The 46,827-nt window shown below is 40.2% G+C and carries 41 protein-coding genes and 2 pseudogenes; 12 read left to right on the plus strand and 31 right to left on the minus strand.

The features are described 5' to 3' along the window. Positions 1-219 precede the first annotated feature (219 nt). From VB740_RS03870 to VB740_RS03880, 3 genes are all read right to left on the minus strand, one after another. Positions 220-1,056 (minus strand): glycosyltransferase family A protein, encoded by an 837-nt coding sequence (locus VB740_RS03870; protein ID WP_323198757.1) that lies wholly within the window; start codon positions 1,054-1,056, stop codon positions 220-222. Next, a complete protein-coding gene (locus tag VB740_RS03875) occupies positions 1,053-2,243 on the minus strand; it encodes a bifunctional 5,10-methylenetetrahydrofolate dehydrogenase/5,10-methenyltetrahydrofolate cyclohydrolase (RefSeq protein ID WP_323198758.1) in 1,191 nt (396 codons plus the stop codon). The genes VB740_RS03870 and VB740_RS03875 overlap by 4 nt, the downstream gene beginning before the upstream one ends. Positions 2,244-2,321: 78 nt before the next feature. Then, positions 2,322-2,552: a hypothetical protein gene (locus VB740_RS03880; protein WP_069072316.1), complete on the minus strand. Its 231-nt coding sequence runs from the start codon at positions 2,550-2,552 to the stop codon at positions 2,322-2,324. 35 nt (positions 2,553-2,587) lie between these two features. On the opposite strand from VB740_RS03880, the gene VB740_RS03885 reads away from it, so the two are divergent. After that, the gene (locus VB740_RS03885; RefSeq protein ID WP_323198759.1) at positions 2,588-3,001 is read left to right on the plus strand and encodes a hypothetical protein; all 414 of its coding nucleotides are present in this window, start codon (positions 2,588-2,590) and stop codon (positions 2,999-3,001) included. A 291-nt stretch (positions 3,002-3,292) separates the two neighbouring features. On the opposite strand, the gene VB740_RS03890 is transcribed toward VB740_RS03885, so the two are convergent. From VB740_RS03890 to VB740_RS03990, 21 genes and pseudogenes are all read right to left on the minus strand, one after another. Beyond that, complete coding sequence (locus tag VB740_RS03890) at positions 3,293-4,123, minus strand: hypothetical protein (RefSeq protein WP_323198760.1); 831 nt, start codon at positions 4,121-4,123, stop codon at positions 3,293-3,295. Between the two features lie 2 nt (positions 4,124-4,125). Continuing rightward, positions 4,126-4,581, minus strand: a complete 456-nt coding sequence (locus tag VB740_RS03895) for a hypothetical protein (protein WP_323198761.1) — start codon at positions 4,579-4,581, stop codon at positions 4,126-4,128. 359 nt (positions 4,582-4,940) lie between these two features. Next, a complete protein-coding gene (locus tag VB740_RS03900; protein WP_323198762.1) occupies positions 4,941-5,783 on the minus strand; it encodes a hypothetical protein in 843 nt (280 codons plus the stop codon). 112 nt (positions 5,784-5,895) lie between these two features. Further along, positions 5,896-7,116 carry an IS200/IS605 family element RNA-guided endonuclease TnpB gene (gene tnpB, locus VB740_RS03905; RefSeq protein ID WP_323198763.1) on the minus strand — a complete coding sequence of 407 codons (1,221 nt, stop codon included), beginning with the start codon at positions 7,114-7,116 and terminating at the stop codon, positions 5,896-5,898. Positions 7,117-7,397: 281 nt separating this feature from the next. Continuing rightward, positions 7,398-7,571 (minus strand): hypothetical protein, encoded by a 174-nt coding sequence (locus VB740_RS03910; protein WP_256091125.1) that lies wholly within the window; start codon positions 7,569-7,571, stop codon positions 7,398-7,400. A 10-nt stretch (positions 7,572-7,581) separates the two neighbouring features. Then, entirely contained in the window at positions 7,582-8,466 is an 885-nt protein-coding gene (locus VB740_RS03915; RefSeq protein ID WP_323198764.1) for a hypothetical protein, read from the minus strand. Positions 8,467-8,685: 219 nt separating this feature from the next. After that, a complete protein-coding gene (locus VB740_RS03920) occupies positions 8,686-10,941 on the minus strand; it encodes a hypothetical protein (RefSeq protein ID WP_323198765.1) in 2,256 nt (751 codons plus the stop codon). Between the two features lie 58 nt (positions 10,942-10,999). Further along, a complete protein-coding gene (locus tag VB740_RS03925) occupies positions 11,000-11,425 on the minus strand; it encodes a hypothetical protein (RefSeq protein WP_179070525.1) in 426 nt (141 codons plus the stop codon). A 450-nt stretch (positions 11,426-11,875) separates the two neighbouring features. Continuing rightward, positions 11,876-13,642 (minus strand): type IV secretory system conjugative DNA transfer family protein, encoded by a 1,767-nt coding sequence (locus tag VB740_RS03930; RefSeq protein ID WP_323198766.1) that lies wholly within the window; start codon positions 13,640-13,642, stop codon positions 11,876-11,878. A 150-nt stretch (positions 13,643-13,792) separates the two neighbouring features. Then, complete coding sequence (locus tag VB740_RS03935; protein ID WP_323198767.1) at positions 13,793-15,205, minus strand: hypothetical protein; 1,413 nt, start codon at positions 15,203-15,205, stop codon at positions 13,793-13,795. 6 nt (positions 15,206-15,211) lie between these two features. Next, the gene (locus tag VB740_RS03940) at positions 15,212-16,036 is read right to left on the minus strand and encodes a hypothetical protein (RefSeq protein ID WP_323198768.1); all 825 of its coding nucleotides are present in this window, start codon (positions 16,034-16,036) and stop codon (positions 15,212-15,214) included. Continuing rightward, positions 16,033-17,877: a TrbI/VirB10 family protein gene (locus VB740_RS03945; RefSeq protein ID WP_323198769.1), complete on the minus strand. Its 1,845-nt coding sequence runs from the start codon at positions 17,875-17,877 to the stop codon at positions 16,033-16,035. The genes VB740_RS03940 and VB740_RS03945 overlap by 4 nt, the downstream gene beginning before the upstream one ends. A 17-nt stretch (positions 17,878-17,894) precedes the next feature. Continuing rightward, positions 17,895-18,680: a hypothetical protein gene (locus tag VB740_RS03950; protein ID WP_323198770.1), complete on the minus strand. Its 786-nt coding sequence runs from the start codon at positions 18,678-18,680 to the stop codon at positions 17,895-17,897. Further along, a pseudogene (locus tag VB740_RS03955) lies at positions 18,679-18,789 on the minus strand (four helix bundle protein); the annotation flags it as partial. The gene VB740_RS03950 and the pseudogene VB740_RS03955, both read right to left, overlap by 2 nt. 9 nt (positions 18,790-18,798) lie before the next feature. Continuing rightward, on the minus strand, positions 18,799-19,950 hold the full coding sequence (locus VB740_RS03960; protein WP_179070519.1) for a hypothetical protein: 1,152 nt from the start codon (positions 19,948-19,950) through the stop codon (positions 18,799-18,801). Between the two features lie 69 nt (positions 19,951-20,019). Continuing rightward, positions 20,020-20,751, minus strand: coding sequence for a hypothetical protein (locus VB740_RS03965; protein ID WP_323198771.1), 732 nt, complete (start codon positions 20,749-20,751; stop codon positions 20,020-20,022). Between the two features lie 113 nt (positions 20,752-20,864). Then, positions 20,865-23,693 carry a hypothetical protein gene (locus tag VB740_RS03970; protein ID WP_323198772.1) on the minus strand — a complete coding sequence of 943 codons (2,829 nt, stop codon included), beginning with the start codon at positions 23,691-23,693 and terminating at the stop codon, positions 20,865-20,867. A 42-nt stretch (positions 23,694-23,735) separates the two neighbouring features. Then, entirely contained in the window at positions 23,736-24,071 is a 336-nt protein-coding gene (locus VB740_RS03975; protein ID WP_094351880.1) for a hypothetical protein, read from the minus strand. 92 nt (positions 24,072-24,163) lie between these two features. Then, positions 24,164-24,760: a hypothetical protein gene (locus tag VB740_RS03980; RefSeq protein WP_323198773.1), complete on the minus strand. Its 597-nt coding sequence runs from the start codon at positions 24,758-24,760 to the stop codon at positions 24,164-24,166. 400 nt (positions 24,761-25,160) lie between these two features. Beyond that, complete coding sequence (locus tag VB740_RS03985; RefSeq protein WP_323198774.1) at positions 25,161-25,718, minus strand: DUF192 domain-containing protein; 558 nt, start codon at positions 25,716-25,718, stop codon at positions 25,161-25,163. 347 nt (positions 25,719-26,065) lie between these two features. Further along, positions 26,066-27,703, minus strand: coding sequence for an ATP-binding protein (locus tag VB740_RS03990; RefSeq protein ID WP_323198775.1), 1,638 nt, complete (start codon positions 27,701-27,703; stop codon positions 26,066-26,068). 182 nt (positions 27,704-27,885) lie between these two features. Between VB740_RS03990 and VB740_RS03995 the strand changes: the two genes are divergently transcribed. Then, positions 27,886-28,464, plus strand: a complete 579-nt coding sequence (locus VB740_RS03995; protein WP_323198776.1) for a hypothetical protein — start codon at positions 27,886-27,888, stop codon at positions 28,462-28,464. Positions 28,465-28,547: 83 nt separating this feature from the next. Here VB740_RS03995 and VB740_RS04000 read toward each other — a convergent pair whose 3' ends face one another. From VB740_RS04000 to VB740_RS04010, 3 genes are all read right to left on the minus strand, one after another. After that, entirely contained in the window at positions 28,548-28,829 is a 282-nt protein-coding gene (locus tag VB740_RS04000; RefSeq protein WP_190897617.1) for a hypothetical protein, read from the minus strand. Between the two features lie 230 nt (positions 28,830-29,059). Continuing rightward, on the minus strand, positions 29,060-29,281 hold the full coding sequence (locus tag VB740_RS04005) for a hypothetical protein (protein ID WP_104899406.1): 222 nt from the start codon (positions 29,279-29,281) through the stop codon (positions 29,060-29,062). 6 nt (positions 29,282-29,287) lie between these two features. Continuing rightward, on the minus strand, positions 29,288-29,491 hold the full coding sequence (locus tag VB740_RS04010) for a hypothetical protein (protein WP_323198777.1): 204 nt from the start codon (positions 29,489-29,491) through the stop codon (positions 29,288-29,290). 95 nt (positions 29,492-29,586) lie between these two features. Here VB740_RS04010 and VB740_RS04015 point away from each other — a divergent pair, with 95 nt between their 5' ends. The 9 genes from VB740_RS04015 (at position 29,587) to VB740_RS04055 (ending at position 44,039) form a co-directional block, all read left to right on the plus strand. After that, on the plus strand, positions 29,587-30,075 hold the full coding sequence (locus VB740_RS04015; protein WP_323198778.1) for a hypothetical protein: 489 nt from the start codon (positions 29,587-29,589) through the stop codon (positions 30,073-30,075). A gap of 256 nt (positions 30,076-30,331) precedes the next feature. Further along, positions 30,332-32,419, plus strand: coding sequence for a hypothetical protein (locus VB740_RS04020; protein ID WP_323198779.1), 2,088 nt, complete (start codon positions 30,332-30,334; stop codon positions 32,417-32,419). After that, positions 32,416-34,185: a hypothetical protein gene (locus tag VB740_RS04025; protein WP_323198780.1), complete on the plus strand. Its 1,770-nt coding sequence runs from the start codon at positions 32,416-32,418 to the stop codon at positions 34,183-34,185. The genes VB740_RS04020 and VB740_RS04025 overlap by 4 nt, the downstream gene beginning before the upstream one ends. A 206-nt stretch (positions 34,186-34,391) precedes the next feature. Further along, positions 34,392-36,896, plus strand: a complete 2,505-nt coding sequence (locus tag VB740_RS04030; protein WP_323198781.1) for an NACHT domain-containing NTPase — start codon at positions 34,392-34,394, stop codon at positions 36,894-36,896. Positions 36,897-37,115: 219 nt separating this feature from the next. Continuing rightward, positions 37,116-37,661, plus strand: coding sequence for a DUF6429 family protein (locus VB740_RS04035; RefSeq protein WP_323198782.1), 546 nt, complete (start codon positions 37,116-37,118; stop codon positions 37,659-37,661). Between the two features lie 443 nt (positions 37,662-38,104). Then, the gene (locus tag VB740_RS04040) at positions 38,105-39,214 is read left to right on the plus strand and encodes a tyrosine-type recombinase/integrase (protein WP_323198783.1); all 1,110 of its coding nucleotides are present in this window, start codon (positions 38,105-38,107) and stop codon (positions 39,212-39,214) included. After that, a complete protein-coding gene (locus tag VB740_RS04045; protein WP_323198784.1) occupies positions 39,214-40,680 on the plus strand; it encodes a tyrosine-type recombinase/integrase in 1,467 nt (488 codons plus the stop codon). Before VB740_RS04040 ends, VB740_RS04045 begins: the two co-directional genes overlap by 1 nt. Continuing rightward, positions 40,673-43,117 carry an integrase gene (locus tag VB740_RS04050; RefSeq protein ID WP_323198785.1) on the plus strand — a complete coding sequence of 815 codons (2,445 nt, stop codon included), beginning with the start codon at positions 40,673-40,675 and terminating at the stop codon, positions 43,115-43,117. The genes VB740_RS04045 and VB740_RS04050 overlap by 8 nt, the downstream gene beginning before the upstream one ends. Continuing rightward, entirely contained in the window at positions 43,101-44,039 is a 939-nt protein-coding gene (locus VB740_RS04055; protein ID WP_323198786.1) for a DUF6262 family protein, read from the plus strand. The genes VB740_RS04050 and VB740_RS04055 overlap by 17 nt, the downstream gene beginning before the upstream one ends. Here VB740_RS04055 and VB740_RS04060 read toward each other — a convergent pair. From VB740_RS04060 to VB740_RS04075, 4 genes are all read right to left on the minus strand, one after another. Next, positions 44,028-44,297, minus strand: a complete 270-nt coding sequence (locus VB740_RS04060) for a WGR domain-containing protein (RefSeq protein ID WP_104899426.1) — start codon at positions 44,295-44,297, stop codon at positions 44,028-44,030. The genes VB740_RS04055 and VB740_RS04060 overlap by 12 nt on opposite strands. Before the next feature lie 523 nt (positions 44,298-44,820). Further along, positions 44,821-45,360: a hypothetical protein gene (locus VB740_RS04065; protein ID WP_323198787.1), complete on the minus strand. Its 540-nt coding sequence runs from the start codon at positions 45,358-45,360 to the stop codon at positions 44,821-44,823. A 22-nt stretch (positions 45,361-45,382) separates the two neighbouring features. Continuing rightward, the gene (locus tag VB740_RS04070) at positions 45,383-45,931 is read right to left on the minus strand and encodes a GNAT family N-acetyltransferase (RefSeq protein ID WP_323198788.1); all 549 of its coding nucleotides are present in this window, start codon (positions 45,929-45,931) and stop codon (positions 45,383-45,385) included. A gap of 27 nt (positions 45,932-45,958) precedes the next feature. Next, on the minus strand, positions 45,959-46,489 hold the full coding sequence (locus VB740_RS04075) for a hypothetical protein (RefSeq protein WP_323198789.1): 531 nt from the start codon (positions 46,487-46,489) through the stop codon (positions 45,959-45,961). Between the two features lie 79 nt (positions 46,490-46,568). On the opposite strand from VB740_RS04075, the pseudogene VB740_RS04080 reads away from it, so the two are divergent. After that, positions 46,569-46,700 (plus strand): annotated as a pseudogene (locus VB740_RS04080) (IS4 family transposase); the annotation flags it as partial. Between the last annotated feature and the right edge of the window lie 127 nt (positions 46,701-46,827).

Raw genomic sequence — 46,827 nt, forward strand, 5'->3', positions numbered from 1 at the left:
GCGTTACACTAAAGGCGTGTTGGCGAAATATGCCAAATTGGTATCTTCTAGCAGTGTTGGTGCTGTGACAGATTTGGATTTGTTCAATAACTAGTTATTAAGCCAATAGCCATTTAAGTTTCACTTTTAAAGTTTTGAGGAGTCAGAAGCCAGAATAAAGATGCCTCCTGACTCTCTACTTCAGGCTAGATTCAGCGCGGTTGACAAGCTTCTTTAAATCTAAAGAAGGGCAAATGCTTTTGGCTTTAATGAGATTTTTCCTTTAGTAATATAAGTGTTTACAAGCTGCTCTAAGGGTTCAACAGCATTGTCCTGAAGGATGAAATAGTTTGCTTGGTTACTGACAATCAGCGATAGCTCAGTTGCCCATTGCTCATAGTTGGAACTACCAATAATACCAATAGAAGACTGAATATAGTTAACAAGAATGCTGTTATTGAGACCAAAGCCACCTTCACCCCAGATGCAAGCACATTGCAGCAAATACTCATAGTCTGCGAATACTTTAAACTGGGGATTCCATCTAGGAGCATTGCTTCGGTAGTGGACGAAACCATTGCTGTCGAATATCTCTTGTTGCCATAGAAGCTGCTGTAAGGAGCAGCAATTGCTAGGCGAAACAAACGGTTTTCCTTGGCGAATAACACTACCATTGCGGATGACATCGCGGCGGCGCTGCTGTCTTGCCATGCTGTATCGGACATTGGGATGTTGTTCAAAGTACTGCCGCATTGAGGCAACAAATTCAGGAGCTATGCTGTTGTCATCGTCCAGGTATGAAACAATGTCACCACCAGCTGCATCTAGTCCCAGGTTACGAGCGTAGCACAAGCCAAAGCCAGTGCTCGGTTCAGGGTGTTCCATTTCAATGTAACTGATGGGAAAATCAGCTTTTGCCATAATGCTGTTGATGATATCTTTGGTATCAGGATTAGCGCCATCATTGATGACAATCCACTCGAAATTGCGGTCAGTTTGACTTTGAATGCTTGGCAGTGCAGTAGATGCAAGCTGCATAGGTCTATTGTAGGTTGCAGTGATAATTGATAGTCTCAAAGCTCTATACCTCTATCAGCTGATTGCGTTATTGTTGAATCGATCGCAGTTTGAATTTGCTGCCATCTTGCTATATCCTCGTTTGTTATACCCCTGGCGGTTTCAATTTGATTACTTGCAAGAGTTAGTCGAATTAGCGTTAGCTTTTCATTGGTTCTGGCAACAGTTAAACTTTGCGTGGTGCTATTGAAGCTGATCTGGTAGTTACTACCTTCCAAGACAAATAGGTTTTCTTTTTCTGTGCGAATGGATTGAGGATAGGCACTTGCTTGCTGTGCGAAGAACACTCTAGCTATGGGGGCAATTATAGTAGCGCGTTGCATCTGTTCTTGCTGTAATTGCTGATAGTCCCATTTCCCAAGTTCTATGCCCAAATCCATTTTTACCAAACGTTCTGCTAAAATTGCCATTTCTATTGGGCCAACACCTCCAGGGACGGGCGTAATGTTCTGGGGGATTCTGTAAGCACTGCGGTCTACATCGCCAGCAGCACCAGAAGCAGTAGGTGTAAAGCCACCATCGACAACCAAGCGATGAGAGGGGAGTACATAGTCCGTGAAAATTCCTCGTCTTCCGGTGACTGATACTACAATGTCAGCTTCTTGAGTTCTAGTCAGGTCATCGCCGTCTTCCAAACAGAAACAGCTGATTCTACTTGCTTCTAAATATTTGATAACACCATTGCCCACAAAGCCACCTCCGCCGACAACTGCAACATTGGAATCTCTTTGTGCGTAGGATTCAACAATTCTGGCGATTCCTTCAGCAGTAGCACAACTTTCAAAGAAATTGTTGCTTTGTCTGCGGACGATATCTATATCTTTTTGTGGCTCTAATAGCCCAATTGAGCTTGTAAACTTAGCTGGAATTGGATATTGAACAATAGCAGCAGTGACTTGGGTGTTTTCGTTAATGGATTGAACAATGCCATCAAATTGCTCTACTGCGATATTGGGTGATAGCACAATATAATTGGGAGTAATGCCAATAGCGTTGAAAATAGCTACTTTTTGTTCTGCTGAGATTCTGGCTGCTTCATATCTAGCTCTTAATTCATTGCTGGCATTTTCTGAAGACTCAAATCTGATGATTGCTACTTCTTTTTGAGATGCTTGAAATATGGATTTGTATTTTTGACATTCTTGCTTTACGTGTTCTCGTATTAACTGTCCGTCTATGAGCGTCATTTAATATGGCGTTAAATTTGATGAAGAAAATTGTCTGGTACAAACAATTTTCTGAATTTCTAATAGGATTTGTTGGAATTAGGTAGGGCGTTTGGTGATTTCACCAACTTCTTGACCGTTGCAGGAAACCCAGTTAGTGACATAGCGTTCAGTATCATGGAAGCCACTAAATTCAATACTGTTATCAGAACACTTCTCTTGGAACCATTGTTGTGCTTCTTGTTCTGTATTGAATGTTCTAGCGGCGACTTCTTCTACTGGAATCTTCCAGTTTGTATTGCCATACAAATCGCAAACATAATGTGTCATATCTGTTACTCCTTTAACAATATTTAAAAACCACTATGACAATTTTAAATCAACAACAGCAGGCTGAATTAATTATCCAACAAGCTTGCAAGGAAAATTTTACTGATAGCGAGAAAGCTATTTACGATGACTTTATTCTGGAAGCGGGGGTAAAAAACCCATCCAAGATGACTGAGGCTACTGCTGATGCTTTGATTAGATACCTTAATGGCTGCGAAGCATCTAACGAGTTTATTGCTAATGTAGTAAATCGCCTCGCGCAAGTTGCCCCTGCTCATATCATGACTAAGGTTCTCAAGAGTGATAATGACGGCGATGGTGTGCCTTTATACGAGGAATTAAAACTTGGAACAAAGGCTACCGAATTTGATACCTCTTTTGAAATAGCGGCTGCAAAACAAAAACAATATCAATTTTCTCCAACTCGGAATTGCGATATGGAGTTATAAGTATAATTCATCACTAAATAATAATCTGTAGTGGATATGAGATCGTTATTCTCTAAAATAACTGAAAATAGAGATTAACCAGTTGCTACACAGGGGTAGACACTTACTCTTAGCTCGAAGTAAGTGTCTTAGAGGCTTTTCTCAAATATCGCCATCTTTCCCATACTCAAAATTAACCTTCGATATACTGGGTGTAAAAAATGCGCTTACGATTAACAGTAGCGCATTCCCGATCATGTACAGCGATCGCAATACTCCCAGCCCAAATAATCAGGCGATTCCCCTGTAAGTTTAACTTTGGAAAATTACCCCAGTGTCCTGATCTTCATCCCAAAACCACCAACCTTGGGATAGTTCAGAAAGAACGTGCATTAGTGCTAACTGTTGCTGTGTGATTTCCCCACCGCCGTAGCTGACGTTGCTAGTGCCATCCCATGATTTAAGAATTGATGCTAAATTGTATCCATTGCCCATAATCCAACTGGCATAGAAGCAATCTTTGGATATTTCTTCCATGATGGCTAGCAGTTCAAGTGCGGCATCAGGATTGGCTGATTTTAGGGCTTCAAGTGCAAGGCGGAGGTTTTCTTCCCTGTCTGCAAGAAACTCCGAAAAAGCTGCTCTATTTGATGGTAGATTCTCCTTTTCAAGTGTAATTAATTTTCCATTTACAATCTTGACTGGAGTTATATTTGAGTAGTCAGTTCGGTCATCTTCACTTGCCTTTGCTTTTATAGCTAAAGGATGCCAGTGGATGCGTTCAATTTTATTGGTCTGAGGATTTGTCCATGTCCAGAATAGTTTGTGAGATGCAGCACCCTTAACTGTCAGATAAGTTCTTTTATGTCGAATGGGATAGTCCACACCTTCTTCTTTTTTGGCTTGCAAAAAGGCTTCTATTGATAGATATTCTTCATGGAGGTATGCCATTTTACGTGGTGCTGTCGCATATGTATAACCCGATATGCTGCTGCTATCACCATCTTTCAAGACTACCAAATTCCATTTTTCGTTTATTGGACTGTGTATCCAAAACTCAACTGATATTGTCTGTACAAACTGATCTAGAATTTGGACTACACAAGGATAGTAAAGTGTGAGTTGTTGGTTGCTATTAGTCATTACTATTCCATCCATTCGATTGGGGATATGGTTTCCTTTTTGGCAGGAAGTATTTTGACTTCGTAGCCATAAAGAATTAATTCATACAGAGTTTCTAATAGTTGCTTGGGTGATATACTGTCCCATTGCTTGCACTCGAAAATATGTTTCAATACCTGCTCTGGAGCATTAACTACCCAAAGACTGTGAATTTTTTTGTTCCTAAATCCCGCACATAATTGAACAATTGGTTGTAGCTCAACTGTTGTTTTTGGTATGTGAATAATTGCTGAACTTATAGGGATTGTTGGTTTTACTTCTAGATTTTTGGGTGGTAAAAAATCGGGGTCACTGTACCACTGTCCGTCGATTTGGTATGCAATCATTAGGTATGGCAATGCTTTAATCGCATTTATAGTTCCCCATCTTGCAGTTTGTCCTGCGTGAAACCAGATGTAAGAGCCGTTGTGTATTATCATGTACAATTTTTATGATTTTGACTTGAGGTTTTGCTTGCCTAGCTAGTTGATAATTTCGTCTGTGGTAGAAAATCTAGCTCCATTTTCTAGCTAGAGAATGATTCGTATTTGTATGAACACTTAGTTAAAAATCGCCATTATTTAGCCATGTGCAGTCAACTTCATGCTCAGGTAAAATACTTTGGATTTTATTGATTGCTGAATTACTCCTAATAACTACCTTGACAAGGTATGTAATAACTGTGGTGATTAATCTATGAACAGATTAATACTTATTTAAAATATTCAATGATTTATTGAAAATAAAAAGTGCGTTATCGATTAAGATGACGCACTTTTATTAAAAATAAATTTATGATTTAAGCGTGGTGAAGGATAATATTTATTGCGTCTTGAGTGCTAATTTTATATTGTGTAGCAAGTTTATTCATATTGGCTTCACCATTTGCATGAGCTTTGACAATTGCGCGAATAATATTTGGTGAAACATTAATCTCATAATTTGTAACAACTGGTTTGGGTAAAGTTTGAGAAATGAAGAATTCTTTTCTTCTTAAGAAATGTATTTGACGGTAATGCTCTTTTCTAGGTATCCATTGACAATTTCCGGGAGCAAAGTCACTCTCTAGATCAATACGTGCTATGACTGTTCCTTCGGGTGCTACTCCCATATCTTTTAAGAACTGGGTAAAGTTATCGCGCCAGGATGCATCAACTTCAATTCCGCACCCGCCATGATACTTGTACTGATGGTGGTTCTTGTTATAGCAGATGCGCTTGATGTGTAACCAGGAGTTATACTCGTGGCTTTTACAGTGGCCGTGGACAGTTTTATCGCTCTTGAGGGTTTCGCGCTGCAAGCATCCGCAGCTTTGTGTAAGCCCTCTTTTTAAGCTATTTTTACTGACATACTTTTGGGTTCCGCAGCTGCATAAGGTAAGGAGTAGTAGTTCACCCCTTTTCCCCTTAACTTCTACATCGGATATAACTTTTAGTCTCCCAAAGTTTGCCCCAACTGGGATGGATTCTTTTCTTTTTTTACAACCGCAATTAGTTGACCGACCATTGGTAAGGGTGTGACTGTAGACAAGTTTTTGGGTTCCACAATCACACTGGCATAATACTTGCTTTCCTTGTTTATTTAGTACAATCCAACTACCGAATTTTTCACTTATATTAATTACTCGTTTTGTAGTCTCCATAAATTATTTTGGTGCTATTACTGCTGGGTTATATATTTAAAGGCTGACTAACATCCCACCGCCTAGTCCTTCTTGGATAAAAGTTGAACCTTGAACCTCGCGTGACTTCTAGTCATGCGATTCCTGCTTCAACGAACTCTGCCTGGAGTAATCCAGGACTTACAAGTTCTCGACAGGCGTTTAAAGCATCCGGCGCACCGACGGCTGCTGTCAAAATTCTTAATCCTTCAGCCAAAATATTTAATGCTGCGTTTGTATCTCTCAAATTGTAATTATTACAACTAGGGCAAGACCATTCACGCAACTTTAAATCTTTAACCAATGGGTTAATGAAACCACAATGATTACAAGTCTGAGATGAAGGGTAAAATGTACTAACTTTCTGCACAATTCTGTCATGCCACTTAGCTTTATATTCAAGCATAGCAACGAACTTAGACCAACTAGCATCATAAATACTCATGGCTAATTTGTGATTTTTAACCATGTTGGCAACTCGCAAATCTTCAATAAAGATAATGCTGTTTTCCTTGATTAAGCGAGTCGAAAGTTTGTGCAGAAAGTCATCTCTCAGATTGGTAATGCGTTCGTAGGTACGAGCCAGCTTGGTTTTCGCTTTGACTCTATTACTACTACCTTTTACAGAGCGAGATAGCTTTTTATGTGCCTTGCGTAACTTCCTGTGGTGAGTCCTATAATATTTGGGATTATCTACAACTTCACCCTTGCTAGTAACGAGATAAGATTTTATTCCCAGGTCTAATCCAATATTTTGAGGAATTAAAGGATATTTCTCTATCTCTATTTCACACAAAATACTAGCAATATATTTCCCCCCAGAAGTGCAAGTAACAGTAACGTTTACAATTTTTCCAGTAATGTCTTGGGATTTATGGAACTTTATCCATCCTAGCTTTGGAAGTTTTAAACGATTTTCCATTACTTTGATGTTGCCATTGGTAAGGTTAGTCTTGTAAGACTGCTTACACTTGTGCTTGTTTTTGAATTTAGGAAAGCCTACACCTTTTTTATTTTTTGTTTTTTTTAAATCAGCAAAAAAGTTCTTGTAAGCTGTCTCTAAATTCTTTAAGGAGTTTTGTAAAGCAAATTTATCTACTTCGTTGAGCCATTTAATCTCTTTTTTTAGTAGAGTTAACTGTTGACTACAAGCGTTGTAGCTTAACGTTGTTTGTTCAGCGTTGTATAACTCTTTTTTCATTGCTAGAAAACGGTTATACACGAATCTAGCACATCCAATTGTCTTCTTGATTAAGACTTGTTGTTTGTGTGTGGGAATTAGTTTAATCTTGAATGATTTTTGGATATAAGCCACTTTTGCAATATATCAAATACAATTTAATCTTAACATAAACTCATATAAGTATTGAGTACGTACCTCGTAACTATAAGTTACAATTGTGCGTCTTAAAGAAAATAAAATATAGTCACATTGTTATTTTTTACCCTTGCTTCTAACAAAATCGCTCTTACCCAATACTGGATAGAAACCTAATTTCATAGTACTTAAACGATCAAAAGTTGATTTTAATTCGTTAAGTTAACCCTCTGCATAGAGAAGGCTAACTAGTAGATGTCTGTATTTATTTGCAATATTCAGAAAAGACTGCCGCCAACGCTTAGATACTTTTGTCGCAAGAGTGCTAATAGCATTTGCTGGAATTTCTTCTGCTTCAGTTTCAAAAGCATATCAAAGTGAATCTTGGCGTGATACTTCATACCATCGAAGTGGATATTGAAGCTAGGATTGAGTTGAAAGTCTTGAATCATATTTTTATCCTTACTGGGGAAGATATAAACACTTGTTTTGTTCTGCTAGCCTATTTGTGTGATAGTTATCAAGAATCATTTTCTTAAATTCTTCTCTTGTCGCTTGCAAGTCGCGGAATATTTTGTCAGTAGGATAGAAGAATACCGACTGTTGGCGGCTGTAAAACCAGACCAGTTGATTGATAGTATAGGTATCATTGCTATCAAGTAGGACGTAACTAATTTGTTGGTAAAAATTTTCTAGAGAGAAGGGACGCTTTTTGGCAGTTGTTCGTACATCGATGAGAGTATTTCCAGCAATTATCTGGCAATCAGCACCTCCAAGATATTCACTTAAAGGATATGAAGCATTGCAGGTAATATTCCCACTTACTTGATTAGCTACTGTTTGCCAGGTACGGGGTACAATACCGATGATTTGAGATGTATCTTGGATACTAGGAAGCCATTTTGTGAAGTATTCTGCTTCAAGCTGAAGGGATTTTTCTCCTTGTAGAAAAGGTTGAATAATCTCATGAATATTACGGCTACGAGCATAATTTTCTAATGCACCCAGTAGCATACACTTTAGAGCTTCTTCTTCAAGTGAATTTGAATTTGTAATGGAATAATCGAAGGCATATTCTATTTTGAGGGCTTTGGCTCCAACCTGGGCAAGACAATTAGTAAACCATGTTTTATCTTCATAGATGCTTCCTAAATACTTAGCAAGTGCTTTGGCGATCGCACTTCCTACTAAGGGAAAATCTACTCCATCAATCGGTCTGATAATTTCTTGATTTTCTAATAGCTGGTTATGGTTAGTAATCATCTTGATGACTGTCTTGTTGAGTCTAGAGTCAAACCATCTCCTGATAGGTGAGTTTCTATTTTTTAGTTCAGATGTTAAGCTCACTTTTTGGTTTTTTATTTGAGATACTACATTGAGTATCTGCGTGAGCTTTACGTAGTAATTTTTACTGTAATCGTGTTATTTATTTATTTAAATAAATTGAAAAACTTGTAAAGTAAGCTTTTTGAGTTTTAAATTCTGGAATTGAGGTAAATCTGCGTAACTTCTAAACCCAAGTTTTTATATTGTCAATGCGACTTTGCAAACTTGGTAATAGCTAGTTTACAACTCAACTTCTCTCGACTTGGTTTTAGATGCAGCCGCAACAGTTTGCCGTTGAGGAGAGGGTATGTGTTCAGTTGGGGTATATTGCTGCCGAATTTCTTCTCCTCGCCATTGTTGTAAGTCGCTCATAATGTCTTTGAGGGGAACAAAATCGACGACTGTTTCTCCTTTTTTTTCAGCTTCATTTGTCTTATGGTTTAAAATCTTGAAGTACATTTCCCTCTGGTCGGCAATTGGTAACTTGCCGTCATTCTCATTTATCCGTTGAAGAATCTCTTCATTACCCTGGTTCATTGCCTTTCCCCAGTCAGGGCTACCATGCTTGACCATGTTCGCCCATTCCTCAGCGATATAGGGGTGAACTTTCACAGGCATATCACCAGCTGCTTGTATGACTCGTTCTTTGGGTGCGGCTGCGGGGGTAGATTGTTCATTACCGAAGATTTGTTCCAAGTTGAGTTTGCTGGCGTTCTGGGCAATAAACTTGACTTGGTTGATGTCGTAGTCAGAGATATTTATCTTACTGACCTCTTTAGTAATCCCAGCTTCGGTTTTAGTCAAGTCAAACCGGACAAGTTCTTGAGTACCTTTCTCTTCAGTAGTTTTAAATAATTGCAGGCTGGCTCGATTATTTTCGGGTTCACGAGTACGCTTGATGGTAAATTCACCTACCGTAAGTTCTTCCTTATCAGCCTGGATGAGGACGTTATTGAGGGTATGCAACATCTCATTTTGTTTAAATACTGCCAGCGTTTTAATCGTGCCAGCGGGTGCAAGACTTCCCAAGCTATTTGCTACATCACGGATATCGGCATTGTTGAGGTCAGGGAGCTTGCCATTGTCGCCCAAGTACTCTGCCACTATCAGAAACTCCTGACGTTCAATAGGTAACATCTCTGTAGGTTTTTTCGTTATTTTGGGTTCCTCTTTTTTGTTGAGTTTAAAATCCATCAAAGAGTTTTCCCACCCAAATAGTTCATCACTGCGGCGGTGAATGCTAACAGTGTCTCCCTCTTGGCGAATCACAAATGTATCGCTACGGTAAATACGCGACCCGTCTTGTTCAAGAGTGCCGTATTTTTTTAACATTGTCGTCGCGGTTTCAGCAATGTCTTTATTTTCCCCGTTGTAGCGTTCCTCCCGCGCTTGTTTATTATTAATTTGATAGATAGGTACTTCAACTTGACGCGCCCACTGCTGCGCTGCTGACTCTACACCTTGGGAGTTAGCTACTTCTTGATAGCTAAATTCAGGTGCATATTTGTTTCGATTATTAGTTTCTAGCTCCTCTGGCTCTTGTGCAAAAAGCTGATTGCGAGTTCCATTTTCATTTACCTCTTCTTCAGCTTTATCTTGAGGTTGGTAGTTACTAACAACTATCTCTTTGATTTGAAGAGTTTCTTTGGACTGTGCGATTTCTTCTTGAAGATTATTGACCACATCATCTTCAAAACTCTCATCTGCTTCTATTTCAACAGATGAGTTTATTTCTTGAGTTATGGGCGAACTGTTTTCGCTGTTTTCATCTTGTAGTAACTTATTTATAGTCAGCTGACTATCATCTAACAGTGGATTTACTTCTATAGCAGTGAAATTTTCATTATCAGATAATAACTCTTTTGTATCTTCAGAATTTTCAATAATTTCAGCAGATGGAGGTAGTAGCTTAATCAGTGGTTCACTTGCTACATCTATTATTTCATCTGGGGTAAGTATTTCAGTGACAAGATTAGTTGTACATTTACCTTCGCTATTTTGTTCGTAGATAACGATTTGTTTTTCTGAACCCTCTGACTCCAAATAAGCTGTAATTTTCAGAGCGATATCACCTGTTTGCTGATAATCACTATTTAAATTGGGTACATCTTCTACTAATCTGGCAGCAATTCTTTGTGCTTGATAGTCTGTAAAAGGTTCAGTTTCTATTGTGTATTGACCTTCTATTAATAGATCGGGAATGAACACAATATTAGTTTCTTGATTGCTTTTTATACTTTGGCTGGTTAAATCTACCTTTTCCCATTTATATGCACCAGGGGTAGATTCATCAGATACAAGATTGTAAATGTCTTTGCCAACTTCAACTGCAATTTTACTTGCTTCTTGAGCTTCTTTGAGTTTTTCGAGAATTACTTTAGTTATCTTAGTAAGTGCATTGATGAGGGTTTTACTTAATTCCCGACTTGTTTTAATTGCAGTATCAGCTGTATTTAAATATGATTCATTAACTTGAGTTTGTCTAGGGTCAAACATATCTTACTTTGAAATGGGTAATTTTTTATGGAATCGGACTGAAGCTGAGGTAGTTTTATTAAATAAAAAATTTAACCTCTTCAAGTGATAGAGAGGTTGAATTTCCATTTTGATGTTTGTTTTGACTTAGTTCTATTTGGCTATTTTTGAAATTTTGATTTATTTCGCTTAGTTGTTCGCTTTGGTTAGCAATAATTTTTAACATTGCTTCTAGCTTGTCATCTAGTCTGGATATTTTAACTTCCATTAATGTTAGTTTTTCTTTTGCTATAAATATTTCTTGATTGATTTGTTGGTGCTGTACATTAATATCCTCACAAGTTTTATGCCATTTTTCTAAGAATTTGGTTAATTCTATTAATAGCGTTGTCGAGTTGTAGGTCGTAGTTTGTGACTTTTTCAGAATATTCAATAAGTCGTCTAACTTTCCGTTCAATATCTCTTCTATACTCAAGTTGTTGTTTTTCTGCTCTGTAATATTCATTGATAATTGCCTCGTAAGAGAGTTTAACTTTATATTCTGAATTCCACATACTATATTTAGGGAAACTAATGTCAATTAAGTTTCCTTGGCTTCCTGTGGCACGGTTGAAAATAATATGTATGTTTACTCTTTGATAAGGAAGTAGATATGCAACATATTGTTGTTGTTCAAAACCAATTAAATTTACATGATGTTTGATTAATTCACCATAGTTTTTAGCATTTATTTCAATTTCAATTGTATCGATTACAATCTGTCTATGTAGCCCATGAAGTTTCACTCTTGGTCGGAGGATAAACTGTTCCTCAAAAGAGCTAATAATTGAATGTGCATTCTTGCTATTTACTTGATGTGAACTAATTAATTGACCTTTCTGGTGATAATTATTTATTAGCTTAATTATTTTTGTCTGAGTGATATTTTCGTCTTTGACGCTACATTGTATCATTTTTAGAAAAAGCTCTTGTATGCATCAACAGGTAATGGTGCATTGCCTGCTTGTACGGGTGCTTGTGGGATAGGAAACTTCCGATCTACTTCCTTGACTCGCAAATCTAAATCTTCTTGCGTGGGTTTTTTCTGGGTACTTTTCCTAGCAAGCTCTTTGATGACTTTATCCCAGTTAGTATCGTTTTCTTGTTCGAGTCCGATAATATATTTCGGGATTTTGATATTTTTTAATATTGGTACTGAACCCTCATTTTTATTACTATAAGCTGGGTTGATAAATAGACATTTCCCCGGTGGTAATTTGAGGAATTGGGCAGGCTCGAATAGCTTCCGAGTCCGTTCTTGCTCGCTGATAGATGTGCTTGCTTTACCCCCTCCAGTTGAGCGAGATTTTTGTTTATATTTAATTTCCTCTTCACCTAAATATGCAGAAAATAATCTAGCAGATTCTTCTTCACCAGGATTAAAAACAAATTTTGTGCCGCAGGCACCGAGGATGGCTTTAGAGATTTCCCTACCATAAATCTTTTCAAGCTGACCCATATTTTGCCAACCCAGGATACCGCAGAATCCTTCGGAACGAGATTCGTTAAGCCATTTAAATAAATCTGGAAGGAAGATACTTGGCAACTCGTCAAGACATACTATTAATGGGCCATCTTCCTTACGTTTTTTGGCGATACTGCGGGAAACTACCATGTGAAGAATGCTAGTCATCAGTGGGCTGACAGCATCGCGGCGTTCGCGGTCTAACCCGAAGATAATCATCTGTTTGCGTTTTACCTCCAGGGGGAGGGTTGTTTTACCGACAAAGCATCCCAATGTACCCCTTGCCATGAATCGGGTAAACATCAATGAAGCGCTACCAGCGATACCCGCTACGGTTTTTTCGGAGCCAGCCGAACTAAATAATTGACCAAAAGCTATCTTAATCCAGGGGTTTAGTGCTGCTGCCATCAAGCGTTCGACCATCTTCTCACTGGAAAGTATTGCCGCAGCCGTCATAATATCAGCGTGGTCGCCAAACTCTTTAGTTAACATTAAGATAGCCTGCGTCAACTGGTCGCCGGCGGGGCCAAAGAATGCATCCTCAGACGCATTACCCAACAGGCGGAAGTTCTTGTTAATTACTGTAGCTAACTGCCTTGCGGTTTCAGCATCGCTACTGTCGCGTAAGAAATCGATTGGGTTACATACCTCCGATTCGGGGAATCCTGGTGCAAATATGTGTACGTCATACCCCTTTGATTTGGCATAACTGGCGATTTTGGCAAGACTTGCATACTTAAAATCGTATAGTACGATACCAAAACCTTGGTCAATTGCTGAGTAAATCATCGGGTTGATAGCCGAGAATGATTTACCGCTACCAGGTGCGCCAATTACAGCAGTTCCGCGTTGGACATCGGGTACATAAACTGGTACTCCCCCGCTCCCCTTGGGTGATTTTTGACCCTTGTATTTGTGTACTCCGATATACAGACTGGCACTATCACATTTAGGAGCGACGATTTGCTTCAAGGCTTTTTTCTTAGCTTGGGCAGTTTCCTTTGTTCCACCCCAATAGCTAGTAGCAAGCTTGCCTTTTTTACCATTACTAAAAAGCTGTAAAAGCAACAATAAGCCAATTCCCCCTGCAAGTAGTAAACCTTGAGGTGACATGAGCTTATCTGTATATTTACTAAAGTCAGTATTACTATTTTTATGAGCAGCTTTTACTTCTCTAACAGTCTTAGCTTTAGCAGTTGCAAACAGATAATTATTCATATTAATCTGTGTTAATTTTGCATGAGATAATTGAAGAAATATGCAATTAAGTAAAGTTGCATATTTCTCCGTTATTTGTGTGGGGTGTCCTCTCCAAGTCAAAAGTTAAAAGCAAGAGGATAAATTCTTCTATGATTGGCTTTTTACTTGTTACTTCTTTGGTATGGTGAGGGGTGTACCAAGGATAATTGGGTCTATCTCGCGGTAGGTGAAGAAGGGAACTGGGCCAATGAAGTAGGGCGAGCAGCCTAAATCAACCCAACCCCGCTTGCAGATACGGAAGAACATCGCGGTGGTGATACTGCCGTCCGCTTCGTTAATATCCCAGATGACTTGTTTAAATGATTTCCCAAAGGGATGACGACCTGTGGGTTCTTTCCCACCATTGAGACTGCCCAAGATGCCGAATCCGCCTTTAACGTTTTGGTCTTTGCCGGACATCCACTGTGCGCCAACGATAGTTTCACTACCCGAAACTTCGATGTGACCGCACTTTTTCTCGCATGGGACATTAAACCCAGCTTGATAGCTACCGCTTATTGACTTCCAGCGTCCACTTTCAAGCGAACCGAGGGGTAAGTCTACTTTGCCGATAAAGCTAACATTGGGGATGGGAACACTGGGGAACTGATCAAACGGTACATCAGCTAATCCCGGAACTTTACTAATTGTTGTGTTTTGCCAGTTAGTAAAGTCCTTTAGCTGTGCATCCTGAATACCGGGGATGCTGGTTAGTTTATATTTATCGAGTTTGACATACTTGCCAAGTTCCACTTCTCCCAGTTCGGGATAATTGTCTAGCACTTCACCAACACTTTGGTAGCTTGCGGTGCTGCCTGTTACTTTGGTCACTAGTTCTTGAATTGGTGGGATGGCTCCAACTTCTGAATCTTCAAGCTTGGGAATTGCTTCGGCGAGGTCTTCGAGTGTTTGCCACTCTAGTGTCTCAAAATCTGACAGTTTAAGATTTTTGAGGTTAATTCCCGTGATGTTGGCGATATCTTCAAGCGTGAAATCTTCAATATTGAACTCAGTTGCTTCAAAATCACCCAGTTCCATGACTTCGGAAAGGCTTTGTCCTGCGCTCCAGGTGCGTGTCTCCTTCATCCCAGGGTTTTTGATATTAGGAAATTCGACGCTGCCAGCACCGCCGAATTTCATATTTTTGAACGTGATACTGCTCCAGTCAGGAGTAGGTGCGCCGTTGACGTATTTAGTTGCAACGGGCTGTGGCTGTTTGGTTTGTTTTGTTTTATCTATCGAAGTGTTCAAATTTGAATACTTCGATGGAACTGTTAGAGCTACTGCTTTCTCACCGAATAGGAGACTGCCGATATTGTAGCTACCTCCAAACCGGATTAACCCATGTAGGGCAAGTCCTGCAATAAGTCCTGCTACCATCAGGTAGCGTAAATTATTAAACTTTTCCATCCGATACTCAAGCGCTCGGTTGGTTTTTTTGTGAGTACTTTCCTGACTTGCAGCTCTCACTGGTACAATCGCAGTTACCTCTGGTGTCGTATCTAAAATTTGGTTGTTAGTGGTCAGATTTTCGGTATACATAACTGGTTATTTAAAAATTGATTTACCTAGATTTGTTGTTGTGAGAGGGTTATTGCGCTGTGGCGGTATTTCTAAGAAGCGCTTTCCACCTAGCACCATGAGTTTTTCAACCAACTGCATTGATACTCCGGTGGTGCTGGCGGCGACAACAAGTTCCTCTCCTTGCGATCGCAACTCAACAAGTTGGTTCAGACGCTTCCAAAGCTTGCTATCTGTAGTAACCCACTGATTTTTTAGGGCAACTTGCATTCCTTTAGCGATATGTCTGCTATCAGATAATGCGGTGTAACTGACTTTTGGTTTTACTTCTTCAGGTTTGCTGGGAGTATCGCCAATAATTTCAATTTGGCTGTACTCTGGTGTGCCACTGCCCGCTACAATCCGAAAGTGATAGCTTTTCCTTGTTGACCCAGATTCGGTAATCACCGTCATGTGCGCCCCGTAAGAAGCTTGTGGTAAACCGGGGATTTTGACAGTCTCGATGCGGCGAATATGAATTAGTCCAGCACCCGTACTGTTTCCAGAACACTTACCCAAGCCTTCAAGACATCCGTCTACATCAAAAACAAACCTAGATGGGTCATCTAGCCAGATTTTCTTGATGATTTCTCTGGTGTTGTAGAACGATATTGATACCCCATGTCCGGGCCAGACCTTAACTGTCTGCAATTGGGCATTTTCCCCTGATACCTGGGACGCTGCAACTTGACGGATAGTATTTGCTAGTACAAGTTGGTTTGGTGCAAGCACGGAGGCAATGGTGAGGCATCCGCCAAAGGCGATCGCCCAGGGCATCATTAAACTAAAGTCGGCTATATATCTGAGTTTCACAGCTTGATTGACCTATCGACTTTGATTGTGATTTTGGTGTCTTTAGGCACATACCAGACATTGGGACGGCGGTTGATTTCGTCAGTAGCACGTTCTGTCCGTTTGCTGACTGTTTCGCCAAGTTTGCCAAAGGCACCTTCAAGAAAGGCAGCTCCCAGGTTGCGGTTGTTATTGCGGCTGCGGGTTCTTGTCCCACCTAAAGGCAAATCTTCTGTAACTTCTTCATCCGGCTGGTTGATAATTTCCCCTACCTTGGCAAGACCAGCTATTGTCCCCAAAGTGGCATCATACTTGGCAATTTCAGATCCCTTGTCGTCGTAGGGTCTGGCGGCTAGGGGGGAACCTGCCTCTCCCAGGACTGATATCGTTCCGGGTGATAGGGGGTATTCGGTTCCGTCTTTGAGGATGGCCGTGACTTCGGCACGCACGCCTGATGTGCTATCAACCGAAATCATGGCGATAGTTACCTGTGTTCCTGCTGGAATGGCTATTTCGCCAGTATTGCTGTAAAGCGGCTCGTTCAACTGGGCGACAAACCGTAACGTATTTGTCTGCTCCTGGGAACGACCGTTATTGTTGATTTGGGGCATCACGAGGGGAGTTACGAGGGTTGCACTTGCAAACGAACCGACAACTAGATACTGTGGTTGTGTTTCTTGAAGTATCTGTGCTTCTTCTGGCAGGTAGTCATTTGCAAGTCGTTCGACTTGCTGAGGAGAATTGTTTTCTTTATTACCAGCAAAACTGGATTCTACGGTTTTTTCTTTGCCAAGTTCTGAGCTAGTTTGTGGTTCTTTTACCGAGAAACTATAAATAACTGGTACGGCTTGATTGTTCTCTTCGTCACCAGTATTGCTATACTCTGGAGTACTGTCGTTTGTGTTTACAGGTTCCCAACGCGGCCGTAGTTCTTCAATTTGACTGGGAGTGTTGGTAACTGTTTCGGTATTCTCGCTGCGGCGGTTACGGCGACGACGGGAGCGACTGGTATTTTGTTCTGCTGGGCGTAATGTTTCTTCAGTTTTAGCTGTAACTTCTTCTGCTGTTGTGCTTGTAGCTTCACTTACAGTGGTACTGGCTAACATATAATCAACCCGACCAACCGAACCCAGACTACGCAGGCGTTCAAGTTCGGCTATTGGGTCTTTAGCGACACTCTGGTTGCTGGCAACTATTTGTTTGGCAAATTTTGGCAGAGGAGCGCTAGGACGCAGGGGTTGTATTGGCTGTGAGGCGACTTCTCTACGTCTTGGTCTAACAGTTTCGGGTGCTTCTTCTCGGTATACACGTCTTCTAGAAGTAGGGGGAGTTTGTTGAGCGACTACCCTTCGTTGTGGAATAGAGCGTGTTTTCTCTTTGTTTTTGGATTGTTCTTCTTCAGTACCTTCCTTTTTCTCTTCTTTATCTTCCGTCTTGCCTTTACCATTTAGTGCATCAAGTTCTTCCTGTTGCTTGGCAAGGGCAAGCTTGGCATAAACATCCCCATCTTTTTTCTCAGATGCGGCAACCGTGGGAGTAAGGGTAGGGGTTACTTCTGGTTTTTTGGCATTTTTACCACCCCCATTCATCATGCCGTTGAGGACAACAAATATAACTAGGAACCCAGCACCGAATGCACCACCAATAATTCCTAATCTTGACCAGGGAGATGTGACAAAATCGTGTTTAGTTTGTATTAATGCGGGGTCTTCTACTTCCAGTTCATCTTCTTCAGCTACCTCATATTGTGAACCTTCCAGTTCATTTTCTACAGGCTTTATATCTTTACTATCGATTGGTAAAAGACTATCTACGGAAGATAATTCATGCTTATTTGAAGCCTCATCTTGTAGCTGTAACATATTTGGGTATCTAATTACTAATTATTTTCTTTTTTGCCGAGATTATAATCAACAATTTGAGTAATTTCTAAACCTTGCTCTCGTACTAAATAAATTTTTTTATCAAGTTCAGTTGGCTTGGCTGGTAACTTGGGAGTATCGATAGCTTCGACAGTAATTGTTTTGTTAAAGGCGATTCCTTTACCTTGATTTTCATTTCTATCAAAGCTTACAAGCGTGCCGATATAATCAACCTCCCACTTTCCATCCTTGATTTTTCTGGGTTCAGAGATATGGCGGGTGACGAGTGAGACTTGAACTTCACCGTTAAATACACCATTTGGGACAATTTCTGCTAATTTTTTCAGGAAGTTTGCCCGAAAATCTTGATTTTCAGATAGTGCAAATGCTGCTTCCCAAGCTCTAGTCGGAATTCTTTTTCTACTATTTTTTGTTGTTTGAACATCTATTCCTTTATCAGATTTGGTAACGTTTTCTCCATTCTCTGTTGCTTCGATTATTCCGTTCCAACCGAACATTTTAATCATGCTATCTGAGATAAAGCGTTTGATAGTTTCATCTTCGCGTTCGTTGGGAGCAGCAAATTTACCAGGTGAAATAGAGCCATCTTGGAGTTGAACAACCGTCATACCTTTGACATGACGATTTGTACTAGAACTCATACCAATATTTACAATTTGCAATAGGATAGATAATATAGTTCCTCCTGCTGTTATGGTGATTGCCATTGCAATAGGTGTAGAGGTAGATTGACCGTAACTGAGGAGGCGGGCTGGTTGAGATTTAGACTTAGGTTTAAGCATATATTTCCGATTTAGGGAACTCACTAGTAAATTGATATACTAATAAAACAAACTGATGTGCTTTTTGCCAAACTATCAAATATTTAAATGTCTTCGTTGACTCCTGAATTCTGACTAATTACTTTTTAACTTTAATTTTGGAACTAACAAATTTGGTGGCATTGACAGCAACCGTTGCAGTTGTACTTGCTCCACCAGTAGCGATTCCTGCTGCAATTTCAGATCCAAATGCTACTGTTTTACCTAATCCTGTCCAAACAGCTATTCCACCACCTGCGGCTAATGCAGATGAAAGGATAGGAGAAACCAATCCGACAAAAAGGAGAAATATCATCGGTTGGTTTTGTTCGGAATTAGCAATAAGTTGTCCGCACAAACCAATAATCATGTTGAAGCAAAGTTTTGCCATTCCAACGGTGAAATAACCAGTTAGCCAAGCGAAAATAGGTTTCGCGCCAAAGGGGAGTAGTGAACCGCCTATTGCCAACGGGCCAAGTAGGGCAGTTAAAAGCATCGTGAATTCGATACCCCACTGGTAGGCGTTATTTAGGGCGAGGAGGATGACTGCGACAAATCCGGTAATCATCGAGCCGATTGTACTGGTGATAGAATTACCAATCTTTTCGGCAATTTGACCGGGGGAGAGGTCGTTGAGCGCATCTTTGGCATCAGATAAAGCCTGAAGTGGGTTAAACTCCCAACTACCGCTATCGGGGGCTTCTCCTTTGAATAGATCGGGCGCAGAGGTTTTGAGTTCTGCTTCTGCTTGTTGCAAGCAGGTGATTGAATCTTGCGTGTTACCAGGGATTGAGCGGCATCTTTCCATTGCCGCCCCTACTTGCTGCTGGAGGGCAATATTGCCAACTGCCCGATTGAATGCTACTTCTAGGTTTGCTCCAGCAGCGGTAAATTCAAGAATGTCACTATTGACAGTATTAATATATCCTCGTATTGCGAGTGTTCCACTTCTGAGTAAAGTGCCATTGTTAGCTAGTAGCCCGATAACCAGGATGGGCCATATCCAACTGGAGAGGGCTTTCATATCCTCTTGATTTATCCAGTTTTTGCCTAACTCAACCATAAAAAGGGTGAGTGTGGCGATCGCAAAAAACTGACCAACTTTGCACATCGAGCCATACAAGCTACCGTTCAGGGTTTCTTGCCAAAGTTCATTAAAACCTTCAGCTACTAGTTGCGCTCCAGCGGCGGCATTTTCTAAAATGTCTTGTCCAAAAAATGGGTCGGTTGCAATTATGAGGTGTTCTAACATAGCACTTGGTTAACAGGCGTGAAGGTTTGGTCATCTCAATTGCAGAGATGACCAACTAATTAGGGTGAATTATTGCCCAGCAGTAGTTTTGAGACTGCTAAACCCACTGATTTCGATGTACTGGGCACTGATACCGTCCATCATCAGGTTTTGACGACGGCGATCGCTTGCCCCTTGTTCGGCAAGTTGAGATAGCATCAGGTTAGTTTGCTGGACATCGTGCCGTGCTTGCAGTCCGTCAGTGCGGGATTGCCCCAACATTGAGACAATTTGCGAGTTTTGGGCAGCAATTACCTTGAGGATGTTTTGTGAAGCATCCATTGCTTGTGCAGATTCCGCGAGTTCTTTGGCCTCAGCTACAGTTTGTTCAGTTGCTTCTATTTCATTTTTGGTACGTTCCTGGCCGATTTCCCCTAAGACGCTGGCGATCGTGGCGCGGGTGGTTTCTCTCTCCAGTTCGTTAGCTGCACTTACAGCACCTTCAACTGTGTTACTTTCATTCCAGTTACCCTTTCCCTTGAGTTGCTCTTTGAGCTTTTCGGCTGAATTTACTGGGTCTGGCATATCCATACTGCCAGTCTGAATAGCAGTTTTAGCTTCGCCTTTCATCCCACCCCATTCATTAGCTGCTGCGGTGAGTTCGTTTTTAGTTTCTTCAAAATAGTTATTGAATTTGCCTAAAACCTTGAAGAAATCGTCAATTGAAAAGGCATAACTGGGTGCTGTACTGAGTAAAGTAACCAGACCAATGATTGACCCGATTATTGCCCCTTTCTTACTAAAATTGAACTTTGGCTTCATACTTTTGGTGGATAAAATAACCAATGTGGCAATTAAATTTAAGCCACTTTTCTATGATTTATTGATTCTTCTTTTTCCCAGCCCAGATTATTTGTTAGTTTGTCTTATATAATTTATGCTGACTTTAATTGCTGATTGTTATTTTTATCCAGTAAATGTTGTGCTTCTTGGCTTAACTCATTTCCCCGAAGCATTTGTATGTAGCCTTCTGAAAATCTCACCATACCCAGCATTGGGTTATCGGCATATTTATTGAGGAAGAGGGTGCGTAATTCTTGCTCGTTCGGGTTATTTGCTACTGCTGCAAGTAAACAATAAGCAGGGTAATATCTACAGAAGGTAAGCTTGCCATTATCGTCAAGTAACCACTGTGAGTAGATACTTTCACGTTTTGGGAAGAATGCTTCGGTACTATTACGCGAGATAATTTCATAAGGATATTTAAACCTGTTCACAAATGGGTCAACTGCTGATGTTTGAATCCGGCCGATAAGGCGGGTTGTGATGTTAGCAAATATCTTAGAAGCAGACTTACTTTGGAAAATACTTTCTGGTTCTTGGGCAGATAAAATTACACGTATACCTGCTTTCGCACCGTTGGCGCAGAGTCTACCAATTAGCTCGGCTATGCTGTCAAAACTAAACAAAATCGGTGCTTCGTCTAAGAAAAATATTGATACTTTAGATGATAAAGCTCTACGTAATGCTGCGGAATAGGCGCTAAGGGCAAGGACTGCTGCATCAGCTTCACTCCCAAGCGATCGCAGTGCGAATACCAGTAGTCGCGCATCAGTTTTAAAGCTAGATGGATTGGCGATTGATTGTCCAACTCGTGAGTTCAGCCAAAACTTTAATCGCAATCTGATTTGGTCAAGAGCATCAAGAATTTCTTTACTATTATTGGTGATTGAATCGAGTTTGATAAACCCAGGCGAACAATAATTATAAAAATCCTTAAGTGTGGGAATATCTGCCCATTCACTTGTTCCTACTCCATTTTCTAGTGCTACCTTGTACCGGAGTTTTATATCTTCATCGTTGTAGAAAGTTTCAATTGTGATTGTAATGATACTCTCGATATTTGATATCATTGTGGCACTTATCCCTACAGGGTTTGTCCCTAGTACCATTATCATTAATGTGGATTTCAGGAATTCCTTGAAATCGGTCATCCTCTCCTTAATAACTTCCGGCTCATACCCCCTTAAATCAGGTAATTCAAATAGATTGTTCGATTCTTTACTAATATCGAAATATGCTCCTTCTTCCCCCATAAATTTGGTATAGTCGGTAAATGTGCTAGTACCATCGGGTTTGGGATAATCAAGTGCAATTACGGGAATGTCTTGAGCTAAGGCAGGTGTTAATAGACCTGCTACTAAGACAGATTTACCTGCACGGGTAGTACCAAAAATAGCGAGATTTTTGTGCTGCTTGTACAAGTCGAGATGTACTGGAGTTCCTCCCTCTTCAGCAATTAGCTCAAACCCGGATTTATCTCCCGTAGCCGTTCTAACTATCGGCATGAGTCCGGGAACTTCTGATGAAAAATAGGGGAGGCGACGGTTAAAGGGTCTTGTAAGTAGGTTTTCCCAGACAATAGGTACACATTGTAACCATGTTTTCCAAGCATACTCGATTTCTCTATCAACTACGGCAGGCCGCAAGAAGCAGCTAGAAAGGTATTGGCAAGCTTCATCGAGTTTTTGACGACTGTGACGATGAACACAAAAAACAACGGCAGTATGGATCGGGAGACTGCCTCTGAGGATAGTTTCTTGTGCCTTAACTGCCTCCTCGATGTTCATATTGGCCTTTACGTCAATTGATCCCTTCTCAGAAGACATGGCGCTGGAAGTTATTGACTGTTTAGTAATCCGTTGAAGAGCAGTTTTGGCAAGTCCCTGGTTGGCTTTAGATAGCTGGCAGATAATCTCAGTATCGGAAATTTTTTCTTTGGATATTACCTCCCAGAGGTATCGAAGCTGGGCGTATTCGTCTACCCAGCCTTGGGGCTTTTCGCTAAACTGAAGAACGCCGATATACTTGTCTTGCAGTCTTACCCAGCTGCGATCGAGAAAGGGGACAGATTTTTCGTTCTCCAGCATCAGGTGGCGAATATGGAAATCGCTGGTTTGAACTTCTCGAAGCCCCTCTTCATCTAATATGAGGGGATTGGGAACTTTGGGTGCATCGCTACGGTTAAACTGACTCCAAAGAATTGACCATACTTCCTCACTTGTGACTGCTCGTACTGAAAGCCCCATTGAGTTAGTAAAAAGTTGTTCCCACCGTTGAAACCCAGAAGTAAAACTATCCCGTAAAATTGTTTCGATTCGTTCTTGCCGAACACCGTGAATTTGTCCAGTAAATTGGAACCAGGCATTTTGCAATTGTTTGATAGTTTTTTCAATTGCATCATTTGAGCGACTGTCTTCAGAAGCCAGGACACTATAGGTACACCAGAAACGTAAAAACTTATTTTTACGAGTTCCTGCTTCGGTGAGTTCTCTTGCTCGCAGACGTTCAGATCGCACTAATAAAGTTAATTGCTCTAAATCGCATTTATCCTCTATCTTTTTTAGTTCCTGCTGCCGGAGAAAATCATCAGTGAACGAACCAAGATGAATTGTTAAGGTTTCGCGTTCGGGAAGTTCTTTGAGTCCGCCTTCAATATTTTCAAAAATCGGGATAATCTGTTCTTCGGGTAAAGACGGGTGAATTCCCTGTACGTCGAAGCAGAACTTGATTTGAATATCTTCTTTTTTCTGGAGGATGAGTGCGCCGATATCTCTACGACCAGCAAGCGAGATACTTGCAATCCCGGCTAAATGGGTAATATCCTCAAACGGTGTCAGGTTTTTGACAACACCTAATTGTTCGGTATCGAGAGATTTTTTACCAATTTTGTGCTTTATTTTCGTGGAGGCGGTCGAACTCATAGCCTGTTGTTTCGTTCAGTGATATTTTTTACTTGAGAAGCTTTATCTGCGTTTTTTAAGCTTGCGCTTTTTCTTGGGTTGAGGTTGTAGAGGATTAACGAGGGAGACAAAAGGTTTGTAACCACGAGTGATGCGGGGTGTGCCGACAAACTTACCGAAAAAGGCTTTGTTAGAACTTACTGTCCACCAGGTTGCCCATCCCCAAGCGGTTACGATTCCGGTTGCCAGCCAAGAAGCTTGCATAAAACCCTTGACTACCATGTAGGAGATGAGAGCGATCGCACTCCAGGGAACAATTTGGTCGGCGGGGAATGGCCCGAGGCGTGGCTGGTCTCCTAATACGCGGTTGACAGTACGAAATTCCCGAACTCTTGTCATTATTACGAAAGGCAAAAGTCAGCTTTTGAAATTTTGATGAGTGGCACTTGTGGAATTGTGCCACTCGTGGTGGCTTTTTTGAAGACTTGGTATCAGCCTGTTACCAGCCCTGCAAGCAAATCTCCAACTACAACTGTGAGGGCAACGATAATTGGTGTACGGGCGATTGTTTGCCAATCCTCGTCGTTTCTGGCTGATTGAACGACCCGGATTAGACCAATACCAAGGTAAATTAAGAACAAACCGCGCAGTACTGCGAATACGTATTTAATGATGTCTGCGTCAACACCTGTAAAATACTCTGTGAAAAAGTCCTCTGCGTTTTGCATGAACTGGGCGTTTGCAGGTGCAGCGGCCATATCCAACATAAATACTACACCTACCAAGCAGAACAAGACAGTATAAATATTGATGCCATACTTGCGCTGCCATTTCTCGAAGTTGGAAAGTAGCAAGTTTGCTTCCTTTGGTAGTAACGCTACAATGCCAGTTCCAAAAGCCAGCGATGCCATTACCATGTGATGAATGGAGATATCTGCAATCATCAAGCCAGTACCAACTGCCATTAGTCCGGCGATGCTGGCGTTTTCTTTCCAGTTGCGACGGCGACGGGTGGGAGCGGGATATCCGTATTCTTCGTAGGAAGGAATGCGATCGTTGCTAAAATTAGATTCGTAGTCTGTTCTCATAAAAAAAGTAGATGATTTTGGAAATTACTGGATGAAACTTTGTAGGGGTAATTACGACTGAATTACTGCTTTATTCCGTTGGCGGAGTCTGCCCCTAGTACATAGTTTGGATTGGAGTAAATCTCTGCTCCAACTTCTCGCTTGTAAACCTATTTTATGAGACTAATATCCGTAAAAGCATCTAAGAATTTTCCATTTTTAAACACTATGATTTTCAGTAAATCATTAGTAAAAAATTAGAAAAATTGAATTGACAACTTTCAACATTTAAATCAGTGGTTTATTTCATAATGTTTGACCCCCGATATAATCTATATCGGGGGTCAGTAATTGATATATGAGGTAGTGTAATTACGGTGGTTTACCGTTAATTTACCTAGTGAAATAAATTGTCCGTCAACTAATTCTGCGTTTGATTTGGGTTGAAGTCGAGATGGAGCTTCTTGCCTACTTTGAGGTTGAGGGTTTTGGTACTGTTAGCAGGTAGTTCGATAACTTGGTTAACAGGATAGATGGAATCGTACTTAGGACAGGTTTTTGTTTTGCAGGGGGGAGCCGCCTCTACGATTGATTTAATAACTCCGTCTTGGAGAAATATCATATCTAGAGGAATATACGTATCCTGCATCCAAAGTTTAACTTTTTCAGGTTTTTTGAGGACAAATAGCATTCCGTGATTTTCGGGAATAGAGTCACGAAATTTGAGTCCGTGGACATATTCTTTTCTATCGTCTGCTAGTTCAAGTTGAACTGTTTGATTATTACTGGTAAAGGTTGCACCAATAGGTAGATACTGGGGCTGGCGAGTCCAAAAGTATAGTGGTAGGGGTGAGAGAGCAGCAGTAAAACCAGCAATTGGCCCAACGATATTGAGAATTTTGAAAAATAGGCTTTTTTCTGGATTTTGTGCTTGTTTAGTTTGAATGTTGGTTTGAGCGGTTTGTCTTGTGACTTCCATAGTTTTAGATAAATAAAGTAGTAGAGTGGTTAGAAATGGCAAGCATTATGACTGTTGAAATGTTTTGGCTACATTTGCTTTCGTTCAAACATGATGAAACTTTGAATTGATTTATGATGTTTACAAAGAAGTAGTCAGAACTCAGAACTCAGGAGTCAGGAGTCAGAATTCAGGAGAAAGCTTGCGTAAGGCTTGAGGATTTTGTACGAATGATTCTTAACTGTTGGTTTAAAGCCTTATCAGAGTTGTTAAGCAAAACAAAAAAGTTTTTAACCACCAGCGCGAAACTCCTTCCTTTATGGCTGAAGTTCTTCTGACTCCTGAATTCTGTATTCTGGCTCCTTTCATTAGCTAAAAATCTCGATGTTACCAACAGCAAACTTGCTTTCATCGAGGGGACTACTAGGTAAAGCTTGTTGGTCAGCTTTGTTACGCATCGACTCGACTCTATCGGCTTCGCGGATGGCAAGCGGGTTAATCTGGCGGCGTTCTTCTAGTAATGCCTCGATTGTTAGTTCAAGTGTGGGAACTTGGCTTTCTGAGTAGGTATCTTCCGTTATTGTTTCGCAGAATATGGTACTAGCGGCGCGTTCTACAATTGTCTGGATTTCTGCACCTACACACCGATTGGTGGCTTTAAGAATTCTGCGCCACTGTTCCTCGCTCCAGGGGTCGCCGCCATTGCGAAAACGTTCGTCAAATCGGGCAGCGTGCAGTTTGAAGATACTATATCTTTCCCCATTATTGGGCAGGTCTACCTTAAATAAATAGTCAAACCGTCCAGCACGGGTGAGTTCGGGTGGCAGCCATTCCATGCGGTTGACTGAGGCGATGACCAGTACATCTGACGTGCGCTCTTGCATCCATGTCAGCAGCTGGCCAGCAAGCCGTTTGGCGAGGTCATCCTCCCCGGCGAAGCCTTTATCGAAGTCGTCAAAGTACAAAATTACTTGGTTGAGCCTATCTACCAGTCGCAACAAGCGTTTAAGCTTCATTTCTGCTTGGTTGCCAAAACTTCTAAAGTTGCCCCAATCGACCATGATAAGGGGAATACCCATATTCTGGGAACAGGCTTTTGCTGAGTGTGATTTTCCTGTCCCCGGTGGCCCCACAAGCATAATCCCTTTGGGTACACGCAGATTATATTGTTTGGCACGCGGGGTAAGCAATCGCTTGAACTTTTTGAATGACTGCTGCATCAGTTCCAATCCCCCAAGTTGAACTTTTGGTGGAGGTAAGAATTCGATGTCATACAAGCGGTTGAGCAATTGAATTTTTTTTGCTAGTAGAAGCTTTGCTATCTCACTGGAATTTCCTAAGTCATGATTTTTTCTAATATCGGTTAAGCAAGAAATAATATCAGAAATATACAGACCAGCACTAGCGTTAGCAATTTCTAAATAATCTTGTTCAGTATAAATTAAAGGAAATAAATTACTGCTAATTAAATTAGCAATAATTTCTTGTGTATCTGGTAATTCTTGACTCCAAAGGGGTATTTCTGCCGCTATCTCGCTTGCTATCTCGGCATTAGCTCCTAGTAATATGGTAGTCTTATCACTATTGTTTGTATGAAATTTTAGATTAACTAGCGATGACTTAATCCATTCTGATATAAGAACAAATTCAGTATCTTTAGTGATGCTTTCTTTTAACCAAGGAAAAATATTTTCAACGATTAATACTCCAGTGCCAGAATAAAACTTCCAAAAATTGAGTACTTGAAAATACTCTTCTTTATTTTGTTTTATCGAAGGTTTATAGTCGTCAAACTCTCGAAGAACCAGATTTTCTTCGGCGCTGACTACTAGTTCTTTAATACTGTCCTCGCTGAGATTCCAGATGTAGGCTTTTTTGCCTGCTTGGTGACAGTAAGTAGTGATCCGGGTGAGGAGGCGGTGACGTTCTTGGAGGGGAGATTCGCAGGCGATGATTGGATAGTTGTCCGCAAGAAGGTCTTCTAGATAGTCAAAGCTAGACTTCATCTTAGTTGCTTGTAGCGTACTCAGAAGTAATCTTATCCAGAAGGGATGCTGTACGAAAACTGATAATTTTCTAATTATTGCGTCCATAAATTAGAAAAAAGTTGGTTTATTTTCAGTATTTTGTTGATTGTGTAATGACGTTGTGAATTTAGATAATTGCAGTATGAAGAGTTAATGCAAGTATGGCAAAGACACCAGAATATCCAATTGTTGTTATCCCAGAGTTAGTTAAAGAAAAAAAACAGTTTACCCCTTTAGTTTTTCCTTGTGGACAGGGAGATGCACCAATCGGGGCAAGTGAGGGGCTGTTTGAAAATGTTCTCAAACACTATTTTGGTGAAATTGTTTCTCCCCAGCAGGTGATGCTTCCTCCAGGGCATCGACTACCATTTACGGCTGATTTTCTTATTATTGAACCAAATACTGGCTTACACATAGATTTGGAGGTCGATGAGCCAATTTCGTTTGCAACTCTTAAGCCTACCCACTGTATCGGCGAGGATGACTACAGGAACAAGTGTTTTGCCGATGCCAACTGGCTAGTCATCCGGTTTGCAGAGGAACAAGTCTCGTCTCAGCCAGAACGCTGCGCTCGATTTATTGCTGGTGCGATCGCTCAACTAACGGGCAATGATACTTATCGCCATCAGCTACTTCATGTAGAAAAAGTTACTCCTATGCGTCAGTGGTCTGCACGTCAAGCTTCCAAATTAAAGAAGAGTGATTACCGCCAAGGCTATCTTGTCCAAAGGAAGAACTAAGGATGTGATATTCGATACAACAATACTAGTGAGAGCGATTAGCATTATTTATGCTTCAGTTTAATTGAGAAAAAATCTGGCTTTCAAATACAAATTAATTCCCCAATCAAATTCGCTGCTCGCTCTCCATATTTTTGCTTAACAGCACTGCTATATGGCAATTTAGCTTCGCTCAAAAAGTCGCGGATAAATAGAGAAAAGTTAAATCCTCTCTTCGAGTCAACATATTCTACTAGTTCAATATTAAATAATGCTTTGAATTCGTCTTCTCTTTGTTTGAGCGCTGAATATTTAGTTAAGTTGTTTGAAGAGAAGATTGGGCTGACTGCCTCATTAAACAGTTTTTCCATTAAGCGATCGCTCATATTTTTCTCTACACTTCTTTCCTAAGTTTTACTTCAACAGAACTTCAAGTTGTGTAACTGTGCTTTGAACTAAAAAATGAGAAAACTTCTAAACCATAAACAGAGCAAGAGGCAATGTAATTTCGTACTTGAGCGCCAATAATGACATAAAACTTTGCATCTATGCTCTCTTAAAAATAACCGCAAGCTAACTTAAAATCTACTGCCCACTCCTATTGTCCAGTAATACCTTAATCTAAATCTATTATCCACAATCCATTATCCCACTTCCAACCCCAAGAATTCATATTATGACGTTCAAGTTCTGACATATTGGTATAAGTTTTCAAAGATTTATCCTCTACATAAATGATACCCGGCTCGTTTATCTCTGAGCCAATACCAACATTGGCTGATTCATCGTACTTAACAATTAGGTTTAATCCGTTTGATAAGCGTTGGATTGTTGACATAATTTACTACTGTTTATCTAACTCAACCATTTCTTCAGTATATGGTTGCATTTGCTCCATTCTAAGGTAACAGGTAAGTTTTTTGGTATCATCACCGGGGCGAATGCACTGCAACCGACATTTAGAACAACGCCAGCCCACAGATTGTTTGACTTCCAGAGCGATATTTGACCAGTTTTCTGGATAATGTGACTGGTATTTAGAAGGCATTTCCTGATTCTCAAAATGCGTAGCGATTTAATTACCAGTTCTTGGATTACGATTAATCTACTACAAATGGAGTTCAACATAGTTAGGGGTATACTATGTGGTTTTGGGAAAAGGAATCGGTTGAGTACGAGGTATTTAAAAAATACGAAGGAGCGCTGGTAACTATCGGTGTTAATTTTGCAGATGCCGAAGTTCAAGATGCACTTGAAGGTTGTTCTTTAGATTTAGAGGATGCGTTGCGAAGTGCAATCGAATATGCGCTGTGGTTGAGTGAGCATGAGAAAGAGATTTTCCCCAATGCCTTATTAATTCGTGCCCTACAGGATAATTGGAAGCCTAAAGCATGGCGTGATGAATATTTAGAAAGGGAGATGTTCTCTTCACCTGGGCAACGGTGGTGGAATGCCGCAGAAAAAATGTGGGGACGCGATGTGCGGAATCAATTGGTTGTTGATGTATTTTTTGACGGAGGTGGAGAATTTATCAAATTCAGCAACGGTAAAGAGATCCTAGTAAAAACTGCATGGGTATTGGGATGGGAACGATTGCTTGAATATGCCAGCCCAATATCTGTTTATCGATAATGGCTATCCGGGAATGCTCAATGTCAAATCGCCAATAATTCCCGCAAGTAGTAACCTGGGATGATGGGATCGATGTCCCAGAGGAATCGATCGCAATCTCAGTCAATCAACGGCGAGGCGCGATCGCATTTTTTACCCGCCGCATTCTTTTGGGAACTATATAAACGTCACCCAAAATTCATAAGTAGGGTAATTTCGTTTAGGGACTTCCAAAAAATATTTAATAAAGTACAAGCATATAGTTGTGTATAGCGAGATGAACTTCACCCCACACTGGCAACAAATCCGACAAAGTTATCCAGAAGCACACGCATCTCTACAATGGGCAGCTGGTGGAATTTATCAGCAATCTAAGGAGACTGTGCCTATACCGCCAATTGATGAAGTTGATTTAAGTCCGGGGCTTGAACTTGGGTTTCTGAGAAGCGATAATGGCAAGGTAGGTTTTTCTGATCCAGCAGTTCGGCACGACTACTTAGTTCGTTATGCTGTGAATTTAGTAATAGCGGCTTGGGACGAACTTGAAAATTTTGCCAGTTTGTTTTATGAGATATACAGGTGCAGTATTCGCATAAATGTTGGTAGTCAAATCGGAGTTGCTGTATTGCTTGTACTTAACTCTGAATATAAAAAAGATTTAGTGGGTCGTGTAGCAGAAGTAGCCAGACTAGAAACATCAAGAGAAAAACGAGATAAATCAAGAGAGAAGATTTACGAATTTTTCTGCGATGCACTTCCAGAACTTGACCTTAAACTTGAATCTCTAGTGGATGTGTTTGAACTAATATTTCAAACCAATGCTGGATATAAGATATACTCAATTGTTGAGAATTTGGCTGCTCATTCTCAAAGCAATGCTGATTTTATATACAACAAGTTTGTAGTAGCTCAAGAGCCGCGTATAGTTTCGCTAGCTTTTTATGCTCTTCGAGGACTTGCCAAATTCAACCCTGACGAAGCCCATCGTCGCGCTCTTGTTTTGACAAATTCAGAACAATCAATACTTCGGCAGATAGGTATTGCTTTCCTGGGTGAGTTTAGTTACGAAACTAGCAAGCAGTCTGATCTACTGCAAGCCACTTTGGATAGATTCAATAGTTTCAAAGAAAAATTCAACGTAGAGACTGACCTTGTATTACTACAAGCCTACGGCAATTTAGCAAATAAATCAGATGAAGCAGCAGCAATCCTAGTTGAATTTGCATCAAGTCAGAACCATGTTGTCCGGGAACAGTTGAGCAATATATTGTTTCAGAAAGCGAGTGAAGCCTACAGCTGCTCGTGGTACAAAGAAGTACTTCTTCATTTAGTGCAGATACCTTCTTTCTCTACAGAAATGTTGGATAGCTTAGACTATTGTATCAACTACTGTTTAAAAAATGATCCCAAGACTGCCCTTCAACTAGTTGAGTTCATAGCATTAGGTTGGGATTATAGTTCTGGAGAACAAGCATCACTACCAAAAATTATTGATAGCACTTTTATTGAGCTACATAATAACCATCTCAACGCACTCAATAGTACAATCACACGCTGGTTTGCATCTCATAATAAACAATTGCACCTTGCTGGAAGTGATGTAATTCGTTTCTTTAATTCAATTCCAGTACATGAAAGTGATGACGATACAACGAAACTTGTTCACAAAAAAACAGCAAAAAATCGCCGTTCAATAACGCTCAATAAAGAAGTACTTGATACCCTTGATGATCAAACAGTTGTCTGGGTGCTGTATAGGCTTGCAGGTTACATAACAGATATTGCTTCTCTTCCTGCACTTCTATTATCAGCACTAAACCGGGAAATATATTCGCTTAATATTGCTAGCTTGATAGTGGAATTTTTCAGTGAGTACGTACTTTATAATCACCCCCATGACGCTGGCGATTACCTCAAAAGCAGGATGAAAGATGATGATGTGACAGAAGCTGAACTGAATGTAATTCAGGAGGTATTAAATCGTTCTGAAGCTTATTTCGATGCGCGGCAAAAACTACCCTATCTCAAGGAACTCAAACCTTCTTCACAGCGAACGTATCTTCTGCAATTAGCCAAGTGGAAGCAGCAAGATTTAATAATGAAAAAAGCAGAGCAAAATTCAGTATTCGCAAGTATATCACCAATGGTAAAACTCAAGTATGGTCACGCTATTGCCTCTGAGCGGGATGGTGATTTTACAGAACCATCTCAGATGGCTACTTTCTCCTATGAAGCAGAATTTCCACAAGGAGAATTTATCAACCCCCTTGGACAATTTAGTATGCGGTTTCAATGGCAGAATGTCGGGTTAAACAATACGAAAAACAGTACAGAAGATGAAATCACTGGGGAGACTACTGTATGAAGTTGGTTATCCGTGAATATCTCAGTATGCTCAAAGAATCAAGCGAGATAGATGCGCTACTCCCCGACCTTCTATTGATGATGGGAATTGATTTATTAAGCCGTCCTGCTGTTGGTTCACGCCAATTTGGTGTTGATATTCCTGCTGTTGGTGTTGACCCTAAAGATAATAAACAGAAACTATTTTTATTCACTGTGAAAGAGGGAGATATTACTCGCAGCAGTTGGGATACTGGGAAAAATGCTGTGCGTCCGTCGCTCAACGAAATACTTGACTCATACCTGCGTAACCGTGTTAGACCAGAACATGAGGCGCTACCAAAAAAAATTATCCTTGCTACTGGGGGTGAAATAAAGCAGGATGTTGAGCCTGACTGGATAAATTTTATCCATAGGAACACAAGGACTGATCCAAAATATGGCGAGATTGAGTTTGAGTTTTGGGGTGGTGACCAATTAGCTTTGCTTATTGAACGTTATTTCCTTGATGAGTACCTATTTCCAGAGTCCGCCCAAAAGCATTTGCGTAAGACGATTGCACTTGCCGACCAAAATGAAGATGAACCGCGTTTCTTCTATGAACTTATCGAGGAGACACTTTTTAAAAAAGACTTGCCAAAAGAGAAAAGTAACAGTGCGGTGCGTGAGCGCCAAAAAGCACTTTGTCAATTTAATCTGAGTCTCAATATTGTTTTCCATTGGTGTCAAGAAGCTGATAATCTTCGACCTGCATTACTCTGTGCCGAACGTGCCATTCTCCGTACTTGGGACTGGATGCGTCAAAATGAACTTTTTGATTGCAAGAAAACAGCAAAAAAATTTGACCAACTATTCTTAACCTACCTCAAAGTAACTGAAGCATACGCCACCAAGCTCAAACCACATTGTTTTGTTAGAGATGGGTTGTTTGGGTATGGTGCTGATGAACTGGAGTATCCTCTTCGCACTTTTGAAGTCATTGGTATTCTTGGCACACTGGGAATAGCGTTGAATAATTTATTCACAATTACCACTGATGAGCAGCAGCGTGAGACTTATCAGGGACAGATGCAGGCAGTTGCACAGATGCTTGCTGCTCTAATTGAGAACAATCCTTCGGCACTGACACCCCGATATGACAACCATGCTATCGACATTGCTTTGGGGCTTTTAACACTATCTGTAGCTGGGTACATAAATCAAGCTGCTTATTGGCTTATAGAACTCAGCCATAGTATTGTATTGGCTTACAGGATTGGTAAATACTTCCCTATTGCCTCTGATAGTTATGATGACCTTGTAGCTATGGAGGTGGGTCAAGCTCCACCAAAAGAAGAGTTGATGCACGCTTCCACACTTTTGCCCATGCTAGCTGGTTGGTATGCCGTGTTGAATCTTGCTAATGATTATAGAGCTTTCCAAGAAGCTGTTGCTCGAACTTTTACAAGCACTAATCTTCAGCTTTGGTTTCCAGACAAAGATACAGATAACTATTTGTACAGTACTAATGCAGGTTATGCCAGTGGGTTTAATTTCCACCCGTTTCGATTGCCACAGACATTAGATGAGCTTAAAACTTACATTATTCGTATTCACGAAAAATATCAAACTTACACAGACCTTTCCTGTCTTAGATGGCAGTTGCCTGTAATAGCCTTGATTGCAAGTCGCCACTTCCGAACCCCCATTATTCCCGCATATTGGCAGGGAAATGTCTGTAACCCACAACAGAACGATCACGACATCAGCACAGATGGGGCTGAGAAGAAGCAACTTCCCCCTGATTAGCGATTTATTGTAGGCGAAAACTAGGGCAACCAAAAGCTCATTGCCCATTGATTGATTTGACTAGCAGGCAATCACATAAAGGTATCTACTGTCTTAAAGGAAGTAATTATCTTATAGACAACTTAGAGACAAGTTATAGATATCTTAGAGAAAGTTGCTAAAAAGACAAGTTATAGTCAAATAGTTCATTAAACAAAGTAATAATTATGTCTAAACGGTCATCTCAATTATCAAGTGAAGGCTCTAAAATTGCTCAAAAAGCTTTAGAACTAAAAGGCTGGACTAAAGAATTTTTAGTAAGTCAAATTTATCTATCTTCAGGTACTATTCATAGTTTTTTTGCTCGTAAACCTGTAGAAAAAGAAAATTTTGCTAAAATTTGTGGAATTCTTGAGATAGCTACTCAAGAGGTTATTGACATACCAAAATTTCAAAATATTGATAACCTAGTTGCAGAGATTCGTCAAAAAACTCAAAATAGTATTATTAAAAAATGTGGGGCAATGAAGGTACTAGATATGACTTACCCCATTGAAATTAACCACATTTACACTAATGTAAATATTTTAGATAAAATTACTGGAAGACAGCGAAAGAGTATTGATGAAATTACACAAAAATTTGACCGAAATAATTTGGATAGATGGGGATTACCTCAAGTTTTTGAAACACGAGTACCTGGATTAGAAGCCGTAAAAAAATATGATAACCTCTTGGTTTTAGGAAAACCAGGCTCTGGCAAAACAACGTTTTTAAAGCATTTAGCAATTCAATGTATATCAGAGCAAATATTCAGTAATTATCTCCCAATATTTTTATCTCTTAAAGAGTTTGCAGATACCGATGTCAAACTTAAATTATTAGATTACATCTGTCAACAATTAGCTGATGATCGGGTTGACAATAATTCAGTGATATCCCTGTTTGAATCTGGACGAGTATTATTGTTGCTGGATGGCTTAGATGAAGTCCAACAGCAGGCAGATAATCATGTGATAAGAGAAATTCGTGATTTTTGTCAACGATTTTCTATGAATCGGTTTGTATTGACTTGTAGAATAGCCGCAAAAGAATATACATTTGAGCAATTTACCGAGGTAGAAGTAGCTGATTTTGACCAGGAACAAATTCAGTCATTTACCACCAAGTGGTTTACTGCTAAAAAGTCTAATTTTGATAAACTCTTTATAGAACAACTACAAGAAAATCCATCAATTTATGAACTGGCATCTAGTCCTATATTACTGACTTTATTATGTATTGAATTTGAAGATGCTGGTGACTTCCCCAGGACTCGTACTGAACTATATCAAAGGGCGACTCATACACTTTTAAGAAGATGGGATGCTAAACGTGCTATTAAAAGAGATGATGTCTATAAGCATCTTTCAGTACTGCATAAAGAAAATTTACTCAGCTATCTTGCTTTCATGAATTTTGAAAAAGGAGAGTATTTCTGGAAGCAACAGGATGTGCAGAAGTATATCGCTTCTTATATTAAGAATTTCCCCGAATCTCCCCATGCTCTAGAAGCTTTAATGTTAGATAGTGAAGCTGTATTAAAATCTATTGAGTCTCAACACGGATTATTAGTAGAAAGAGCTAGAGAAATTTATTCCTTTTCTCACTTGACATTTCATGAATATTTTACAGCTAAAGAAATTGTAGCTAAAGCCAATCCTGAAATATTTAATGATCCGTCTCTACTTAATTTGAGCAAGTATGTTTTTTACAAACAATGGCACGAGGTTTTCTTATTAACCTCAGAGATGTTAAAAAGTGCTGATGTTCTTTTGCTGTCTATGAAGTTTCAGATTGATATAGCAGCATCACACAATAGACATATTCAGGAATTATTGGCTTGGGCTAGCCAAAAATCTATTCAAGTATCTAGCTCTCACCACCCTGCTGCAATTAGAGCATTTTATCTTTGTTTAGCTGCGGGTATTTGCATATTGGATCATACAATTTATCCGTTTTTAGAACATTGGGAATTCTTAGAACTGAGCGATTTATTAGAGTCGCTAGACTCCAATATAGAGTTAAGCTTTTATACAGGAAGTGGTTTAGGCTTTGGCATGGGCAATTTTCATGCTCCTGTTGAACTTGTTGATTCAAATCTAGCTTTAGACATTAACCTAGCTCATGCTCGCGCTCAGGCATCGTTGCTGTATCGCATCGCTAATAGAGATATTGAAAATGAGAATTTTACATCTATCATTCTCTGGCAAGCAGATGATTATGAATATTCAGAGGCAGATGATGAAATGAGAAAAAAGCATCCAATTGATGATACTAATTTTTATACCTTAGATGAAGCTTTGTATGCAGCTACAAATTTGATTGATAATCAAGAATTCTTTGATGAAGTAGTCAAGTTAGACGAAGAGCTACCACAAGGAGTTTACGAGCATTGGGACGAATATTACCAGTGGTATAAAAATGATAGCGGTGCTTGGGCTAATCGGCTCAAGGAGTTGAATAAAAAGTATCGTAATATAGATTACGATTGGCCATTAAACAATGCAGAACAATGGGGACTCTTAAGAGCCTATTGCTATGCTAATAAATTGTTATTAGATTGTCTTAATACCCAATGCTATGTCAGTCTTGACACTAGAGAATATATTCAAGAAACACTGCTATTGCCTTTTAATGAAATTGAAAAAATGATGGAAATAGAGAGAAAAAAATTACTTAATAGAGATTGAATCTAATACTACTCCCAGACTACAATGCAAAGCTCACATAATCCCGAGAAGCTAATGGTGGTCAGATAAGGAAATCGCTTATCGGTGATTCCTGTCCCTGAAACGGTGGCTCAGAAGATTCTGGCGCTCATAACCTCCTAACTCACACGAATGTGAGTAATTATCTATAAACTGAATATAACTAAAAATAAACTTGAAGTATGACAAATTAATCGATTCATGACTAAGCCCTTCAAAGGAGAAACCCGCCCCCGCCATAATTGGTCAGTGACCCTCTGCACTGACCCAGAAGGTAAAGGCTTTTACGCGCAATGCACTTCGCCATTCGGCTTAATTCTTTGCACAGATATCTACACTGACAAAGGTTTAGTTTGGCAACAAGGTTATGAGCTAGTAGACCGGACAATCCGCTCCGAACAAACCCGTCGTTACAATGCGATCGCTCTGCCTCTGACTCTTGCATTGTTATATGTGTCTGGAGGAGATGAGTACGGTGAATTAGGTGATGAATTAGGTAATGAACAATGTTTTCAAGGTAGGCGTGCCTACAAAGGCTATGACTTCGATATTTTAGATTTACTGACTACTGCTGGACTCATAGAAGAACAACGCTATCCTAAACAAGTTAAGTCGGTAGTTTTAACGCCAAAGGGAATTAAGGAAGCAAGACGAGTTTTACGAGGATTTAATCTAGATGGGGTCGAGGAGTTTCTTGGCGCTCTTGCCGAACACGATGATTTACCAGATGAATCAGAGAATGAATAAAGCAAATAAATCTCTCACCAGGGGCGGTTACTCAAAATTGATATCACGAGCTTGATAGCAAAAATTTACAAAACGGTGGTAGATAAGCAAGTACAGACAATTTTGATAGCAAAACTGATACCAGCCAGAAAGAAAGCCATCTTTCATTAGCTGACTCAAGTTTTTGCTCCCGATGCAAGTTGACGCTTAGGCACAAGCCTTGAAAAAAGCACATTGTGCTTGAGCAATTTATTTTAGGGAAGTACCTTAGTTCAATCCCTAGCTGACTCCAAATAAAGATAGTTGTCCTGGCGATACATTTCCCCTGCGTCGAGTATGAAAACTCAGGTGACAAGCTGTTTATATATACAACAACAACCAATTCTACAACGTGGAAAGAACAACAACAACAGCCCTAATTTTTGCGTTAGGGTAGAAACAAATTAATTTCCACAACGTAGAAAATGACCAAGGTAGAATGGGCGATATCGCCTCACACAGAGTCACGATTTAGCTGTGTCTTCGACCCTGAAACCTGCCTACCCATAGAGCCAATCCAAAGATTTTTGAACTACTGTAGAAAGCGACAATTAGCACCGAATACAGTAAGTACATACGCTTATCGACTGGTAGACTTTTGGCGCTGGCTAGAATCCAAATCTCTCAACTGGTATGACGTTGGGTTAAATGAATTAGCAGACTTTGTGAATTGGTACTTGCTAGGTGGTGAAGTTGAAGAATCTGGTGAAAATGTTAGAGAAATTGTTGCCAAAAGAAGTCCTCGCACTGTCAATCAAGCAGTCACCGCCATCCAAGAATTTTATACCTATCACACAATTGAAGGCAGGATTGAAGAAAAACATTTCACTCTACTAGCGCATGGTTGGGGAAAACGAGGAGGCTTTCTTAGAGGAATCGCTAAAAGCAATCCTGATAAACGCAAACGCATCAAAATAAAAGAACCGAAACTCTTCAGTGGTTGTCTACTAGATGAAGAAGTCGCAGCCTTAGCCAACGCCTGTACAACTTATCGAGACAGGTTAATTATCATGCTGCTGCGCTCAACAGGAGTGCGGCGGGGAGAACTGTTAGGATTACATTTGGAAGATGTCAAGGACTTAGATTTCAGCGGACGCATTCGGATTGTACGCAGAGAAGACAATCCGAATCGCGCAATGGCTAAAGGAAGAGAACGAGAAATCCCCATTATTTACCATCGTTCAGCTATTCAAGAGACCTTTCATGCCTACTTACTAGAAGAATATCCGCCTCAAGCCGAAACTTTGGGAGGCGGGATGTTATTCGTCAATTTATCAAGTAAGTGGGTAGGGCAAGCGATGTCCTTAGTTCGCTTAAATAAATTATTTGACCAACTCCACAAACGAACAGGAATTAAAGCACATCCCCACTTATTTCGCCATACCTTCGCTACTAGAATGCTGCAAGACAATTATCTTGACCAATATGTACAACAGCTTTTAGGACATCGTTCAATTGCCACAACGAAAGACATTTACAGTCATGTTCTCGATGAAATGACCCTAGACCAATACTTAAGAGAAGAAGAAAATTAATGGCAGAAGCATTTGCACCGCAAGCATTACAGGAGCGAATTGCACTTTCTGAGTTAGGAAGACAGTGGATTAATGATCCTTTGATGAATCAAGATGTATGGTCACTGTTAGAATTGGGTTATAGCCAAGAAGAATGCCGAATTAATGGACATTATCATCTCTACTTTCACAAATTTTCACTGCCTTGGTTAAAACGGCTGACTCAACTAACCATTAAAGCCAGCATTCGAGAGCGATATTCCCTCGGTCGGATTATTCATCGAGTTGGCTGTTTAAACCATTTAGATCGTTTTTTGTGTAAGTATGGATATACACAACCCCAATCTTTGACAGAAGCACTCCTCCATCAATTTATTAGCGAAATTAATAGCGGTAATCGTCAGAATGCGATTGCTTACGCCCTCAATCTTTGGAAAGAAGAACAATGGTTGGAAATTGCCTTTACCCCGATTAAACTCAAAAAAAAATCTCCTAAAATTGAAACAATTCCAGAAGAAGTACTTTACCAAATCTACGAGAAATTCGATTTATTCCCCCCGACACTTGAAAGACTTTTTCGCTTGCAATTGGTATTAGGCTGCCGCATTGGAGAAATTCTCACTATGCCACGCCATAGCCTGAAACAGGAAGGTGACAAATGGTTCTTACTACGTTGGGTTGAAAAACGCAAACACTGGAGGTTTGTTCAGATTCATCCTCTAGTAGCTGAATTAGTTCAAGAACAGCAGAGATTTCTTGATGCTCAATTTGGGAGAGATTCTGAATTCGATAAACTATTTTGTACCGTTTATACTCATCATCAAAGTATTCCTTGGGCTGATAGAGAACTAGACACAACACTGTTCTATAAACCCCAAACAATTACCAGATTAAGAATTAGTAACTGGCTAATTAATTTTCGAGAAGTAGCAGACTTAAAAGACAAATATGGCAACAGATTTAAACTAACTAGCCACATGTTTCGCCGCACCAAAGCCAGCATTATGGCTCATTGTGAAGTAGAGGATGAATATATCGCCGCCGTACTAGGTCACGGTTCCTTAGATATGCTACCTCATTATCGTCAGCGTTCGCTTATCAGGTTAGAAAAAGAAGCTAATCTCAAAGGTTATGTGGATATGTATGGTCGAGTTACTTCTTTTAAACCGAGAAAAACTAGGTATGAAAAATTAGCTAATCTCCTCAAAGTTAGTACACCTCTGGGAGAATGTCATCGTCCAACCATGTTAGGAGATTGTCAACATCGCTATGCCTGTTTAAGTTGTCCTCATCATCGGATAACGCCCGAAGATAAATCTCAGTTAGAAGCTGACGTGAACTGCTTGCAGCAAGACCTAATTCAAGCTCAAAAAAACGGACAAGAAAGACGAGTGACTGAGATTGCTAACTTATTAGCTTTAATCAAAAATCGTTTTGATGGCTTGTCAGAATTGCAAAATCTTCAAGAACATAAAACTAATGGGTAAACGCAAGCATCCACCGATTTCAATTCACCAGACTCTTAACGGGACTTTACCAGTAAATTGGTCAGAGAACTATAATCACGAATTCGTTTGTCCCCTTTGTAATCACGGACGATTGAGCCATTTTTATTACGACAAGACAACACTGTGTCAAATTCAATTAAGCTGTGAAGCTTGCCACAAATCCACTCCCCTCTCCTGCCAACTGAGAAAATCACCACCCATCTCAATTCATCAAATGCTTGACGGTACTTTGTCAGTAAATTGGAAGACAGATTATGCTGGCGAGTTTATTTGTCCCAACTGCAATCAGGGAAAAATTAACAATTTTCATCACTCTCAAAAACCAATTTCTAAACTTAGACTCGAATGTGATTCATGCTCTCAGATAACCAACTTAACTTGTGAAGTTCCTCAACACCCACCTATCTCAATTCACCAGACCCTTAACGGTACTTTACAAGTCAATTGGAAGGCAGATTATGCTGGTGAGTTTATCTGTCCTCAGTGCAATCAGGGACAATTAAACAGGTTTTCTTACTCAAAAGGGTCTGTTTGTAAACTGAGATTGGGATGTGATTTTTGTCATCAAGTAACATACCTGACTGGTAAATTTAAACATTTACCAATTTCCATTCATCAAACTCTTCAAGGAACTCTGTCAGTCAATTGGGCAGAAAAGTATTCTGGAGAATTTATCTGTCCTCAGTGTAATCAGGGACAAATCAGCAAATTTCATTATGCTGATGGGCAAAGTCATCAACTCAAACTAGGATGTAATTCTTGCTCCCTTAAAACCCTGCTTTGTTGTCAAGTTCCACCTCAGTTTCACGGTTATCAAAAGCATTTAGTTTGCCCTAATCCCCTGTGCCATCAAATTGGCCCTGATGGACAGAAAGGATGGATTTACGAAACCTTTCAGACCAATAGCAGCCAGAGTAATTGTCGCTGTTACTTCTGTCACATAAATTTTCACCCTAACGCCACAAGTTATGGCAGTTGGGTTGGGTATCAACAAGAAGAAACTTTATTGAATTTCTGTTTTGATGATGATGTTTGGGATTTTCGCCATTTTATCAATAACTCACCCGTGAGAATCCTTAACTTTAAATCAATTAAACCTGAGTGGTTTCGCGTCCTAGTCAAGCAATATCTATATTCTTTACTCAAATCTGGGAGGTTTTCTGCTAGTGCAAAACCGATGAATTCTCTGGTGGCTTTGCGTCAGTTTAGTCAAATTTTGAAGCCAAATAATATCCACCACCTCCCTGAGATTAGCCGGGAACTAATCTTAGCCTTTCTCGACCTCAACCAAAGTAACTGTAGTCGAACCATTCGAGAAAAGCTATATAACCTCAAAGATTTTTTTGATTTTTTCGGATTAGAATCTCAAAACTTAGTTCGTCATCGAGATATTCCCAAACAGATAATTCAGGACGTGGATTGGTTGGATGAAATCACCCGTCAAGGGATTAAACAGCATCTTGGCAAAATCCCTGCTCCTGTTGCTCGTCACTACTTGGTGCAAGAATATACGGCTGCTCGTCCAGCAGATATCTGTCAGATAGCTTTTGATTGTTTAGTTGAAGAAAATGGTCAATGGTATATCAAGTTTTATCAGCATAAAGTGGAACGATGGCACAGACTACCTGCCCCTCGTGAAATTAGACAAGTCATTGAACAACAACAGCAATGGATTAGAAAAACCTTTGACTCTGATTACCCCTATCTGTTTTGTCATTTTAGAAGTATTAAACAGAGTTCTTACCCCTCGTTTCCTAGTCTTAAACCATTACCCAAACCCCCGCAAGTAACAGCAGATGAAAACCCAATGGTTCGTCTTATTCGTCTGTTGATAGAGAGAGAAGACATTCGTGACAGCAATGGTATTAAACCCTACTTTACAGGTAAGATTACCCGCGCTAGTCGCCTGCAAGAAGTGAGGGCTAAACATGGAATGGAAGCAGCTCAACTCTATGCTGACCACCTCAGTAGTGAAACGACATTTCAGCACTATGCGCCTCCCACTAAGGAGCAAGTAGCGGTAGTAGATTTACCTTTTCAGGAGCTGCTGCTGAATTCCCAAAACCGCTTCCTCCCCTGGCAAAGCCTACCTGAAAGCCTCCTCAAAAACCCTTCATCTCACGAACTCGACCTGGAAATTTCACCTCGTCTGGTGGTCTATGGTCACTGCACACTTGACCCCAAAACAAACTGTATCTACAACCTCTATCCCAAATGTTACGGCTGTGGTAGTTTCCGCCCCAGTACCAGTAAATTACCCCTTTATGAACGGCAATATGCTGGAGAACACAAACGCATGGAGTCAGCTAAACAAGGTGGGGCAGCCCTGGCCTATGAAGAATCCAAGGCTACCCTAGAAGCAATGGATAAATGGCTATCAGATTTGAGGAAAGTTGCTAATGGCGAAGCAACCTAATCGAGAAAAACAGACTGCTGTCCTTCGGTCAGCCCAACAAAAGCGAAAAGAGCAGAAACGTGAACAAGTGTTTCGCGCTATTGAAGAGATTAAAAAAAGCGGTAAACCCTTGACCTTCCCTAACATTGCTCAAGTCGCTGGCTGTTCCATTTCCTACCTCTACAAATGGACGGAATTAACTGAATACATTCATGATTTACAGTCGCAAAAAACACAGCAACTCAACTCATTAGAGGAGAAACAACCTGGGCCTCATAGCCTCAAAACTCTAAGCGAAGTATTCAAGCAACGGATTCGAGAACTGTCAGATGAAAATAGAGAATTAAAGCGACAGAATCAGAACTTGAGAGGTCATGTTGCAGAAATCTTCGAGTTGAAGTCTGAATGTGAACGTCTGCGAACACAAATTAAGCAGTTGACCACACCTGAGTCATCCCCAAAAGTTGTTTCTCTGAACTCGGTTTCTAAGAAGTCTGATAATGGCGAACTCAAGAATCTATCTCAAGAAATTACTCATTTAATTACCGAAATGGGCATCAAAATCGGCGTTAGATTAAAACAGGAAATAGCCAAACACGAGCCAGAGAGAGTGAAGTTGGCAATATCCGCCTTTGAGCAATACCGAAGCCATAATAGCATCGAGAGTCCCGGTGCTTGCTTACTGGCAATGATTCGTGATGAAGCTGAACCTAATGTTCCTCTCAAAGCGATGACTCCTCTTGAGGATGAGTTTGAACGTTGGTATTGTCAGGCTATTGAAAGTGGTTTCTGTCAAGATGTTCCAAAAAAATATTTACCCATACAGCAAGGAGAAATTCAGGTTAGAGTAAACAATGATAAATTTTCATCAGGTTATGAACTACTATCCTGGCAAATAGCTAAAGCGAAAATGGAATTAGATAAAGATTCATCAATATCTTGACTCAGGGTCAACTCTTTTATACCCTCGCTTTTCCCTTCGCTCTTGCAGTTTGTAGTAAGTTATTAACGCGGCTTGGTAATCAGGGCAATCTAAATCTTTTGACTTGCCAAACCCCCGATAGATGGCACTGCCCCAAGTTTTAGTGATCGTCCACTCTCCAAATAGGTTTTGGCAAAGGGTTAAGGTGTAGAATCGCGTATCTCTTTGCCACTTCGATTGAAGCCATTTGTCAAGTTCGTAGGCAATTTTTACAGTCATCTCAACCATGTTTTTGCTTCGCTGGGAGCAAGACTCTATTAACCAACACAGTGATTTTAATAATTAGGCACTGAAAAGTGCGGTAATGAGTCAAAAAAAACTAGTTACATTTTGTAAATTTTTCTGCTTTGTTAAAAGGGAGTTATCGGAGGTTACGTTGTAGAAGAATTTAACAAAAGTCAGTCACATCAAGGCTTCTACGACGTGGATTCTACATAAAGCTGTGCATAAAGCCGCGAGATTTTCTGCTCGATTGTCCTCGGGCGTATAATTGCGGTGGTGAACCACTAACGTTTTAATGCTGCGTTCTCTACGATTTAATCCGTCCCTTTTATCAGTTGGACGTAAGCATTGCATACCGCAGCGCGTGCATTTCCAGTCTGATTTGGATTTGACCTCAAGTGCGATAGTATCCCAGTTTGAAGAATAGCGACTGCGGTTTTTACCAGTCATCAATCAGTTCCTTTTGGGTTGCAGAAAACTAATTTTAATTGAATTTGACGCGATATTATTGTGATTATATTTACGCAGAAAGTTTTCCGGAAAAATTCACCTGTGACATAACTTGTGTGCGTATTGAATTAGCAGCCTTCTCCGCAATTTCTTCTCTATCAGCATCAGTAAGAACTACTGCAAGTAGCGATTTGAGAGCTTCGCGGTTAGATATAAACTCCTCACCGTATAAATCATCTTGCAACAAAGTAGCTTCCAAGTGAGGTATTAACTCAGGCGTAGGAGATAGCAACCGCTCTTTAATGCGTGTCCTTGCAGTCTCTGTTGCAGAAGTTGTACCTATACCTAAATCCCATGTTTCAATTATTAGCCTGACTTCGCGGTTGAGAGATACACGCAGCGTTGATAGACGACCAAATAAAGGAAGGTTGAGCATTAAAGGTGGTAATGCATTACCCCAATCCAAACCAGCGCCAATCGTGCAATTTGCTTCATCTTCGATGCAAACAGCCTCTTCGAGCCATCCTTCACCAAAAAGTAAATCTATAGCTTCTTGGGTTGTTATTGACTCGTTTTCCTCAAAATTATCCTTTTGCTGTTGATGATTCATAAATTTTTACCCGGATCAGCCCTTATCTTCGTCTTAATACACCATACTCAAAGTAGACTAAATTATCATATTCTTCTTCCGAACCGCAGTTCAACATGTTTTGTTTTTCGTAAAATCCTTCAGACCTTGGTAAAGAATGCAACCCAATTCTACCTTCATACCCTAACTCAACACTTCTAATTCTTGCGAAATTTAATAGTGCTTGACCAACACCTTTGAATTGAGGCGGGCGTTGAATCTCGATTCGGTTAGTAGGGGCAGTGGCAATACCATCAACATAAACTAGCCTCTTACCAACATTTAACCGAGAACCATGCATTTGTGTTTCTATTATCATCAATCCTTGAGTTTTGTTTTCGCACTCAACTGCGTAACCTTCAAGATTTTGTTGATTGCCAATATATCTTAATTTAAATACCCAGTCCCAGTATTTATCTTCTTGACTAAATAACCTTAAGCTTTCTACCCAATAATTGACATAATCATCAATATGTCTTTGGACTAACTCTACCAAATAGGCTTCAACAGATGTATTATCAACACCCCTTTTTAACTCGATTTTTCGCTGCACCTAAAGCTCCTAATTGTTAACTGATTATTAAAGCTTGTGACTGCTATTTGACTGGTAGATAAAAGAGTAAATGTGAATGCGTATATCAATAGCTTTATGCCAACCAGCAAGCACAGCATCATCTGAAATGTCTCCAAGAACTACCAAACTATCTTCTTTATCCATATAGTAAGGTAAAGGTTCAGCGCTCAACCAACCATAAGCAATGGCTTCTTGGTCTCGCTCAACAATTGAAACTTCTAAACTTTGTTCATACCTTGAATAGTAGTAAGGTAAATAGCAGGCTGGATACTCTCTTAGAGATTCACGATTAACTGTGTATGATTGCCAACGCAGTTGCTCTCCCTTGATTTCTTTATGATTAGCTTCTAGCCAATCATAGAGCTTTTTAGCTTGCCGCAATGCGTGGTCTTTGCCTGCAAAAACGACGTTGGGAAGAAAAATATCGCCGTCAAAATGCACCGCAACTTCAAATAAATCTTCATCTTCATCTTCATCTTCATCTTCATCTTCTGCTTCTGTTACCTCAATGATTCCAGCCTTATATAGTTCGGTCATTTCCCTGCATTACTTCGTCAGATGTACTCCTACCCTACATGATTAAAATTTTAGTTTTCAGTTACAGAATAATCAGAATACTTTAACTATGGATGAGAAAATAATTTACGTAGCAATTGATAGAACGAATTGGAGTCGCATAAATTTATTTATGGTTGGCGTCATTTCGGATAAAAGAGCGTTTCCAATATATTTTACCTTGCTGCCAAAATAATGATTGCGCTCCTTTTCTTATCTGCGATCGCTCTATTCGGCGAGCGAATCAGTGTAAATTCAGAAATTATTGAAAATAATAAAAATACTAACTTGCCGGATGATATAATCCCGTATTTTCGTTA

This window comes from Nostoc sp. UHCC 0251, from assembly GCF_034932245.1.
In the GTDB taxonomy this organism is placed as follows: domain Bacteria; phylum Cyanobacteriota; class Cyanobacteriia; order Cyanobacteriales; family Nostocaceae; genus Nostoc.

What these genes read in the sequence shown, in the direction of transcription:
- VB740_RS03875 (WP_323198758.1), bottom strand. Translation starts at nt 2,243, where the DNA reads ATGACGCTCATAGACGGACAGTTAATACGAGAACACGTAAAGCAAGAA.
- VB740_RS03880 (WP_069072316.1), bottom strand. Translation starts at nt 2,552, where the DNA reads ATGACACATTATGTTTGCGATTTGTATGGCAATACAAACTGGAAGATT.
- VB740_RS03885 (WP_323198759.1), top strand. Translation starts at nt 2,588, where the DNA reads ATGACAATTTTAAATCAACAACAGCAGGCTGAATTAATTATCCAACAA.
- VB740_RS03890 (WP_323198760.1), bottom strand. Translation starts at nt 4,123, where the DNA reads ATGACTAATAGCAACCAACAACTCACACTTTACTATCCTTGTGTAGTC.
- VB740_RS03895 (WP_323198761.1), bottom strand. Translation starts at nt 4,581, where the DNA reads ATGATAATACACAACGGCTCTTACATCTGGTTTCACGCAGGACAAACT.
- VB740_RS03900 (WP_323198762.1), bottom strand. Translation starts at nt 5,783, where the DNA reads ATGGAGACTACAAAACGAGTAATTAATATAAGTGAAAAATTCGGTAGT.
- VB740_RS03910 (WP_256091125.1), bottom strand. Translation starts at nt 7,571, where the DNA reads ATGATTCAAGACTTTCAACTCAATCCTAGCTTCAATATCCACTTCGAT.
- VB740_RS03920 (WP_323198765.1), bottom strand. Translation starts at nt 10,941, where the DNA reads ATGTTTGACCCTAGACAAACTCAAGTTAATGAATCATATTTAAATACA.
- VB740_RS03925 (WP_179070525.1), bottom strand. Translation starts at nt 11,425, where the DNA reads ATGAATATTACAGAGCAGAAAAACAACAACTTGAGTATAGAAGAGATA.
- VB740_RS03930 (WP_323198766.1), bottom strand. Translation starts at nt 13,642, where the DNA reads ATGAATAATTATCTGTTTGCAACTGCTAAAGCTAAGACTGTTAGAGAA.
- VB740_RS03935 (WP_323198767.1), bottom strand. Translation starts at nt 15,205, where the DNA reads ATGTATACCGAAAATCTGACCACTAACAACCAAATTTTAGATACGACA.
- VB740_RS03945 (WP_323198769.1), bottom strand. Translation starts at nt 17,877, where the DNA reads ATGTTACAGCTACAAGATGAGGCTTCAAATAAGCATGAATTATCTTCC.
- VB740_RS03950 (WP_323198770.1), bottom strand. Translation starts at nt 18,680, where the DNA reads ATGCTTAAACCTAAGTCTAAATCTCAACCAGCCCGCCTCCTCAGTTAC.
- VB740_RS03960 (WP_179070519.1), bottom strand. Translation starts at nt 19,950, where the DNA reads ATGTTAGAACACCTCATAATTGCAACCGACCCATTTTTTGGACAAGAC.
- VB740_RS03965 (WP_323198771.1), bottom strand. Translation starts at nt 20,751, where the DNA reads ATGAAGCCAAAGTTCAATTTTAGTAAGAAAGGGGCAATAATCGGGTCA.
- VB740_RS03970 (WP_323198772.1), bottom strand. Translation starts at nt 23,693, where the DNA reads ATGAGTTCGACCGCCTCCACGAAAATAAAGCACAAAATTGGTAAAAAA.
- VB740_RS03975 (WP_094351880.1), bottom strand. Translation starts at nt 24,071, where the DNA reads ATGACAAGAGTTCGGGAATTTCGTACTGTCAACCGCGTATTAGGAGAC.
- VB740_RS03980 (WP_323198773.1), bottom strand. Translation starts at nt 24,760, where the DNA reads ATGAGAACAGACTACGAATCTAATTTTAGCAACGATCGCATTCCTTCC.
- VB740_RS03985 (WP_323198774.1), bottom strand. Translation starts at nt 25,718, where the DNA reads ATGGAAGTCACAAGACAAACCGCTCAAACCAACATTCAAACTAAACAA.
- VB740_RS03990 (WP_323198775.1), bottom strand. Translation starts at nt 27,703, where the DNA reads ATGAAGTCTAGCTTTGACTATCTAGAAGACCTTCTTGCGGACAACTAT.
- VB740_RS03995 (WP_323198776.1), top strand. Translation starts at nt 27,886, where the DNA reads ATGGCAAAGACACCAGAATATCCAATTGTTGTTATCCCAGAGTTAGTT.
- VB740_RS04000 (WP_190897617.1), bottom strand. Translation starts at nt 28,829, where the DNA reads ATGAGCGATCGCTTAATGGAAAAACTGTTTAATGAGGCAGTCAGCCCA.
- VB740_RS04005 (WP_104899406.1), bottom strand. Translation starts at nt 29,281, where the DNA reads ATGTCAACAATCCAACGCTTATCAAACGGATTAAACCTAATTGTTAAG.
- VB740_RS04010 (WP_323198777.1), bottom strand. Translation starts at nt 29,491, where the DNA reads ATGCCTTCTAAATACCAGTCACATTATCCAGAAAACTGGTCAAATATC.
- VB740_RS04015 (WP_323198778.1), top strand. Translation starts at nt 29,587, where the DNA reads ATGTGGTTTTGGGAAAAGGAATCGGTTGAGTACGAGGTATTTAAAAAA.
- VB740_RS04020 (WP_323198779.1), top strand. Translation starts at nt 30,332, where the DNA reads ATGAACTTCACCCCACACTGGCAACAAATCCGACAAAGTTATCCAGAA.
- VB740_RS04025 (WP_323198780.1), top strand. Translation starts at nt 32,416, where the DNA reads ATGAAGTTGGTTATCCGTGAATATCTCAGTATGCTCAAAGAATCAAGC.
- VB740_RS04030 (WP_323198781.1), top strand. Translation starts at nt 34,392, where the DNA reads ATGTCTAAACGGTCATCTCAATTATCAAGTGAAGGCTCTAAAATTGCT.
- VB740_RS04035 (WP_323198782.1), top strand. Translation starts at nt 37,116, where the DNA reads ATGACTAAGCCCTTCAAAGGAGAAACCCGCCCCCGCCATAATTGGTCA.
- VB740_RS04040 (WP_323198783.1), top strand. Translation starts at nt 38,105, where the DNA reads ATGACCAAGGTAGAATGGGCGATATCGCCTCACACAGAGTCACGATTT.
- VB740_RS04045 (WP_323198784.1), top strand. Translation starts at nt 39,214, where the DNA reads ATGGCAGAAGCATTTGCACCGCAAGCATTACAGGAGCGAATTGCACTT.
- VB740_RS04050 (WP_323198785.1), top strand. Translation starts at nt 40,673, where the DNA reads ATGGGTAAACGCAAGCATCCACCGATTTCAATTCACCAGACTCTTAAC.
- VB740_RS04055 (WP_323198786.1), top strand. Translation starts at nt 43,101, where the DNA reads ATGGCGAAGCAACCTAATCGAGAAAAACAGACTGCTGTCCTTCGGTCA.
- VB740_RS04060 (WP_104899426.1), bottom strand. Translation starts at nt 44,297, where the DNA reads ATGACTGTAAAAATTGCCTACGAACTTGACAAATGGCTTCAATCGAAG.
- VB740_RS04065 (WP_323198787.1), bottom strand. Translation starts at nt 45,360, where the DNA reads ATGAATCATCAACAGCAAAAGGATAATTTTGAGGAAAACGAGTCAATA.
- VB740_RS04075 (WP_323198789.1), bottom strand. Translation starts at nt 46,489, where the DNA reads ATGACCGAACTATATAAGGCTGGAATCATTGAGGTAACAGAAGCAGAA.